A 57,671-nucleotide genomic window follows, 5' to 3' on the forward strand; every position below is an offset into this window, starting at 1 on the left:
ACATCGAAGCCGGGCGAACAGGGATTTTGCGGATTGGTGTCAACACGTTATCAGCTAGTCGGCTTGTCGACTGGATCGAGCAGATGAAACGACGACATCCCGGCATCATCTTACAAGTTCACCAAGGAGAATCGAGTGCGCTCATCGAACGGTTGAAAGAGCGGTCGCTTGATGCGGCGTTCGTCCGTCTGCCGATTGATGCGCAAGGGATTTCGATTGAATGGATGGAAGAAGAACCGTTTCATCAAGTCTGGCACCCCGATCATCCTACTGCGGATCTCATCATTCCGAGTCAGGAAGGACTCGGTGTCTTTCAGACGTTAAGTCAACGGCTCGGTGTCGTATCGCAAGAGACGTGTTCCGATGTCTTGACGCTGATTGGACTCGTACGCAGTGGACAGGCGGTGACCGTTTTGCCGGAGAGTACGTTGCGGGAACTGGATATGACAGGGCTGCACCAGACATACCTATCCGGTGCCGCGAGTACGACAGCCTTCGTCTGGTTGACAGAGACGGGACCGACGACACTGACAAAACAATTCATTGAAATCATGAAAGAAACAGCAGAATAATTAAATGGATAGGAAAGAAAGGAACGATCGTATGAAAACAATTCAAGGCACGTATGGGGAAGCAAAGATTTTCACGGATAACGTCGACGACCTGACGATTAAGCAAGTCACAGCTATGTTAGAGGAACAATTTGCGACAGACAGTCGCGTCCGGATCATGCCGGATTGTCATGCTGGAAAAGGATCTGTCATCGGAACGACGATGCATGTGACGGACGAGGTCGTACCGAACCTCGTCGGTGTCGATATCGGTTGCGGCATGTTATGTACACGACTTGCTGAACAAGAACCAATCGATTATGCGAAACTTGACGCGACGATTCAGCGTCTCGTTCCAAGTGGCATGTCGGTACGTCAGCAAGCTCATCCATTGTCCGAACAGGTACCGTTTGATCAAGTGCTTGCACCGTTTAACGAGACACGGGCACGATTATCAATCGGTACGCTTGGTGGAGGGAATCATTTCATCGAACTGAACCAGGATGCAGCAGGACAGCGCTATCTCGTCATTCATTCTGGTAGTCGCAATCTTGGGAAGACGATTGCCGAACATTATCAAGCAGAAGCGGAAACGGCACGCTTCCAATTTGACGCGGACCGAGTCATCGCCGAATTGAAGCAACAAGGGCGCGAGTCGGAGATTCAAGCCACCTTACAGCAATTGAAGGAAAAACGGTCTACGTTTAACAAAGATTTAGCATCTGTTTCCGGCGAAGCGATGGAGCGTTACCTCCATGATCTTAAGATTGCCCAACGATACGCAGCATTGAACCGTCAGGCGATGACCGAGGTCATTTTCGAGGCGATGGGATGGACGGTAGCGGATCAATTCGATACGATCCACAACTATATCGATCTTGACGCAATGATTCTAAGAAAAGGTGCCATCTCTGCAAAAGCCGGCGAGCGGGCAATCATTCCGATGAACATGCGTGACGGCTCCTTAATCGTCGTCGGAAAAGGCAATCCCGATTGGAACTATTCCGCGCCACATGGAGCAGGTCGTATCATGTCGCGGTCAAAAGCATTCAAAACAGTGGAACTGGATGCGTTCGAAAAGACGATGACCGATGTCTGGTCAAGTTCAGTCGTCGCATCGACACGTGACGAGTCGCCGTTCGTCTATAAACCGATGGACGAAATCATCCGTAACACGAAAGAAACGGTCGATGTCGTCGAGATCATTAAACCGCTGTACAACTTTAAGGCGAAATGATGGAAGGGTATCAACAATGGGGGAGGATGTTCTATGAACTATAAGGGGACTATGCTGATTCTGTTTTCAAGTGTGTTTTTAATCGCTGGATGCACGGATGAGGCGGTTATGACGGAACAGAAAAAAGTAGAAGTCAAAACTACTACACATACGAATCAGAAGACGAATCAGACGAAACACCCCATCTTAAATCCAGTTCAGTATGAAAAGCTGTTCAAGCATATGAATGAACACTTGAAGATGGATCAGTTTCAGTTGAAGGCAAGTACGATCGGTGCAGACTTCACGGCTGTCGACCAATCCTTAAGTTTTGGGAAGAGACGATGGTTAACGGTTGACGGAACGATTGACACGCCATCGACTCAGGAGACACTTTATTTTGAAAACCAAAAACAAGATACGCAGTTAGCGATTCATTTTGCGTATACGGATCGATACATAGGCAATGATCTGGTTCAGTATCAATCAAACGGTGATTACGGCGAGCTCCTCATCATCAGCTACAAAAATATCCTCATAACCGTGCAACACAATTCTTTACAGAAAGTCGATTCAGACACGACACAGGAAGCAGCAAAACAGGTAATCCAGGAATTAAAAAACGTTCCCGCCTAAAACGAGAACGTAAAGAAGACAACTTTGATTTGATTAGACTGCACCATCCGGTAATGTCTCACCTGTCCGGCGAATCGTCGCGCCAAGTTCAGCGGCAATCGCATTGACGGCTTCTGAATCTTCGTTGACTTCACTGATCAAGATGACACCGTAATGGTCAGGATTGATCTGATTCAGTGTCCGGTTGAATAAATCAAACGATTCCCGTTCGTTCTTCTCATCCCGGTTCGCACCGATCAAGTAACCAGCAACGGAGCCGACGAGCATACCGAACGGGCCACCGACGACACCGATTGCCATGCCGATCAATGAGCCTTTGAAGGATTGGTCCTGTTGCGTGAAGTCGATGGCATCGATGAAAGAGAAGCCCTCTGCTTCGTCACGTTTTGCGAGAACCATCTGATCCATCTCGATTTCCTTGATTGCCTCGAGATCCTTAATCATCGCAAAGCCTGTTTTTGCTTTTTCTAAATCACTGAAAATGATTGTCGTAATGACGTGCGTTGCATCGCTTTTATATTTCGCCATAATAAACGCCTCCACAAGAATCGGATATCGTACTACACTTTTTAAGTACCCTGAACATTCTAAATGGAAACGCGAGACTGGAAATATGAGAAAAACAGGACAACAGAATAATTTTCTAATATCGGCAATAAGTAAAACTTATCGAAAGTCTTTTGTTCTTTCAAATTGTAACGGAATCCATATTATACTATGATAGAACTGTACAAGTAAGCGGTATCAGGGGCTTGATGTCGTGAACACTTAAAGGGGGAATCACCATGAAGCAAACAGATGTGTCGCAAGATGTCTTTGGCGCACGCCGTTCGTTTGAAGCAAACGGTAAGAATTATCAGTACTATAGTCTTGAAAAATTGGAAGAACTCGGATTGACGGAAGTCAAACGTCTTCCATACTCGATTCGTGTCCTACTCGAGTCAGTACTTCGTCAACAAGATGGTCGTTCGATCACACGTGAACACGTCGAGAACTTGGCGAAATGGGGAACAGCTCAAGTTTCGAACGATGTCGATGTTCCGTTCAAACCGTCACGCGTTATCCTTCAGGATTTCACAGGTGTTCCAACGGTCGTTGACCTCGCGTCACTTCGTAAAGCGATGCAAGATCTCGGTGGAGACCCATCGGTCATCAACCCAGAAGTACCAGTCGACCTCGTCGTTGACCACTCGGTTCAAGTCGATGCTTACGGTTTTGCTGGAGCACTTGCAGAAAACATGGATCTCGAATTCGAACGTAACGAAGAGCGTTACAAATTACTTCGCTGGGCGACATCGGCATTCGATAACTACCGTGCCGTACCACCAGCAACAGGGATCGTCCACCAAGTTAACCTCGAGTACTTGGCATCTGTCGTCCTCGAAAAGGAAACAGCAGATGGTACAGTTGATGTGTACCCGGATACACTCGTCGGAACGGACTCACACACGACGATGATCAACGGTCTTGGCGTCCTCGGTTGGGGAGTCGGTGGGATCGAAGCGGAAGCGGGCATGCTCGGACAGCCATCGTTCTTCCCAGTACCAGAAGTCATCGGTGTACGCATTACAGGTGAGATGCACCCAGGAACGACAGCAACAGACGTTGCCCTTCGTGTAACGGAAATGCTCCGTCAAGAGAACGTCGTCGGTAAATTCGTCGAGTTCTTCGGTCCATCACTCCACTTGATGTCATTATCTGACCGGGCAACAATCGCGAACATGGCGCCAGAATATGGTGCAACATGTGGATTCTTCCCAGTCGACACAGAAACATTGACGTACCTTCGTCTGACAGGTCGCGATGAAGAATTGATCGAAAAAGTCGAGAACTACTCGAAAGCAAACGGTTTGTTCTACACGCCACAAAACGAAGATCCAACATTCACGAAAACAGTCGAACTCGATCTTTCGACGATCGTTCCTGCCCTTGCTGGACCAAAACGTCCACAAGACCGGATCGATTTGACGGATGTTCATACATCATTCAAAAAAGCGTTGACGGCTCCACAAGGAAACGCTGGATTCGGCTTAGCCGAAGAAGAAGCGAACAAAGTCGCTGTCGTTCAGTTCGAAGACGAAGCAGTTGAAATGCGTACGGGTGACGTGGCAATCGCTGCGATCACGAGCTGTACGAACACATCAAACCCATACGTCATGATCGGTGCGGGACTCGTCGCGAAAAAAGCGATCGAACTCGGTCTTTCGGTTCCGAAATACGTCAAGACATCACTTGCGCCAGGATCGAAGGTCGTTACGGATTACCTCGAGAAATCAGGACTACAAACGTACCTTGATGAACTCGGCTTCAACACGGTCGGTTACGGCTGTACGACATGTATCGGGAACTCCGGTCCACTCGACCGCGCTGTCGAAGACGCGATCCTCGGTTCAGACTTACTCGTTTCGTCTGTCCTCTCCGGTAACCGTAACTTCGAAGGTCGTGTCCACCCGCTCGTCAAAGCGAACTACTTGGCTTCACCGCCACTCGTCGTCGCGTATGCCCTTGCAGGAACAGTCGACGTCGATATCATGAACGCGTCACTCGGAACAGGCAAAGACGGACAAGAAGTCTTCTTCGCGGACATCTGGCCTTCACGTGATGAGATCCAAACGATCATCAACACGGTCGTCACACCAGAAAGCTTCCGTGCAGAATACGATTCAGTCTTCACAGGAAACGAACGTTGGAACAACCTTGACGTGCCAACAGGGGATCAGTACGACTTCGACGGTGAGTCGACGTACATCCAAAACCCACCGTTCTTCGAGAACTTGGCGAAGGAAGCTGGTCAAGTCGAAGCCCTCAACGGACTCCGTGTCTTCGGTAAGTTCGCTGATTCGGTCACGACGGACCACATCTCACCAGCGGGTTCATTCTCGAAAACGACACCAGCCGGTCAATACCTCGTCAATAAAGGGGTTGCACCAAAAGACTTCAACTCATACGGTTCACGTCGTGGTAACCACGAAATCATGATGCGCGGAACGTTCGCGAACATCCGCATCCGTAACCAAGTCGCACCAGGTACAGAAGGTGGCTTCACGACGTACTGGCCAACAGGCGAAACGATGGCGATGTACGATGCTGCAATGAAGTACAAAGAAGATGGCACAGGTCTCGTCATCCTCGCTGGTAAAGATTACGGTATGGGTTCTTCACGTGACTGGGCAGCAAAAGGAACGAACTTGCTCGGCGTCAAAGCCGTCATCGCGGAGAGCTTCGAGCGGATTCACCGTTCAAACCTCGTCATGATGGGTGTTCTTCCACTGCAATACGTGGCAGGTACGACAGCTGAAACACTTGGTTTAACAGGTGAAGAAGCAATCAGCATCGCAATCGATGAGTCTGTTCGTCCACGTGACATCGTTAAAGTCACAGCGACAGCGGCAGACGGAAAAGTCACTGAGTTTGAAGCGATCGCTCGTTTCGATTCAGAAGTCGACATCGATTACTACCGTCACGGCGGGATCCTTCCAATGGTCCTTCGTGAGCGTCTCCAACAAGCATAAGTTGTCTAATCAAAGGTGGGGGAAACCCCACCTTTTTTTGACGAGAGGAGGAAAAAGGTGAACCGATTCAAGAAGTGGTTTCAACCGAAGGACGATCAGCCGTTGCCGATGCGTGACGTGACGCTTGATGAAGTCAAACAAGCGACGCATGCCTTTGAATCCGAACTACCGAAAGGAACGAATCGGACAGTGCTTCTAGATAATGAGCAACGCATCGACTTAAAGCAGCTGGAGCCGTATTTGAAAGCACGTTCGACACAAGTGTTTTACATGTCGCGTGAGACATTCACCATCATGGAGGCAAAAGACCGGGAACTTGTCTATGAGATGGATCATGTCCAGGTTGCCGTCGATCGCTATTTTGACCGGGTGAAGAAACTCCCGTTGAAACCGTATAGCAAAACGTTCCAAGTCGACTGCGCGATGTTGTTTCAAGATGGCTATTTGCGTGAAATGCCGCATCATAGCTATTACTTGGTCGATGAGTCGATGATCGTCTCGCTGACGCCGAAGGAAGCATAAACGTAATCAAGGGTGGACCGAATTCATTTGGTTCGCCTTTTTTGTCGTCCTGACCGTTTTCTGATTTGTTCAAAAGTCTGACGAATTTAGTCAGAAATCGTGAAATCTCGGACAAACCCTTTGTATTCTCCTTATAAAACCGATACGATGATAAGGAATAGAGACTTGAGCTAGGAAGGTGTACATGGCATGACGAAACGAACGAGCACGTGGATTGCAGTAGCAATCGTGGCAATGGCGATCCTCCTTGCCTACAATTTTTATCTCTTGAACAAGACGCAGACCGCAAGCGATGAAAAAGCCGCGACGGTCAAACCGTTTTATACGATGACACGCATCCAATATGTTGAGAAGAAGCTCGCGACGAAAAAAGATGAACTTGAATCACGCACGTATGAAGTCGTCTTTAATGACAAAGGTCATTTTCGGACAGAAGTCGTAGATGGTCCGTCAAAAGGATCGCTTGCGATCTGGAACGGGACGATGTTCCGTGAGTATGATGCGACAGGGAAGTTAGTCAATGAGACGAAAGCGGGCAAGAGTGTCAGTGCGCCGCGCCCATTCCTCTCACGTGGCTTCAACGAACAGATCCTCGCTTTCATCAACAAAGGTGACTTTGGACAAGTCGAGGGAGAAGCGGACATCGCCGGAATGGCAGCGGACGTGTATGTGAAAAAAGAACCGTCCAGCACGGTACCAGAAGAATGGATCAAACAATATCCATCGATTTTCGATAAAGAAAATAACCAAGAACAAGCAACATATTATGTCGCTTCCGACCGTTCGAAAGTACTCGGTGCGGAGTCACGCAATAACGGTAAATTGTTCTACTCTGTCAAGATGAAGAGTTTTGAAACGATCGATACGTTCGATCCGGATTGGTTAAAAGCAAAATAAACAAGAAACGACCGGCGATGACGCTACGAAACGGTAGCGGACAAAGTCGGTTTTTTCGAGACGCAGGAGGTTCAACATGGAAGCATTCTCGAAAGAGGAGATGTTCAATCAAATCAAAGCGTGGGAAGAGGGCGCGAAGGTCGAGGAGGTGCTCGCCTTACGGTATGCTCAAAGTAGCCGGTTGCTTGGAGAAACGGAAGCACTCGTCCGCATCTTGGCGTTACTCGTCGAACATCGATATATCATGACGGGACGACTGGATGCCTTAGCTGAGAGTTGGATGCAAGAAATCCGTCAGCATGGTCGATTGCCAGCTCGTCTTGAGCAATTGTTGACGGAACAACAATTACAAAGTACGTATCAGCGCCTTGTCGCGCATACGTTTCCGACGATTCGCGAGACGGACAATGCGAACGCCAAACGATCAGCGACGAAAGAACTGATTCTCCAAGCAAGTCAAATCGTCGAGGAGACGGAACAAATCGTCGAACTGACGGAACGACTGCGTCGGTTGGATGCCGGACGCTGGACGGAACTGTTCGAAGCTGGAACGGCATTACTGCGTTCGAGTGCCACGCTTGAACAGACAGCGCAGACATTCGTCGATAGCTTGCAAGAGCGTTTCTATTCCCGGGAAGCGTTTCGCGAGATGACGGAACTGAAAGCGACGACGATCCAGGATCTCAAACGTGTCGTCGCTTTGCTCCCCGTCGAAAGCAAACAAGTCGAACGCTCAGCACTCGAGGAACTTGACGCGATGATTGGTCTCGAAGACATCAAACAACGGGTCCATCATATGTATCGCTTCTTGAAGTATCAACAGAAGCGATCGGAAGATGGCTACCGTTCAAGCGATCAACCATCGCTACACATGATCTTCATGGGTAATCCCGGAACCGGGAAAACAACCCTTGCCCGTCTGATGGCAAAGATCTATCACGAGCTCGGACTTCTCGAACGACCGGAAGTCGTCGAGACGGATCGTTCGTCACTCGTCGGTGCGTTCGTCGGTCAGACGGAAGAACAGGTCATGAGTAAAGTCCGCGAAGCCGTCGGAGGGGTGCTCTTCATCGATGAAGCCTATGCCTTAAAACGTGCCGGACAAAGTGGGAACGATTATGGTCAGGCCGCGATTGATACGCTCGTCGCAGCGATGACGAGTGGGGAATATGCAGGGCGATTTGCGGTCGTGCTTGCTGGATACCCAGAAGAGATGCGTGATTTCCTGAAGGCGAATCCTGGACTCCGGAGCCGTTTCCCGGAATCAAATCATTATCTACTCGCCGACTATACGGATCAGGAGCTGCTCGCCATCGGACGGTCGATCGCGACTGCGAACGATTACGTCTTGACGGAACAAGCAGAGCGGGCGTTGCTCGGTCGTCTGGAACGAGAACGGGTTGACGCCAGTTTCGGAAATGGACGCGCCGTCCGTAATATCGTGCTTGATGCGATCTTCAAGAAGGGATCAAGCCTTGGAGAGAGTGCCAGTCACGAAGACTTTGCCTTACTTGAACAAGAAGACTTCGAGATGGTGCAAGAACCGGATGCAACCGTTGAGGAGCGGATCGCTTCGCTCGTCGGATTGTCTGATCTTAAAGATGAACTCAAACAGATTGAAGCTCTGTTGTCGATGCAAAAACGTCGCCGGGAAGCTGGTTATAAAGTCTTACCGGTCGAACTACATGCGGTCTTTAGCGGCAATAGCGGAACCGGAAAGACGACCGTCGCGCAGCTCTATGCCGATGTCTTACGACAATGCGGTTATTTAAAACGGGGACACTTGAAAGTCGTCAGCCGGGCGGATCTTGTCTCTGGTTACGTCGGACAAACGGCGCAAAAGACGCGAGACGCAATTCGCGATGCGCTGGGTGGTGTCTTATTCATCGATGAAGCGTATGCGTTAAACGGTGGAGCGAACGACTTTGGAAAGGAAGCGATTGATACGCTCGTGGATGAGATGACGAAACATCAAGACAATCTCGTCGTCGTCCTTGCGGGTTACGAGCAACAGATGAACGCTTTGCTTGCGAGTAACCCAGGATTGAAATCACGCTTCAAACGGTCATTCCACTTCCCCAATTACTCGCCAGACGAGTTGATTCAAATCATTGAAGGATACGCAGCGCGGTTCGGATACGAGCTGACGGAGGACGCACGATTGACGCTTACCGAGAAGATTGATGTCGTTCCAAACGGAAACGCACGGGCGGCGATCACGATCGTCGAACAGGCGATCGCGAAGCAGTCGATGCGATTAATTGACAAAGTTAGCTTATCCGGTTCAGAATGGTCCTATCTTGAAAAAGAGGATTTTTAAGGGGGAAGCTACATGCACACGATTGAAATACCTGTCCGCTACGCCGAGACGGACATGATGGGCATCGTCTATCATTCGAATTATCTCGTTTATTTGGAACTCGCACGGACAGAATTGATCCAGTCTTTGGGTCTTGATTACAAGGAGATGGAAGATGCGGGTTATGTCTCCCCGGTCACGAATGTCAATCTCGATTACAAACGCTCGTTGACGTACGGTGATACAGCGGTCGTCACAGTCTGGATTGATCATTACGATGGATTACGGACGATTTATGGTTATACGGTCAAACATCCGGACGGGAAGCTTGCGGTATCTGCGAAGACGACACATGTCGTCGTCAAGAAGGAAAACTTCCGACCGATTCGCTTGCCGAAGGTGTTCCCGAACTGGCACGAAATTTATGAGAAGATGAGTGAGACGGACGCAGCACTCTTAACGGAAGCGTGAAGAAATACATCAAAAGCGGGATCGATTTTTGAATCGGTTCCGCTTTTTTCTTTTTTCAGTCTGGACAGTAAAAGTTAGCACTTGGTACTAACGACCGATGACAAAGTCAGGATCATTTGCGAAAATAAAGAAGCTGAAGTAAGGTAGGGACTTACTCTATCTGTCGGAAGTAGACTCGACGGATGGAACGATTAGCGGTAACATAGAGAAGCATAAAAAGAAGAGGGGTCTTACTCATGAAAAAAATCGTAACCGTCAGTACGTTAGCGCTTCTCCTTGCAGGATGTAATCCTGGGGATCAACAAGCGGATGATACAACGAAAACGGAACAGAAATCAGATGAGACAAAACAATCAAACGAAGAAACGAAAAAAGAAGACACAGCAAAAGACACGAACAAAGAAGAAACAAACAAAACAGACGAAACAACAAAAGGCGATACGTCAGAAGAAGCAAAACAAGAAGACAATTCGTCTGATGCGGCAACGCAAGAAGATCAAGAATCTTCAGATGAGACGAAAAAAGAAGAAGAACAAAAAGACGATACACCAGCTTCAGAGAACAAAAGAGAAGACAAAAAAGACGAATCGACGGATAAACCGGACAGTTCATCTCAGGATCCAGAACAAGAAAAACCGTCGAAACCAGAAGATGAGACACCGGACGTCGATAAATCAGCAGAAGCCAAAGCGGATCTATCACTTGGTAATCTTGTCGTCGTCAATAAGAAATACAGCTTGCCAATCGACTACAAACCATCGGATCTCGTCGTCCCAGACGTCAGCTTCTCATACTCAGGTGTACTTGAGCAAAGCTACATGCGGGCGCCAGCTGCGAAACAGATGGAGAAGATGTTTGCCGCTGCTAAAAAAGAAGGCGTGACATTGAACGCTGTCAGTGGATTCCGTTCAGGCGAACGTCAAAAAGTATTGTATAATAATTATGTCGCACGTGATGGCAAGGCGGCTGCTGATCAATATTCAGCACGTCCTGGTCATAGTGAGCACCAGACGGGTCTCACTTTCGATATTTCGGCACCAAGCGTTGGTAACGGATTGACAGCTGCCCTTGGTGATACGAAAGAAGGAAAATGGATCGCGAATAACGCAGCGAAATATGGTTTCATCGTGCGCTACGATCGTGGCTTCCAATCACGGACAGGCTATACGTATGAGCCATGGCACATTCGTTATGTCGGTGTCGATGCCGCGACACAAATTAAAAATAACGGACAGACTCTTGAGGAATATATGAAAGTCGGTCACTAAGAGGTTGGAGGTTGACTATGATTGAAATCATAGGGATTTTAGTTCTTGGCTATCTGCTTGGTTCGATACCGTTCGCACTTCTTGTCGGGAAGTGGGGACACGGGATGGATATTCGCCAACACGGTAGCGGGAATCTCGGAACGACGAATACGTTCCGTGTCTTGGGAAAAAAGGCGGGAATCATCGTATTGATCGGTGATTTCGGAAAAGGAGCCGTCGCAAGTCTCGTTCCAATCTTGATGGGAGCAGATATACATCCGTTGTTTGCTGGACTAGCAGCTGTCATCGGTCACATCTATCCGATCTTCGCGAAGTTCAAAGGCGGAAAGGCAGTTGCGACGTCCGGAGGGATGTTGCTCGTGACGAGCCCTGTTCTGTTCATCTTCCTGCTCGTTTCCTTTTTGACGACACTTCGTCTGAGCCGTATGGTGTCGCTCAGTTCAATCGTGGCAGCAAGTGTCGGAATCGTTGTTTCCATCACGATTGGTGTCTTGACGAACGACTGGATCGTTCCGACGTTCTTTACGGTTCTTGCCTTGTTCGTCATCTTCAAGCACCGCGAGAACATCCAACGGATTCGCCAAGGTACAGAGTCTAAGATTCCACTCTTTGCAAAGAAACCGTCTGAATGAGTCATTAAGACGCATCTACATCTCGTTCATTGAGATGCGGATGCGTCTTTTGTTTGTGGAAAAAGTCGGATAACGGACGAATTCAACGACATTTCATAGGAACTACACGTTTATTTACATCGGATTTACAAGACCTTTACAGATGTTCGATACACTAGAACTAGAACTTGTCTGTGAAGGGGGAAGCGCACGTGTCGTTGTTAGGAGAAGAGCGGAAATCACGCATCATGGAATGGCTGGAAGAGGAAGGGAAAGTCATGACGAAGGATTTGATCGAACGTCTCGATGTCTCGGGAGAAACGGTACGACGCTACTTAGAGGAGCTCGAACGGGAACGGCAGTTGAAGCGCGTCTATGGCGGTGCCATCTATCAAGGAGGAAAACGAGAAACACCGATCTCGCGTCGGACGGATCAGTTGTCTCGCCGTTTAGCGCGTTATGCGAAAGGATGGCTCAGCGATTATTCCTGTATCTTTCTTGGTCGAGGCGAGCCGGTCGAGCATCTGTTGCCGTATTTAACGGGGAACGCGACGATCGTCACGAACTCACTAGTGGTCGCTAGTCACTTGGAGCAGTGCCGCAAGACGGGACCGTTCAAAGGTGAAATTCGGTTACTTGGTGGGACGGTCGATGCCTATGGGCAGACGGTCGGAGTCGAAGTCTTGCAGGCGCTCGATGCCTACGCTTTTGATGCCTGTTTTCTATCGTTTGACGGTGCCGAAATCGAGCGTGGCTTTGTCAGCGATGATATTGAATCCTCGCTGATTCAAAAAGCCGTCATCAGCTGTACGAAGGACGTCTATGCCTTTTTGGCAAATGATGAATTCCAGGGCAATCGTAAATATAAGGTGGCGGAGTTCCGCCGTGCGAAGATCGTTCTCAGTCCAGCCTCCTATCCACCATCGTGGGAGATGAAACTGTTCAACGAACGCGTGAACTGGATGGTCGTCTCATGATACACTGATGCGGGAGGGATGCATCATGTTAGAAATCATCGCATCGACCGTAGAAGAAGCGGTCGCAGCAGAACAAGCCGGAGCGGACCGGATCGAGCTCGTTTCCGCATTATCCGAAGGGGGATTGACGCCGAGCTATGGACTGATTCGTCAAGTCGTCTCGACGGTCGAGATTCCAGTTCACGTCCTCGTGCGACCACATAGTAAGTCGTTCGTCTATTCGAAATCAGACGAAGAGACGATCATCACGGATATCGACTTGATCCGTGAACTCGGTGCTGCCGGGATCGTCGTCGGCTCATTGACCGCAGACGGTCGTGTCGACGAAGGCTTCCTTGGTCGAATCATCAAACATAAAGGGGAACTGTCACTGACGTTCCACCGGGCGATCGACAGTAGTCGCGATATTCTCGAAGCGGCAGAAGTACTCGCTGATTTTCCGGAAGTCGACCGAATCTTGACGTCAGGTGGTCAAGCGACGGCGGTAGAAGGAAAAGAGACAATCGCGCGCTTGATCGAGGATCATCCGGACTTGATCATCTTACCAGGGTCCGGAATCACGCTTGAGAATGCGGAAACGCTTCTCAAAGCGACGAAGGCATCGGAACTGCATGTGGGATCCGCGGTCTTACAAGACGGTATCATTCAAAAAGAACGTGTTGAAGCATTGACGCGACTTCTTGGCTAATCCTATACCGCACGAATCCATTTTTCGAATCTGATGAGATGAGAGAAATGGATTTTTTTGTATGTCTTCGTGACGGATTTTCGACGATTCCGTGACGCGCTTGAAAAGCAGAGTGGGATAACTAGGTTTTTCAACAGGACTACGCTAGAATCAAAGATGGAAATAGTGGAAATGAAGGAGTACGACATGATACCAAAACAATTAAAACAAGACGCCCTTGGTACACTAAAAGGACGCTGGCTGGTCGGGCTAAGCATCTCGATCATCTACTTCCTTATCTTTGCGCTTGCAGCGAGCCGGATGTCCTTTGACCAAGATGACATCGACAGCATGGTCCGTTTCATCGGACTGAACATGGTCGTAACGATCGTCCTTGCTCCGGTGACGGTCGGACGAACGATTGCTTACTTACGCTTCACACGCGGGGAGTCTGCCGGCATCGGAACGTTATTCGAAGGATTTTCTTCGTTTCGACGTGCTTTCCGGACGATTGCCGCTTACGCGATCGTGACGGTATTGGTCTATGTCGGATCATTTTTGATCTTACCGGCATTGTACTTTTATCTAGCGTATCGCCTCGTTCCGTATATCTTGGTCGACCGACCGGAATTGTCGTTTTGGCAAGTCCTCGGTGAGAGTCGTCGGATGATGAAAGGGCATAAGCGTGAACTGATCATGCTTTACCTGAGTTTCATCGGCTGGGGTATCCTCGCACTACTTAGTACTGTGGGGGTCATCTTCTTGACGCCGTATTTCGATACGACGATGGCACACTTCTATGAACGCTTGAAACCAACACGTCAATCATCCGTCGAGGGATGAACGAAAAAAGCCTGTACATTACGTCAGTAGACGTAGCGTACAGGCTTTTGCTCATTCTACCGAAGCGCGTGAACGTTCGGCGAGCAACAGATAAAGCGCTTGTGTACCGGAATCAGCATGACCCAGCTCAGCAAGTTGTTCATATAAATCCTTCGTCAGTGCAAGACCAGGTGTCGCGATGCCCATCTCAGCACCGCGTTCGAGAGCAAGCCGCATATCCTTGATGAAGTGTTTGACGAAGAAACCAGGTGAGTAGTTTTCAGCGATGACGCGTGGAATCAAGTTCTCAAGACTCCAGCTACCGGCAGAACCAGATTTGATCGTCTCGATGAACTGCGTCGGATCAATCCCGGACCGCGTGACGAACAACAGCATCTCCGCTGTTCCGATCATCGAGCCGGCAATCGCGATTTGGTTCGCGAGTTTCGCTGATTGTCCTTTACCAGGACCACCGAAGAGTGAAATCGATTTTCCCATCGCCTCAAATAATGGCTTCGCTTGTACGAAAGCCGCTTCTTCACCACCGACGAGAATAGCGAGTGTCCCGTTCTTCGCACCGAGGTCACCACCTGTGACAGGTGCGTCCAGTGCCTGAAGACCGCGTGCTTTCGCTTCCTGCGCGATGCGTTCTGCAAGAGCCGGACTAGATGTCGTCATGTCAATCAGAATCGTTCCTGGTGCCGCATGATCGAGGATTCCGTCTTCGAAGTAGATTTGCTCGACGTCTTGCGGATAACCGACGATCGAGATGACGACGTCGACATCCGTGACGACGTCTTGAATCGTATCGACGATTTCGACACCATCTGCTTCAAGGACGAGCCCTTTTTCTTTCGTGCGATTGTATCCTTTGACTGTAAAACCTGCCTTGCGCAGATTGCGGACCATGCCTTGTCCCATGACACCTAATCCGATGAAACCGACTGTCTTCATACGTGATTCCCCCTTGCACGTTCCGTGCCGATGAATTGTTGCGTTACGAGCTTATTATACAATGGATTGTCGACGACAAGGCGATCATGTGTCCCGATACCGGAAATCCGACCATCTTCAAGGACGATGATTTGATCGGCATGACGAACTGTCGCGAGACGATGGGCGATGACGAACGTCGTCCGTCCGACCATCAATCGCTCGAGTGCTTCCTGAACGACCCGCTCGGACTCGGAGTCGAGGCTAGACGTGGCTTCATCCAGCAATAGAATTTCCGGATCTCGGAGGAGTGCACGTGCGATCGCAATCCGTTGGCGTTGACCACCAGACAACTTGACGCCCCGTTCTCCGATTTCAGTTGCATACCCCTCCGGAAAACGTTCAATGAACGTATCGGCATTCGCCATCCGTGCAGCCTCCCGGATTTTGTCTTCACTGACGTCTTCCGCAAGACCATAGACGAGATTGTCACGGATCGTTCCTGACAAAACAGGGGAGTCTTGGGCGACATAACCGATCGCTTGGCGCCAAGACGATAGTGTCAAATCAGAGATGGATTGATCTCCGAGTCGAATCTGCCCGGACGTCGGTTGATAGAATCGCTCCAGTATCGCGAATAATGTCGTCTTCCCGGATCCACTCGGACCGACGATCGCTGTCGTCTTGCCGCGTGGTAACGTAAAGCTGACATCCTGTAGGATGGGCGTCTCATTGTATCCGAATGATAGGTGATCGACCGTGACGTCCGTGAACGGACGCGGCGCAACAAGCGCTCCAGGTGCTTCCGGTGTCTCATCGAGAAGCTCGATGATCCGTTCTGTCGCCCCGCGAGCCTTCTGTAACTTCGTGATGAATTCAGTCATCGTCACGAGTGGCGTCATGATTTGGAACAAATAGAGTGAGAAGGCGACGAGTTCACCTGCTGTGATCTGGTTCGTCGCGACGCGGTAGGCACCAAAGCCGATGATCAAGATCAACATCGTCGTCAAGGTGACGTTAAAGATTGGCAACAAAAGGGCTTGGATTCGTCCTTCCTTGACGCCATAGCCATAAAGATTCTCAATGCGAGTTTTCCCACGGTCGAGCTCATAGGATTCAGTCGCTTGCGATTTGACGAGTCGGACTTCACCGAGCATCTCGGCAAAAAAACCGGATAATCCTGCGAGTTCCTTCTGAGTCTCACGAGATATCTTATGCAACTTCCGCACGAGCGGGATGATGATTAGTAGCGTCACGGGTACAGCGATGACCATGACAAGTGTCATTTGCCAGTCGAGGAAGAACAGGATCGTGATCGCCCCGATGATCGAGACGAGTGATGTCAGCAGGCGGACAAGTTGCTCCGACAGCAATTGCTGGAGTGTCGTAGCGTCACTGTTGAGTCGCGAGACGAGCTCGCCAGATTTCGTCTCATCATAGAACGGAATCGATAAGGTCAACAGGTGTTTCCATAGGAGCGTCCGCAAATTAGCGACGATTCGTTGACCGACGATCTGTAACCAATAGATGGATAAAGCATTCGCGACGACTTGGACGACGAAGACGATCACAAATAAACTGATCAACTGCGGAGTCAGTCGATCGACTGTAAAACCGTCAATCAACGTCTTTAAGAACCAAGGAATGGCGAGGGCAGCCAGCGCTTGGATGACGGAGACGGAAACAGCGGCGGATAATAATCCGACCGGGGGTTTCGTTTTTTTCAATAACAGGTAAAAAGATTGGAACGTCGCAGCGTTCATTTCAACACATCCTCTCTTTTCCATTGTCCGAAAGAACGAAGAAACGGTCAAATGGGAAACGCGACTTGACAAGAAATCTTTTGGTTTGTGACACTGATAGTGGAACCAACAATGGAGGATACAGATGTCTATTTTCGTAGATGCGGACGGATGTCCCGTTGTCGATCTCGTCATTCGACACCGACAGGGACGTGACGTCTTTTTAGTTTGTGATACAGCACACCAGATGATGCGGGAGGGGGCGACGACGATCACGGTCGGACAAGGACCAGATGCCGTCGATTACGCGATCGTCAATCGGATGAAACGTGGTGATCTCGTCGTGACCCAAGACTACGGTCTAGCAGCACTCGTCTTAGCGCGAGGAGGACTCGCGATCGACCAAAATGGTCGTCAGTTTACGAACGAGAATATCGATCTATTGCTTCATACACGCCATGTCGGACAACAAATCCGACGAGCGGGTGGACGGACGAAAGGACCGAAAAAACGGACGCGCGATGCGGATCGGGCATTTGAAGAGGCATTTCGTGCATTAGTGCAAACCAGCATATAAAGAAGACAGTACTCGAACTGTCGATCAAATAGGGACCATGCTATAATTTGTAACAGGAATGCATTCAGAAAGGAGGATACACGTTGAAACGAATCTTACGCGACCACTCGAAGGACCGTCCTTACCGATTGCGCCAAGGAACGGTTCCGGCATCAGCTGAGGCACGACTCACATCACTCGATCAACGTGAAATCAATCGATTACAACAGAATTTACGGGAAGTCGAACTGAAATTGAAGCAACGCAATGAGATCATGGAAGCTTTAGCGACGCAAAATGTCGAAGCGGCCTGTGAGACCGTCCTGACGATCTTGTTGCAACTGCTCGATGTAAAAGAAGGTGCCATCCTCTTGTACCGTCGTGAACAGTTGAATCATTTCGTCGCGCAAGGCATCGACGAGATGGAGCTGATTGAAAAAGATCTTGATCAATATTCGGTCTTACGTCGGGCGTTCGTCATGCGTAAATCGGTTCAATTACCGATTGGCGATCAGTTCGAATCGGCGATTCCCGTCCAATCTCCAAGTAATGGACAAGTCGTCGGGTTACTTTATATTCGTCATGCTTTTCCTCAGTTCAATCTAGAGCAAGTCGGGGACTTACTTGATCTATCACGAAAACTCGGAATGACGCTTGAACGCCATCTATTATTCCATCAGATGGAGCATGAAAAGATCAAGACGTATCAGCTCCTCGACTCGATTCGGGAAGCTGTCCTATACATCGAGAGTAGTGGGGAACAGATCTATGCGAACCAAGCTTTGTTGAACATGTTTCCACCGAAGCTCGTCAATCAAGCGCAAGGATTCCGCCACGCCTACGAACGGGCGACGTCGCTGTTTGAACATGTCGATCAGCCAGACGCACTCCATGACTACATCGGTCAACTGATGAATGGAGATATTCCGGGAGAAACGATCGAACTATCAGCGTTTCGGGGGAACTTGCTACTCAGTGCTTACGCCGAGCGGATTGCGATCGCAAACGTCGAGTGGGGCATGATGCTCGTCTTACGGGACGTGACGAAAGATAAGGAACTTGATCTTAAGCAGGCAGAATTCGTCTCGATCGTGTCGCACGAGTTGCGGACACCGCTCTCTTCCATCATGGGCTTCACGGAATTATTGATGAAACGAGAAGTGGATCCGAAGCGCCAAAAGCGATATTTGCAGACGATTCATTCAGAAACCGTTCGTTTGGCGGAATTGATCAATGACATCTTGGAAATTCAAAAAGGAGAAGATTCGACGCATGGGACGCAAAAAGAACCGCTTGATGTGAAACAATTGATGTTCGAGATGAAACCGATGTTTGATCTCGCGAGTCGCGCGCATCGCATCAGTGTCCAGTTCGATCCAGGCACCTATACGATTTCAGCAAGCAGTGAAAAGATGAAACAGCTGTTCACGAACTTGATCATGAACGCGATTAAATATTCACCTGAAGGTGGCGCAATCCGGATCAAAGGGTCAAACCAGTCGGATCAATTACGGATTGAGATTTCGGACGAAGGGCTCGGTATACCAGAGAAAGCCCTACCTTATATCTTTGATAAGTTTTACCGAGCAGATAACTCGGATACACGTAAAATCGGTGGAACCGGCTTAGGACTCGCGATTTGTCGGATGATCGTGCTTGATCATGGTGGAGCTATTTCCGTCCAATCAACGGAAGGAGAGGGCAGTACCTTCATCATTCAACTCCCGCTCGACGCATGACCGACAATCGACTGAGAAAGGAGGAAGACACGGTGAATAATTCACACATTCGTTATGAAGCATTGCATCCGCTCGTCGAAGAGATTCTTGAAAAACTGAGTGAACGAATCGGCGTCAATACGTTATTTTTTGCATTGAACGACTCCTATAGCAATTTCGTCGTCAAGGCGATCAATCAAGAACGACAATTGATTGAAGAAGGCTCGACCCATGTCTTCCAACATGTCCTCTGTAAGTTGGTCGTCGATGAGACGGACGGGAAGGTCTCGATCAATGAATTGCTCAATGACCCGTTGACGGTCAATCATCCGGTCACGAAAGCTCTTGGGAACGGAAGTTTCATGGGAGTGGCAATCAAGAATGCTGAGAATGAGAAGATCGGGACGTTGTGCGCCTTCGACGATCAACCATTCGACTTCAAGGAGCAGGATATTGCACTTGTGGAACATTACGCTGACATCATTAGTAAATCAATCAACGTTGAAACGTATGTCATCAAAGACGCTTTGACAGATGTCTATAACGAACGCTATATGAATCGTTTAATTTCGAGTGTGACGATTCATCCAGCTTTCTTGATGGTCTTGAACCTCGACCGTTTTCATGCGATCAATGCTACGCACGGTTACCGGATAGGGAATGAAGTGTTGCGTGAAATTGCAAGTCGTCTAAAATATGTACCGTTACCGAATCATGTCGTCGGACGGATGGATGGTAATGAGTTCGTCGTATTGGCAGAACTTGAGCAAGAGCAAGAATTCGAACAGCATGCAATAGACTATGCCCGCATCGTCACGGAAGCGATCGAGCAACCAATCGTTGGTGTCGCGGACGAACCGATTCACGTGACGGCATCGTCTGGTGTCAGTCTCTTGACGGGTGACATGGCGAGTCGTCAGACGCAGATTTATGCAGCGGAAGCTTTGATGCAACAAGTCAAACACGAGGGAAAACGACGGACCTCGTTCGTCAATCCAAACCGGCATGCGGAACAGCACCCGTTTGCATCGGTCCTTGAATCAGAGCTGTCGCATGCACTGGAACGGGGACAGTTCGAACTTTATTACCAATGGATCGTCGATGCGAAACAAGAACATTATGTCGCGGTAGAAGCACTTTTACGCTGGAACCATCCAGTGCTTGGCTTTGTCAGTCCGACGGATTTCATTCCGATTGCTGAGAAGATGGAGATTTTTCCGGACATCGGTCGATTTACGATCTGTCAGGCCATCTTGGACCAAATACGGCTAGAAGAAACGTTTGGTCGTAAGATTTCCGTCGCTGTCAATCTATCGGCAAATCAGTTCGAGTCGGATCAACTCTTTTCCGAGTTAATTCGACTAACAGAAGAGTCTTACTTCCCGAATGAACGTCTCATTCTAGAAATTCGTGAGGAAGTACTGCAAACACGTCGTCGTTTTGCGATCAAACGCTTGGAACAGTTACGCCAAGCAGGCTATCGTCTGACCGTCGATCATTTCGGTAGTCATTATGCGTCGCTCAATTCGTTGTTACGCCTGCCTGTTCAAGCGGTCAAACTCGATCCAATCTTTACGCGTCGACTCGTTCAAAATCAGCTGGAACGTTCGATGATTCGCTCTGTCCATTCCTTGACGTCGACGTTGAACATCGCGCTCGTGATTCAGGAAGTCGAAACACCGTCACAGCTGCAGCACATTCAAACGTTAGATGAGTTGTTGTATGTGCAAGGATACGAGGTCCATCATCCTCAACCCATCGATCAACTACTCGTCGAGGACATCATACGAGGGCGTGCTGAGGTTTAACCGTTCTTCAGTCGGGAATACCTTAAAAGGTAGAACAAGTACATTTTAAGGGGGATGCCAAATGGCTGATCAACACGATAAAGAAACGGATCCGATTACTTCAGGTAACCGAATGACGAAGGATGAGATTGCGGGGCGTGATCCGCAGGACCATGCGGAGGTTCCGGAAAAATCGAAGGATGAAAAAGAATCGAAGCATCCAGATCAAGAAGCAGACACATCAAGTGAAGAAGCTTCAAGTGAAGAGGCTCCCGATTTGTCCCATGCTTCAGATGAAGATGGCGATGTCCAGCCTTCTGATGATGACAACCAACAAGATAAAGAATGACTAAAAATAAGGGTAATCGACGTTCGGCAGTAATGCCACGCGTCGATTACCCTTTTTAGTGTAGTGTTTTCGAATGTTACTCTCCACCCCCACCGCCGTCACCACCACCATCAAATCCTCCGTCGATCCCGCCGTCTGTCGCATGGGACGTGTCGGTCAAATCAACAGGGAAGAGTAAGAACGGAATCGCGTCGGCGCCGTCCGGTGGGAGAATCGAAGATGGGAAGAGCTGTTGCAGGATCGTTTGTTGACTCAAGTATAATCGGATTGCCGTCAAATAGACTAAGTCCTTCCGGTATTTAAAATGTAAATCAGAGCGTAACGCCTCTGCCATTTGTTCGAGTGACGAAGCGTGAACGTTTGGGTCACCGAGTAACGCAAGCATGCCGTGGAATGACAGCGGAACATGGTGTTTACGATGTATCTTACGGGATGCCTCCACTTGTGCGATATAGCGATCCCAATCGTCTTCAGGCAATAAAGCGAATATCAAGGCGACGACATACGTCTGTTGAGCGCGACCGAATCGCCGTTTGAGTAGTTGATAGACCGTTTCGATACGCGAGGCGAGTTCGTCTAACTCACCGCGTGTCGTAGCGTGAAAATAGACGAAAGAGATCAATAGCGGTGACACGATGAACCGATGTTGTTTTTTGAGGCGTGTGTATAATTGTACCGTTCGTTCAAGTACCTTGTCCTGTGGAGTAAGACGACTGATGAACAGGGCAGTAGAGTAGGCATTCAAGGGATGCGACAAGCGATGCGATTTGAAATAGCCATGAATCGACATCATCTCAGCAATCCGACTCGGTGTGTGGGCGTCAAAGGCATGAATCTTCGAAGCAAGTAATAATGCCTGGGTGGTTTGTGTATGCAAGCGTATTTTTAAGTCATCTGCTGTCTCAAGCAACACACTTGCGGAAACCTGCTCCGTTCCGATCGTCCGGTCGAATGCTAGTTCGATGAGAATACCATCCTGATAGGTTCTGAATTCTGGTCCGATGTGATCCAGCTGTCGCAAGAAAGTCGTCGCGATCTCCATGACTGTTCCTCCTCTGCCTTTTCTTCTAGTGTATCACGCAGGGAAAGCGTTATCTTATTTTTTCAGTTGGGTGTCAATCAATTGTTCTGCTGCGCGCCGGTACAAGTTACTCATATGAGCCATCGCTAAGATCTGTTCCAGTGGGTCGGTCGTCGAGGCGGTTAGAGCGTCTTGTTCCGTTACGAAGCGGGCTGTATTTCGTTCCGTCAGTTCGAGGTAATTGCGATAAAACCCTTCAAGATCGAGTTGATCCTGTTCGATCCCTTCGTTCAAGGGCTCGAGAATCGTCTTGATATCATTGATCGAAAACGAACTTTTCAATTGATAAATCAAGCTGATCAGAATCAAGTGCTCCTTCGTATATTTTTTATTCGTGACCGGAAAGAATAATTTCTTTTTGGCATAATTGTTGATCATCGTCTTCGTCAAAATCGTCTCATCTGTACTTCGCGTCGTTTCCTCGAATGTCCGCTCGAACAGTTGGATGACTTGATCCATATAGAGATCGATATTCGGAATATCTTCGAGCCGTAATTGACGATCGTGTCTCGTGTCATCAGAATGTGTCATAAAAAAACCTCCAAAATCGCTAAAATAGGACTTTCTACTTCTCCATCATATGATAGAATACGTATATAACGCCATGTAGTATTCGAAACTACATATCAGGGGAGGAACGAAAGTGAAAGCTTATATGAGAGAACCGATTAATGGATTAACGCATCTTGGAGGGGCTGTCTTTGCTTTTGTCGGGTTACTGGCACTTGTCATTAAGGCATCGTTAGAACGGGGGGCATCACTTGCGATCGTTGCAGCGATTATTTTTGGTGTCAGTATGATGGCGCTTTATGCTGTTTCGGCAACGTATCATATGGTGCTTGCGAGCGACCGGGCGATCGCAATCTGGCGTCGGTTGGATCATTCGATGATTTATCTGTTGATTGCCGGGTCTTACGCACCGTTTTGTCTCGTCAGTCTGAACGGTCCGACCGGTTGGGTCTTGTTCAGCATCGTCATGTTGATTGCAGTCTCTGGAATCACCTTTAAATTGGTTTGGTTCAACAGTCCACGTTGGTTATCAACGACGCTCTACATCGGAATGGGCTGGATCATGGTATTTGCGATCACGCCACTCGCGCAAGTCTTATCACCGCTCGGCATCGGATTGTTGTTCCTTGGTGGTATCTTCTATACGATCGGTGGCATCATCTATGGGCTGAAGCCACGTATCTTATCGTTCAAACATCTTGGATTCCATGAAATCTTCCATATCTTCGTATTACTTGGTAGCCTAGCGCACTTCCTATGTGTCTACTTCTTCGTCTTATGAGGATGTCCTCCTTCAGTCAATGGCTGAAGGAGTTTTTTTGTGTCTGATGGAAAATACAGGAGAAGTCGAGTGTCCTCACGAATGAAAGAACGAATAGATCACGCATAGGGGGAAAAGTATGAAACACACACGATGGCAGTTAGAAAAACTCTACACGATAGATGACGTCAAAGCAGGAATTACTACGATACAAGCCGCGTTGACGAAACATCCGGCTAATGTGGCAGAACAGGTCGAGCGTTATCAGCAAGTCGCGCGCGACGTCGAGGAATGGAGCGACTTCATTTATTGTCTGTACGCTGAAGATGTCACGCGCTCAGAAGTCCATCCATTGCTCGAAGAGATCGAAATCGTGCAAGCGATGGTGCGCAGTGAGGCAGCAGCACTCGATACGAAGATCGCCGCACTGTCACAAGAAGAGTGGGAGGAGCTCGTCACGGGTTCACCATACGCCTTTTTCTTGAACGAACGCCGTGACATCCAGTCCCGTCGTGCACCACTGGTTCAGGAACAATTATTGCAGGATCTCGGTGTGGATGGGTTCCAAGGCTGGGGGCAGCTCTACAAACAGCGTTTCATGGCATTGCGCGTCGACTTGGATAATAAGCAGGTCACGATCGGTCAAGGACTACACGAAGCGATGTTCGCACCTGACCGTTCGGCTCGTTTAGCGGCAGCGACAGCGGTTGACACCGCGTGTGCACAGGAAGCTGACCTGTTTGCGACGATTCTGAACCGGATTGCTGGCTTCAGATTGCAATCCTACAAGATGCGGAACTGGGAGCAACCGTTGACCGAGTTGCTTGAGCAGAACCGGATCTCGGAAGCGAGCCTAAAAGCGATGATGGAAGCACTCGATCAACACCGCGACCTCTTTCACGCCTATTACGCTCGGAAGATTGCCCAGGCGGAGCGGGTGACGGGAGAATGGCATGATTTTGAGACGAACACCTATCGCTCCGCGCGTCACGTTCCGTTTGAGATGGCAGAGACAATCGTCACGACACAATTCAAACGATTGAATCCGCAGCTCGGCGCCTTCGCGGAAAACGTGTTTAGTGAGGGATGGGTCGATGCAGAGAATCGTCCTGGAAAAGCGGAAGGTGGATTCTGTGCCGCATTCCCGATTGCAAAAGAGAGTCGAATTTTCATGACGTACCGTGATAGTTATCCGGACGTCGCGACGCTCGCTCATGAATTCGGTCATGCTTATCATAATTATTTACTGCAAGACGAACCGTATTTAAATCAAGTCAAAGGAACGAGCATCGCGGAGACGGCTTCGACGTTCATGGAGAATCTCGTCCTCGATGCTGCCATCAAAGAGACGACGGAGCGGGAGGAAGTGCTCGCTCTCCTAGAGGTCAAGATCCGGGAAGGGCTGAAATATGCCAGCATCGTTCCCGGCATGTTCCGGTTCGAGCAACGTTTTTATGCGGAACGTCAGCAAGGGACGGTCAGTGCCGAACGGTTAAGTGAACTCCTGCAAGAGGAAGAACGGTTAGCCTATGGTCCGGTATTGCCTGAACCGGCGCGCTATAAATGGATGTACATCAGTCACTTGTTCAATCCGAATCTTGCGTTCTACAACATTCCCTACACGATCGGTTATCTACTCAGCAATAGCCTGTATCAGACGGTTCAAGCGAATCCGAGACATTTTTCGACAGTCTTTGAAGCCGTCATGCATGATTCCGGTCAAGCGACAATCGATGAGATCGTTACACGTCATCTCGACGCTGATCCGACATCTGTCGCGTTTTGGATGGAAGCTCAACAACCGCTCGTCCAGGCAATTGAGCAGTACCTGACGTTAACGGAATCCTCTCTCTCCGTCGATTGAAGACGAATCGAAACGGGAACAGAAATGTAGGGAGGGATGCGGATGTATGAACAGGAGAAACAATTAGTCGCTGAGGCAGCACTAACTTACGTGAAAGATGGGATGATAGTGGGTCTTGGGACGGGTTCGACGACGGAACGGTTCATCGAGGCGCTTGGTCCACTTGTGCAGGCGGGACTACAGATTCAAGGCGTGGCAACGTCACTTGCGACGGTCCGACTCGCGGAACAGTTATACATTCCGTTGATCGACTTGGAAGAGGGAATGGAAATCGATTTGACGATCGATGGGATCGATCAGATTGACGGACGATTTCAAACGATCAAAGGTGGTGGCGGTGCACTATTTCGCGAGAAAATCGTCGCACTGATGAGTCGGGAATTGCTCTATCTGACCGATTCCTCGAAGTTCGTCCATCATTTAAGCGGACCGTTACCTGTCGAACTGGATCCGTTTGCCTTACCGTATGTGCGACAACGGTTACGTGATAAGCATGTCTCAGCAACGCTACGCGTGAAAGACGATCGTCCCTTCGTTACAGATGGATGTCACGTGATTCTTGACGTTGATGTATCAGCCATCTCGGACGTCCGAGTATTTGCAAAAGAAGTGAAGAGCTGGTCGGGTGTACTCGATACGGGTTACTTCGAGCGACAGCCAGATCATGTCCTGACGGTCGAAGAGGGCAAGGTCAAACGCATCGCGCATCCACGACTGCGTGACGGCGGTGGATTGGTTTAAGGGAAGAAAGAAGGAAACCATATGGGCTTGAAAAAACGGTATTTATTCGGAGCAGGTGTCATTGCCGGTGCGAGTCTACTGTTGTTCAGGAAGCGGGAACAGGGCACACAGACCGATGCGTTACGTGATTATTTAGCGCATCTCGATCAGGATCCGAGTCCAGATGCTACGAAAGACCCGGATGAGGTCGGATTGACGAAACTGGATTCGATCTATCGGTCGGAGTGGCAAGCGAATGGTTTTCCGCGTTCGCGGACAGAGCTAGAAGAGCTTGAGAAATAGTGGCAGTCAACTATGAGTAATTAAAACGGCTAAAGTCCGGATTTGAACGGACTTTAGCCGTTTAGTTGTGAGCGTAGTAAAAAATAAACGCAATCCATAGAAAATTAAAAATGTTCAGCAGGAGGCAAATGTATGTATAGTTGGTCAAGAAAAGTGAGGCGTATGTGGTTGAAGTTTGGCTGGATTGTGATCATCGCTTGTTTCGTTGTTATCGTTGGTTCATTCGTTTTAATCATGAATGGCAATCCGATCAAAGAAAAAGAAATCGGAAAACGATTGGAAGTAGATTTAGAGCGAGAGTATAAAACGAAATTTGACCTAGAGTACACTCGTTACGATGCGACTAGAAGCGAATATGGGGCAATTTTTCATACGAACGAACCGGATAAGAAGGACGATGTCTCGTTCTATGCAACGTATCATAATGATTATGAATTGTACGATACATATCGGGAAGAAATTTGGTCACGTGATATTCGTAAAGCAGTCACGAACGAAGCAACAGAGGTGTACGGAAACAATTTTATTAGGGTCGAGGTGAACTCTCCACCGGAATTATTCATAGATGACGTAAAGCTAAATAATGTATTGCGATATACCGAATTGAGCGAAGAATCGATGCGGCATGTGCAGATCATGGTGAACGTACATAAGGAAGCGCGACACACAGTGAAAAAAGACTTGGCAAAATTAGTGACGAAAATGAAAGGCGGATCGATGAAGGCTGGAAAGGTGATTGTGATGGGAGCAGATGACGAGAAGGCTACAGCATTTCGTTCATGGGTATGGATTGATGTAACGAATCTTCCAAAGGATTTTAAGATGTCTGAGTTCAATAAATTACTGGAATGGGATAACACATTTACGACTGTAGAACAAGAATCAACGTAACTATTTGATTAAATCATTATCTATATAAAAAGACCATTCAGAAAGTTGAATGGTCTTTTTATATAGAGTCGCTGTTGAAATTTTATAAGTATACTTCCATGAAAATGATAGGTTGCTTTTCATATGTAAAGTCAAAAACAACAATCATCTTCGAAACGTTTCAAGCTCGTAACAAGACACTTTATTTATATGTTTATTGACTTAAAGTTAAATTTTATCTCCTCTTAACTTAAAAAGAATGGAATAGTGATTTGTCTTTGAACTAAAATCGATTTAGTAAAAGCCTTCAGATATATCTTAAAAGTACAGGAGCCTTATACAGTAGAAATATTTAAAAAGATTTAGTATATAACTTTTTACCCTGTAAATAAGTGAGCTTACCTAGTTGTAAATTAATTGATTTTAAGTAAGTCTCTTCGAAAAAAAGATAAGGATCATAGAGATTATTAGACAGAGTTACTATCTTTTTTAAGGTCTTTCCATTAACATCTCGTAAAAACAATGAATTATTCTCTGAGACTATATAGTTACCGTTTAAGAAATCAATAGCCTCTATCGTGATGGTAGTGATATTTTTATTTTTGAACACATGATCGTTTGTTTTGTAAACCATTGCTTTGGTTTGTCCTGTTACATAGTCGTAAAGATCAAATCGATGACGATAAGTAGTGACTGCGCTTAAAAAGGCGATTCCTTCATCATAATGGATATAGTTTAATTTATCACAGTTTGAAGGCGTGAGAAGTTTTCCTTTACCAATTTCCAAGATAGTAGAGCGATAACTTTTAACGTTCATTTTATAGAAAGATCTGTTTTTGACATAAAAGATTTCTTTATCGGACATCCAAAAGTCCTGAACATCAGTTACGAGAATTTTTCGTTCTTTTCCGGTTGAAGAAACACGGACCAAATCCCCTTTACTGTTGCTTTTATTCGAGACAAAGTAGACGTATTTTCCATCGCTTCCAATGTGTCCTCTTCGTCCATTGATATTTGCCCCTTTTACAGTGGAAATGACTCCGTTTTTAGAGCGGAATCGAAGTTCATATTTTTCAAAAGCTAACATACAAACAGAGTCGATAAAATGATTTTTTTCACTTTCTGTATAGAAAAGATTATTACCAGCGGATACAACATTAGTGATGGTATACGGATAAGTAGGAGATTCATTTTTCGCTGCATAAACTAATTTACCATTTTGGTAAATTCCAGAGGTTATACTTTGTTGCTTTGGAACTGTATAGTAAGGTGATGTAGCATCTACATGTATAGCAAGGGAACAAAAGGTCAAAAGCAAAAGTATAATTTTTTTCAAATGCATCTTCTCCTTAAATTAAATATAAATAAATAGTAAATTCACATGTATTATTTTAAATGAAAGAACAGAAAATAATATCCTGTTTTTGTAAAAAAAGATAAGTATGTTTTTTTAAGAAAAAAGATAGAAAGTTTGTATTATTCATGGTAAACCATTTCTTACGTATTAATGATTCAAAATCCCTTTAAAAATGATTATGATAAAAATAAGTCGATCTTGATAAACATCCTAATTTTCATATTTTTTAATTTTGGGATAAAGTATATTGGATTCATAATGAAAAGACTTGATTACTTAAATTTCCGTTGTTCTCATAATGCACGAAGACTTGGAATACTGTTTTTTTAGTTTTTAGCGTATACAAAAACTCCTCCTTTAAAATACAAAATAGGAGTTATCCTCAATCTAAACAGCCCTAGATCCTAATGATCCAGGGCTGTTTTCATGTGTTTTAATATGTAAGCGATCCTGCAATGATCAAACCGATCGAAATCGATAAGAAAAGGAGCAGCAAGCCGACTGCTTCGTTATTCGCATCAATCTCTTTCGTCATGCTCAAACGTGGAATCAATAAATCTGCAAGATAGAACAAGACGATTTGTAAGACGATCGCGAGTGCACCCCATAACACCATATCGAGAATGCTGACGGAGTTCGAGATACTCGAATAGAGGACGATGGCAAGACCAAGAATTCGTCCACCGAAGGCGTAGACGGCTGCTTTCTTTCCGTTACGGATTAGTTCGAGCTCCTTTGATTTCGTCGTCACCTCGAACAGGACGACACCGATTGCAAGGAGTACGGTCGCGACACCGATATACGAGAGCGTTGAAAGGAATAGATCACTGAATGTCATGCTGGTACCTCCATCATGATTTTTTATTTTTTTTGCGTTGTTCGTATGCAACATACAATTCAAGCAGTGCTCCGACGAGAATACCTGCTGATACATACAAATAGAAGTTGTCACCAATGAATCCGAACAAGAGACCTAAAATGAGGCCGATCAGGATATAGGGACCTTTTGCTAACTTCATGCCAATCACCTACCTCTTCTTTAAAGGTAGCGGATTTCAGAGGTGGCGTCCATCGTTATTCTTGAAAGCTGACGGCAGATTCTGCATTAGGAGAAAACAGGACGACTTGATTCCGTCCTTGTTGCTTTGCCTGATAGAGGGCAGCATCCGCATCCAGTAGAAGATCGTCGATTTGCAGTGTCGTCTCATCGTACGCGGCTAAACCAAACGATGCCGTGAGCGATAGCTCTGTCGTCGCTAGTCGGAACGTACTAGAAGCGATCCGTTCACGTAATTGTTCTGCTAAAGGCAGGACTTCAGCAAGCAGAACACCCTCAAACAGGACCGAAAATTCCTCGCCGCCGTTACGGGATAAATACCCGCTTTCTGACACTCCATCACGCAGTCGATTGGCGAACTGCCGTAGCACCTCGTCGCCAGCCTCATGTCCATACGTATCGTTGACCTGTTTAAAATGATCAATATCGATCGTCAACAACACGACCGACTGTTTGTTTAGGATCAATCGCTGTTTGACATCCGTATAGTATTCGTTGAAGGCGCGTGAATTATTTAATCCTGTCAAAAAGTCGAGTTGCGCTTTTTGCCGAAGCATCCGTAATGATTGTTTGGTCAACCGAATATCACGGATGATCACTAGGGCGAGCCAACTACTGACGAAAGAAGCAGGAATGACGACTGCCATCACTTCAATTAGAAGAATCTGTTTCGGTAAGACAATCCATAAGACAAGAGCGTGTAAAGCCGTCGCATAGATTGTCACGAGTGTGAATGTTCGTTTTGCATAGGGTGGCATCTCGCGAACGATTAAGCTTGTTCCTAAGGCAACGGCGACGATGAAACCGAATGCGGTGAAGGCTGCTAGATTCGTTCCTAAACTGAAACGATAGATGATGATCGCGATCGTCACGATCGTTGTCGGGATGGCGCCACCAAAGTAGGCAGCGACGACGACCGGAATATGACGCAAATCAACCATGACGCCAGGTGCTGCTTCAATCGTCATCTGCATGAGTAATAAAGAGATGACACTTAGGGCAAGACCATACAACACGCGCGTCGGACGTGGGGAGTCACGGGTGATCGGGAGCGGTGATAATTTTCCTAGCAGATAGAAACCAGCCATTAATAGCGTCACGTTATGCAAGACGTCAAAAAGGATGCTTTTCATGAATTGTCCATCCTTTCAAATAAAAAGTACGTTACTTAAAAGACATACGCCATAAAAGGACTAACTCCTGTTCCTTGAAAAAATAATCTATCTGATGCAATTGTGTCTATAATGTGAACTTATGATTTCTATAAGCTGTACTTATAGTTTGACGGAATTTAATTGACCTCCTCGACACTGCGTTGTTAAATGATGAAGAAGCGATATGAAAGCGCTTACTAAAATCGAAGGAGATCTACTTATGGAACTTGTCATCATTCTTCTTGCCTTATCCTTATTGATGTTCGTTGCCTATCGTGGTTTTTCGGTCATCCTATTTGCGCCAATCTGTGCCTTGTTCGCCGTCCTACTGACGAACCCGGATTGGGTGTTACCCTTCTTCTCGAATATCTTCATGGAAAAGATGGTCGGCTTCATCAAGGCGTACTTCCCGGTCTTCCTCCTCGGAGCGATTTTCGGAAAAGTCGTTGAGATGTCTGGTATCGCGGAGTCGATCGCGAAGACGATCATCCGCATGATCGGTGCGAAACGCGCTATTCTTGCCATCGTCTTACTCGGCGCCATTCTTACATATAGCGGTGTCAGCCTGTTCGTCGTCGTCTTCGCTGTTTATCCGTTCGCAGCGAACTTGTTCCGCGAAGCGAACATCCCGAAACGCCTCATCCCGGGAACGATCGCCCTTGGTGCATTCACGTTCACGATGGATGCGTTACCAGGAACACCTCAGATTCAAAACGTCATCCCAACGACGTTCTTCAAAACGGATATCTACGCTGCACCAATCATGGGAACAGTCGGTGGATTGTTCATCCTAGTCGTCGGCATGTGGTATCTCGAGTCACGTAAGAAAAAAGCCCATCAAGCAGGGGAAGGCTACGCTGGATTTGAAGCAACGGCGGCAAGTGCCGCACCGCAGATGGAGTTGAAGAACGAACCGGAAATGACACTTGAGACGGATCGTCAACCGGTCTATCGGCAAGTCCTTGCCTTCGTTCCACTCGTCCTCGTTGCCGTCATGAACAAAGTCTTCACACTCTCGATTCCGAAATGGTATCCAGAAGGATTCGATTTTTCAGCAATTGGTCTAGAGGCATTTGGAAAAATCGAGACGCCGGCCGTTCTTGCAATCTGGTCCGTCCAAATGGCGTTATTGATCGGAATTCTCGCAGCGATGCTGTATGACTTCCCGAAGATCAAGACGAACTTCCAAGCTGGTTTGAACGTCAGTATCGGTGGCGCGCTTCTAGCGGTCATGAATACAGGTGCTGAGTATGGTTTCGGAGGCGTCATCGCAGCGTTACCAGGATTCAAGTCCGTCTCAAGCGGGATTTCAGAGACGTTCACGAATCCGCTCGTCAACGGAGCCGTCACGACGACGACGCTTGCCGGTGTCACCGGTTCCGCATCGGGCGGAATGGGAATCGCGTTAAGTGCGATGTCGGATAAATATACGCAAGCGATCACATCAGGTGGCGTGCCACCGGAAGTCATGCACCGCGTCATCTCGATGGCGTCCGGCGGGATGGATACATTACCGCATAACGGTGCCGTCATCACGTTACTTGCCGTCACGGGGCTGACGCATCGTCAGTCGTATAAGGACATCTTCATGATTACGATCCTCAAGACAGTGACGGTCTTCTTGATGATCGGATTGTATAGCTTGACTGGTTTATACTAAGGATTTTTAAAGGGGGCATCATCAGATGAAGCAGGGGAAAGTATACGGATCATTCGCGGAAGCGACAGCAGACATCTTTGACGGGGCGACGCTAGTCGTAGGGGGCTTCGGACTCTGCGGAATCCCGGAAAAATCAATTACCGCGTTGCAAGAGAAGGGCGTCAAGGATTTGACGGTCGTCAGTAATAACTGTGGTGTCGATGACTTCGGTCTCGGTCTCCTCTTGCAGACACGACAAATCAAGAAGATGGTTTCGTCGTATGTCGGGGAAAACAAGACGTTCGAGCAACAATACCTCAGTGGCGAGATCGAAGTCGATCTCGTCCCACAAGGTACGCTTGCGGAACGTATCCGTGCCGGTGGAGCTGGCATTCCCGGTTTCTATACACCAACAGGCGTCGGCACACCGATTGCTGAAGGGAAGGAACAAAAGGAGTTCGACGGGAAGACGTATCTGCTCGAAGAAGGAATCGTCGGCGATTTTGCGATCGTCAAGGCATGGAAAGCAGATCGACTCGGGAACCTCGTCTTCCGGAAGACGTCACGCAACTTTAACCCGATTGTCGCGACAGCCGGAAAAGTAACGATCGTTGAAGTCGAAGAACTGGTCGAAGTCGGTGAACTCGACCCGAATGAGATTCATACACCTGCTGTCTACGTTCAGCGCATCGTCGTCGGAACGGATTATGAAAAACGCATCGAACGCCGGACTGTCCGGGAAGCTTGAGGAGGAGACGGATATGAAAACGACACGAGAGATCATCATTGAACGCGCACTTCAGGAAGTTGAAGACGGGATGTACGTTAACCTCGGGATTGGGATTCCGACATTGATCGCCAATGCGATTCCGGACGATATGCATGTCATGCTGCAATCCGAAAACGGACTGCTTGGCATCGGACCGTATCCGCTTGATCATGAAGTCGATGCCGACGAAATCAACGCCGGTAAAGAAACGGTCACGGCACAATCTGGAGCATCTTACTTCGACAGTGCCGAATCGTTCGCGATGATTCGCGGTGGGCACATCGACCTCGCGATCCTCGGTGGGATGGAAGTCGATCAAAACGGTGACCTCGCGAACTGGATGATTCCGGGAAAGATGGTCAAAGGCATGGGCGGAGCGATGGACCTCGTCAACGGAGCAAAACGCGTCGTCATCATCATGGAGCATGTCAACAAACACGGCGAATCGAAAGTCAAACAGGCGTGTACCTTGCCGTTGACAGGACGCGCCGTCGTCAACCGTTTGATTACGGACCGGGCCGTCTTTGATTTCACACCGGACGGAATGGTCTTGATCGAGACGCTGAATGGTCATACGGTCGAAGACGTCAAACAAGTCACGGAAGCACGATTCACGGTCAGTCCGGAACTCGAGCGCGTGACGGTAGGGGAGTGAAGCAGATGGTTCAAGGAGATATCGTACTCGTCACAGGTGCAGGAAGCGGAATTGGTCTTGAAATCTCAAAGGCGTTTGCTGCGGCAGGAGCAAAGGTCGTCGTAACGGACGTTCGCGCAGAAGCAGCAGAAGAGGCTGCGGCAGCGATTCGCGCAGACGGTCATGAAGCGGTTGGCATGACGCTCAACGTCACTGATGAAGCACAGGTCGAAGCCGTCTTGAAGCAGACGGTCGAACAGTTTGGTCGACTCGACGTCTTGATCAATAACGCGGGTCTTCAACACGTCTCACCAATTGAAGAGTTTCCAACAGAGAAGTTCGAATTGATGATCAAGATCATGTTGACGGCGCCGTTCATCGCTATCAAACATGCCTTTCCAATCATGAAGGAACAAGGCTACGGACGGATTCTTAACATGGCATCGATCAATGGTTTAATCGGTTTTGCTGGGAAAGCGGCGTATAACTCGGCGAAGCATGGATTGCTCGGTCTGACGAAAGTCGCAGCCCTTGAAGGAGCAGAACACGGAATCACCGTCAACGCGATTTGCCCGGGGTACGTCGATACACCACTTGTCCGGAATCAGATGGAAGACTTGGCGAAGACGCGTCACGTCGAGCTTGAGAAGGTACTCGAGGAAGTCATCTATCCGCTCGTTCCACAAAAACGGTTGCTCGCCGTCGAGGAAATCGCGGATTATGCATTGTTCCTCGCGAGCCGCAAAGCAAAAGGCATCACGGGACAAGCGAACGTACTCGATGGAGGATATACGATTCAATAAGGAGATGGAGCAGATGAGTGAAGCAGTCGTCATCGTCAGTGCGACGCGCACGGCGATCGGGAATTTCAATGGGAGTTTGAAAGACGTCAAAGCAACGGAACTTGGAGCGACAGTCATCCGCGCAGCACTTGAAAAAGCTGGTGTCGCAGGAGATCACGTCGACGAAGTCTTTTTCGGTAACGTCCTCTCAGCAGGACTTGGTCAAAATCCAGCACGGCAGGCGGCACTCGCTGCCGGATTACCGGAGACATGTCCAGCGATGACCGTTAACAAGGTCTGCGGATCCGGTCTCTCAGCCGTCCATCTCGCGTATCAGGCGATCAAGTCGGGCGAAGCCGATGTCATCGTTGCCGGTGGGATGGAGAACATGAGCCAAGCGCCGTATGTCTTATCGGGCGCACGGTCTGGACTGAAGATGGGTGACCAACCGCTCGTCGATACGATCATCCAGGATGGACTTGAGTGTGCGTTTAATGACTATCACATGGGAATCACGGCAGAGAATTTAGCCGACGCCTATGAACTCTCCCGCGAAGCCCAGGATCAGTTCGCTGCGACGAGTCAGCAAAAAGCGCAGACGGCATTAGCGGAAGAACGGTTCGTCTCGGAAATCACGCCAGTGTTAATTCCACAACGAAAAGGCGACCCGATCCGTTTTGATCAAGATGAGTTTCCACGTGCCGGAACATCTGTCGAAACACTCAGTCGTTTGCGCCCGGCATTCAAAAAGGACGGAACGGTTACGGCAGGCAATGCATCTGGCATCAATGACGGGGCTGCCGCACTTGTCATCATGTCCGCGACAAAGGCAAAAGAACTCGGTGTGACACCACTCGTTGAGATCGTCTCAAATGGAACGTCCGGTGTCGATCCGAGCATCATGGGAATCGGTCCCGTCCAAGCGGTCCAAAAGGCACTCGATAAAGCGGGACTGACGCTTGAGGAGATCGATGTCATCGAAGCGAACGAAGCATTCGCGGCACAATCTCTCGCGGTCGATGCGGAGCTACAGTTCCCGCACGAGAAGCTCAACCGCAACGGTGGCGCAATCGCGCTCGGTCATCCGATTGGTGCGAGTGGTGCGCGGATTCTCGTTACGCTGATCCATGAACTCGAGCGGACGGGTGAGATGCATGGTCTTGCGACGTTATGCGTCGGTGGCGGTCAAGGGGTTGCGACAATTGTAAAATCTGTAAGAGGATAATTAAAATAGGATCAATTCAGAGAAATGAAAACACTCCTTTTGTTTTTCATGACTTAAGAGAGTATATAAGATTTGAGCTGTCTTCGTTTACTGAGAAGACAGCTTTTTCGTTTACCAACAATTATAGTGTTAGATATAGTGTTAGACTTAATTTTCGCTATTTTTTTTTGAAACTGCCACCCATACTTCACTGTATACCTGCTCTGGGTCATTACCATGAATCGTAAAGGATATGGCAGGCAAGTCAACCAATTCATAACCAGAGGAAGGTAACCATTCGGAGTATGAACGAGCCATTGTTTCTTGTAAAGTCGCCGGGAAAGGTCCACGATTCGGGAAAATGACCCATGTCGAAGCATCAACATACAGTTGTTCGAGTCCGATATCAGAATCCCTCAATTTTTGTGATGTAGCATATCCTAACATATGGGTTAGTGAACCGGTTTCTTCCTGAAAATGTTCCTCATGATCATAAGATACATTCAATATATGGTGAGGATAAAAATCAGCCATTGCTTTCATTTTTTCTCGTTGATCCGTTGTGATGGATTGGGCAAGCTCTAGAATGGATTCATTAACTCCTTCAAATTGTATTGGTACACGTTTAGAAACACCTGTTATAAAAAATGAACTTTTTTCCTCGATTTTAAATTCCATTGAAGTTCCTCCTTTAATCTCTAAATAAAATGTGAAAGGAGGAAAGGTTTTTTGAATTTTATTTTTTATGGCAAATGATGGTAAATAGCCTGACCAGTTACGAAAAGCTCTTGAAAACCCTTCTACAGAACGAAAACCATACTGGAAGGCGACCGTAGTTACAGAAGTGCCTTGAATCAAGTCGCGATTCGCTTCTGATAAACGTCGTTGTTTAATATAATCTGTTAATGTGATCCCAGACATATAAGAAAACATTCTTCGAAAATGATAATCGGATAGCCCTGTCAATCGAGTCACATCTTCAGGTGATAGTTCTTCTGTCAAATGTTCATCGATATAGTGCATCAATTGATTTAATTGTTCAAGCAATATTTATCTCCTCCTTTCTCTATTCAATATAAGTGTTGCTGACAAAGAAGACTTGATATTTTACATACTAATTAAGTCGATTGATAAAAATCATTATTGTAAAGATTTTAGATTATAATATCTTTTTTGGGACAAGAAGTGAAGTTCTACTACGTCATATGAACTTATGAATTCGGTTTCATGCTTCGATGCACAAACGTAACAAATTCTATGGACCGTAGCTCCACCAAACTTTCTGCGCAATTTTCAGAATATTCTCCAGATAAACTCCTAGCACGAGCTCTTAAACGTATGTTATCCTTTCGAACGAAGTACTTCATCTGCTTAGGGAGCGAGATGAAGTCGATCATCATCAGTGGGGGTTTATTATGTCTAAAACTGTTCCAACATCATTTATCATCGTCATCGGCATGATGCTCTTCGCCTTATTTTTCGGGGCAGGAAATCTCATCTTTCCGCCGATGCTCGGACAGCTCGCAGGGGAGCATGTCTGGGTCGCCAATGCCGGATTCCTCGTCACCGGTGTCGGTCTACCATTGCTTGCGATTCTTGCATTCGCGTTTTCAGGGGAACGCGATTTACAAGCGATGGCGTCACGCGTTCATCCTGCGTTCGGAATCGGGTTCTCGGTCATTTTGTATCTTGCGATCGGTCCCTTCTTCGCGATTCCTCGTGCCGGAACGGTCTCGTATGAGATCGGAATCAAGCCTTTCTTCAGTGAATCGACGAGCCACTGGCCGTTGCTCATCTTCACGGTCTTGTTCTACACGGTTGCGTGTCTCTTATCATTGAATCCGACGAAAATCGTCGATGTCGTCGGGAAAGTACTGACACCGATTAAGATCACGTTCATCGGTCTGTTGATCGTCGTCGCTGTCCTCCATCCGATCGGAAGTTTTCAGAATCCTTTGAAGACATATCAGTCGAATGCTTTCTTTAACGGTTTCCAGGAAGGATATATGACGCTCGATGCACTTGGTGCTTTCGTCTTCGGAATCATCATCATCGCAGCGATCAAGGAAAAAGGTGTCACATCGAAGCGACAGTTACTCTTGATTTGTACGAAAGCGTCATTGATCGCAGCAGCCTTGCTTGCAATCACATACTCGGCGCTTGCCTTCATGGGTGCTTCGAGTGTCTCGGAAATCGGACAACTAGCGAACGGAGCAGAGATCTTGTCGGCTGTGTCGGATCATTACTTTGGTGAATACGGTGCGATCTTACTCGGTCTGATGATCACAGTCGCCTGTATGACGACAAGTGTTGGGTTGATTACGGCCTGTGCCGCGTTCTTCTCGGCACTCGTGCCAAAAATCTCGTACGTCAAATGGACGATTGGTCTATCGGTCTTCAGCGCACTCGTCGCGAACATCGGTCTGAATCAATTACTTGCTGTCTCAAAACCAGTCTTGATGACGCTTTATCCACTGGCGATCTGTCTCATCTTCCTGACATTCTTGCATCCACTCTTTAAAGGCAAACCTGCCGTTTATCAAGGGGCGCTGTGGATGACATTCGTTGTCAGCTTATTTGATGGATTAAAGACAGCGAAGATCAACGTTTCAGCTGTCACAAACGTGTTCGACGTGGTATTACCGTTTGCTTCCGTCAGTCTCGGATGGGTCGTTCCAGCCATTATTGGCGGAGTGATCGGAGCAGTCGTTGGTAAGAAAACAGCACAGACACACTCGTCGTCGCGTGTGGCTTAAATTAAATCCTTTCACTCAGATTACACTGGGTGAAGGGATTTTTTGTTGTAACGATGAAACATAGTCTAACAACAGTTGTTGACAAAAAGCGGTAGCATGATGCTATAGTGTTAACGAAAATGATATTCATTATCAATTAGAAGGGGTGATAGGTGATGTTCATCCAGTTGAAAACATTCAAAGCTGATATACGGAAAAAGCATCTGATAGCAAATGTTTTTTAGGAGTGAGTTGAAAATGACAGAAGCACTACATACATTTCGCGTGAGAAAACATGCGTTACAAACAGGAGGACAATTGGCGTTACGTCCGAGTTTGATCGTCGTCATACAAGGGGCTGGTATTACCTACACGGAAAGAAAACGTCTAGAGGCGGGAGAAGCCTGTTTCGTCAAGAAATCAGGTGAACGTTTCATCGTTCAGGAGGGACATTGTCTCTTGTATCAGTTAGAGGTTGACCTGACGGCATTTCCAATCTTCCGACAACCAACGAATGAACTAGTGGAGTGTTTAGAACGAATGCAAGGGTGTCCAGAAACAATGACCGGTTCTCTTAGACAGCATCGCTATCTGTATCAACTGCTGGAGCAATTAAGTGAACGTCGTCATGAGCAGACGTTTGAGGAAGTGACGTCCCAGTGGTTAGAAGAACTCGGGAGATCAAGAACAGTCAGTGACTTGGCAAGTGAGTTGAACATGTCACTGCCGACGTTTTCCCGCCAATTCAAAAAGTACTACGATCAATCACCAAAGGAACTGCTTCATCAATTGCGGATGCAACGGGCGAAGGAGTGGATGATTGCACATCCAGATTGGACGATTGCCGAGATCGCAGAACGTGTATCAATCAATGATGAATTTTATTTCAGCCGTCTCTTTAAAAAACGTGAGGGACTATCACCAAGTCAGTACCGAAAACGGTTGATTCCACGGGTCGGAATCTGGAGTCAAGCGTTGTTACAAGATCACTTATTGGCACTTGGCATTCAACCGGTCATCGCACCGTCTTTTCCGACACAATATCGTTCGAACGGGGTGCCAGACTATTTAAGTGAAATCGAAGGTACGCGACTATACGACGCGTCAGCAACGATTTTACCGGAATGGTTTGAGACATCAAATCTTGATCTCGTTTTACGGACACCGATACGAGGTGAACTACCACCTATGTTGACCTCTTGTCCGATCATCGATATTTCGAAACAAACTTGCTGGAAGGATTACTTGTATGCTGTTGCTACGGCAACCGATATGCTTGAGCAAGCGACTGATATCATCAACGAAGTCGAGACGTTTGAATCAGTTGTGAAGCAACAATTCGAATTCAATCGGAATGTGACATGGGCAGTCATCTGGATCAGAGACTCAGAAATCAGACTGTACGGACGAACAGGGCATACGATGTTGGATTTTCTGTTCAATGAAATCGGTCTACGAGCAGTGGAAGGACTTCCGCATACCGTCTACATGACGATCAGCCTAGAAACATTACAGCAGTTAGATCCGGATGGTCTGTTCATACTGTGGAGTCAACCTGCAGATGTGGAACGAATTCGAGGAACGAAGGAGTGGAAAACGCTTCGTGCCGTTAGGACGGGGCGTATATTTCACCCAGACAGTGTAGATTGGGATCCGTGGGGACCACTTGGGAGGATGCATATGTTACGTCAATTGCATACATATATCAGCGATAGTAACTGTTTTGTTTGTCCATGAAGAATGAAAAGAAAATCCATGTCATTCGTCATTGATAATGATTATCATTACAGATGGAGTTCACAATGAGGCAGAGAAGGCTGATAAATGAACCTAAAAAGTCGTCACCTTGTCGTACGAATGTTAGGGAGGATCGTTTGTTTGATTTGTGTTAAATCTCACGACGATATGTGACTTCTGGCATTTAATCGATTGTGAAAACGGATTGAAGAAACTTGAAAACGTTTTACTTAAAATAAGTGCGTATACGCACCATCAAAAACGGGGAAACCCGTTTTTCTATTGATATGGAATGAGAATGATTTTCAATAAGGGGAGGAACAGAGCGTGCGAACATGCGAAGAACAAATCGAGCGATTAGCGACCGAGGTGACGCTTCAATCGTTCATGAACAGCTACATCAGAGAAGTGAACCCGGGCGAATGGGTCAACGAGAGACCGTTTGATGCATCCGAGACATCCTCTTTTTATTGGATGAAGCCATATCTCATTGAAATCAAACGTCGTTCCATCATCGGACGCCACGAGATTGGAATGATCCGTGAAGAGACAAAGAACGGATGGCGGGAAGTTTCAGCCATGTCTTGTATCATCACCTGTTGCATCAAGCTTCAAGATCAACATCCGGATCAAACGGACTTACTCTTTCGCGTTCTTGACAGTCACCGGACTGTGCAATTGATTTTGGAGGAACAACTGAACGCACAAGAGCAACAGACGTTCATCGATTATGAACAACGCTTGTGGTGTGGTCATTGGTTCCATCCGACCCCGAAAAGTAGAGTCGGTATGACCGACTGGCAACAAAAAGCGTATGCGCCTGAATTCCGTCAGCCGTTTCAACTTCACTATTTCACAGTACATGAGACATTGCTCGAAGAACGTTCAGGTAGCAACGAGACGATTACTCAGCTGATGAAAAATCAACTGGATAACTCAATCCAAGCGACGGCGCAAGAGCGAGTCATTCCAATTCATCCGCTTCAAGCCGAGTATTTGTTACGTCAGCCGACAATCAAGCAATGGATCGAGCAAAGTATTCTCCGTTATCATGGCGCAACTGGACCACTCTATAACGCGACTTCGTCGATACGGACCGTCGAAGCACTCGACCGAAGTCATATGTTGAAGTTATCCATACCTGTCCAAGTGACGAACTCAAGACGCGTCAACAAGCGGCACGAATTAGAGGCCGGTTATTTGATGCATCGATTGTTTTGTCATCTGTCTCTTCCTGATACGTTTGACCTCATTCACGATCCTGCGTATTTAGCGATCCGGACTAAAGAAGAGACCGGATTCGAAGTCATCCTGCGAGACCCTGCACCCCACGCGGTAAATGTTGCAGCACTCGTCCAACCGGCATTACCGAATTCGGAATCTCTCCTGCTGCGGCTCATTCGGCAGTCAGGATTAATCGAACCGGAACACGTCACTCGGTGGTGGAAACAGTACTTAGAGTTGACGTTAGGAGCGATCGTTACACTGTATGAAGAACAAGGAATCGGTCTCGAGGCACATCAGCAAAATAGTCTCATCACATTCGAAGACGGATGGCCGGTTCAATATCACGTCCGGGATAATCAAGGCTATTACTTAGCAGACACGAATCGAGATTCCTTCATCCTGCTGGAACCGGAATTGAAGCATACGACGTTGTTCTACCCAGAAGAAGTCATTGCTGAGCGTTTGACGTACTACATGATTTGGAACCATCTGGCGAGTGTCATCGACCGATTGGCAGCAGACACATTATTGAACGAAGAAGTTGCTATCGCGTTACTGCACGAATGGTGTCAGGTACGAGTTGAAAGTCTAGAAGGGCGAGGCAGAGCTTGGCTTTTGATGTTGTTAGAATCGCCGACACTTCCATATAAGGCGAATTTACTAACACGCCTACAAGGACTCGATGAACTCGAAGTCGAGGGAGAACGAGTTTGTTTCGTCGAGTTGGATAATCCGTTACGGGAGGACAACTATGCTTTACGACAGCAAAACACGTATCTGCAAACAACTTCTTGAGAGTTTGTTATTCGAACGGATTCTTCCTTTTACTGAAATGATTGTCGGAATGAAGCATCGTTTTACATTCCACATAAAAGATAGTGAAGTGACAGTCGAGGGCAAACGCGGTCCGTTCGACCGGATTCGGCTCGACATCAAGACGTTACGCTCATCGAAGTCATCTGGCGTCAACGACTGGTTTGAGCATCTTTTGACGCAGTTGCCGATCTCGGACGACTTTCAGGAAGAGTTGCGACGTACACATGATTTTGATGACTTGTCGCAGCAACATCGTCTACCAATCCACCGAGCAGGCTTGGATTATGAAGAGTTGGAACAGACCATCATCGAAGGGCATCCCTATCATCCTTGTTATAAATCAAGGATTGGTTTTTCGCGAGCTGATCACGAGGCATATGGACCTGAAGCGGGCAATCGCTTCCAGTTACATTGGATTGCCTTACCTTCTACGCTCGTTCAAGGGAATGGAATCTTACCTATTCCACTGATTCTTGGAGAATCGCTTCTACATATGTTTTTAGTCAAACTGGAAGAGCTCAATCAAACCGATTATCAGATTCTTCCGGTCCATCCGTGGCAGTGGTCACGTATCCAACAGGAAGTGGCACAAGTCGGAGGTGTCGACTTAGGAGAAGGTGGTGTCTTCGTACAAGCGACGCAGTCGATTCGAACCGTTTTTTGTCCAGGTCACCCCGAACTACCGCATATCAAATTGCCGCTAGACTTGAAGCAAACGTCAGCCGTTCGGACTTTTTCCGTTCCGAATGTCGTGGCAGCTCCTGCGGTATCGGATTGGTTGAAAAAACAGGCGAGTGAATTGCCGGTGACGCTGTTATCTGAATTTGCTTCATCTGTCGTTTCGAGCGGTCCACTTGCGGGTCGGGTCGGCTGTGTCTTTCGAGAAAATGTCTTGACGTATGCTCAACCGGGCGAGCAAGTCATGCCTTTGACGGCACTTGCTCAAATCGAGGTCGACGGAAGACATTTTCTAGGTCCGTGGTTGGAACGATATGGTCATGAACGGTGGCTCCGTCGATTCTTCGGCGTCTATCTCGAACCAGTCATCCGACTTGTGACCGAGAAAGGAATCGGTGTGGAAGCTCACGCACAAAATACGTTACTTGTCTTACGGGATGGATGGCCGGAACGGATCATTCTCCGCGATTTTCATGATAGCGTCGAGTTCGTCACCGAGTTGCTCGATGATCCATCGGATGTACCCGATTTTAAGAGGCTACATCCTGATTTTGATGCACCGCTCAATACCTATTATGAAATGTCACACCCGCTTGCCTTACGCGAGCTGCTGTACGATACATTATTCGTCTATCATTTGACGGAACTAGCGTATCAACTTGAACTGACGGAGAACTTGAATGAAGCGACGTTCTTTGATTGGATGCATCAGACGATCGAGGGGTTGCCGATTGATCGAGACCGACTAGAACGAATCGGATGGTACGAACAAAGAGTAACGGCAGAAGCCTTACTGGCACCACGGTTTGGTTTGACGAATCAAATCGATGTAAAAAATTCACTAGTTCAACGAGGAGAGGAAGACGATCATGCTATGGATTGAGAAAGAATGGGTGACAGAAGAAGAATTGACGATACATGAACTGGTGAAGCAATCGTTCATAACGGAAGGGAAGACCGTAGCCATCTGTACGTCAGATACAAAAGCGTGGTTAGCCCTCTGTCTTGCGATGCGACGAATGAATGGAACAATCCTTCCCATTCATCCGGATACGCCTGTTTCCGGTGCTAAACGATTAGCGATACAAGCCGGATGTGGCTATTTGATTTATCAAGAGACCATCATTCCGCTTCCGGAAGCGGAAAAACGTGCGGATGGATTGATTCAATTCAGTTCCGGTACGACGGGACAACCCAAAATCATTCACCGGACATGGGAGTCGATCGAGACGGAACTGAATGCCTATACGAACAGTTTTCCGCTGACGACGAAAGCGACGATCGTTGCTTGTCCGACGACGCACTCATTCGGATTACTGTGTGGAGTGTTCGCGACTTTAAGACGCGGAGCGACACCAGTCATCCTACAAGACTTCTCGCCACGTCATGTGCTAGCAATCCATCGTTTGCATCCGGACGCTATCATCTATACGGCACCGGGACTGGCGTATGCGATGAGTTTGTTCCCGGAATCAGTTCACGCAGTGATGATTTCCGGGATGACATTACCAGAAAAGTGGTTCCGTTCGATTGAACGTAAGACACATCATTTGCTTCAACAATATGGCTGTTCAGAAATCGGCTGTATCGCACTTCATCCGAATCCGCCGAGTCCGCAAGCGATCGGATTTCCACTAGAGCATCTTGAGATTGAAACTGGAACGAAGGGAAAACCAGCAGAATTAGTCGTTTCGCAACAAGGCGTACGGATTGGTACGAAGGATTTAATGTACGTTGAAGACGGGCTGCACTTTCTTAGCCGACTCGATGAGATGATCAATGTGTCTGGCTTATCCGTCTATCCCGGGGAAGTCGAAGATGTCTTGTATCAGCTTCCGACCGTCGAGGCTGTCGTCGTCTTTAAACGAATGGATTCGTTTCAAGGAGAGCGCGTCTGCGCTCAACTCGTGACGACGGCATCAGAGGAAGAACTGAAACAGCATTGCATGAAGCATCTCGCACCACATCAACGACCGACGGAGTGGCAACTCGTTGAGCAAATCGAACTGTCTGCGAATGGGAAAGTGAGTAGAAAACGATTGGGGGAACAAGCATGTCCCGTTTAACGATTGCGCAATTCGAAGATATACTGAGCGAACAGCTCGAATGGTCATCATCTGTCGCTGTCTCGACAACAGACTCTCTACGAGATGATCTAGGACTGGATTCGATGCGTTTGATTCATCTGTTGCTTCACCTTGAATTGGAACACGGGTTAGTGATTCCAGATGAGCACATGTCAGCCCTCCCCAAAATGCGAGTAGAAGAGTTAATGTCTGTTTTACAGGAGGTCATACATGATTAAAGTACACTGTCTCGTCAGTTGCGTCTGCGAGACGATCAAACGATCGGCCGCTGACCATCGTCCCTATTACTTTGGCGTATGGGATTCTTCGTTTTCCTTGTCAGCCGATTATGTCCTCTCACATCATGATGAGAAGATCAACCATCAGGAGATGCTTGATTGGTATGAACGTCTTTACGGAATCCCAGTCGAAGAATGGTACGACCACGAACAGTCAAAAGACGAAAACATCGCTCAGCTGATTCAACGAATCGAACAGAAAAACGAGGACGAGTCAGTGATCGTCATGTTGGATTTAGCTAGTCTACCTGAGCGCGAAAATAAATTTCACCATGATGTGTTTCCCCATTACGTCATGTTAGAGGCGACAGAAGATCCGGAAATATGGCACATGCTTGATCCTGATTTCCGGTATGAAGGTGAAATAGAAAGAGAACGTATTCTTGCAGCAGTACGCCATCGTGCTGTCGCTGGTGGGTTTGCGTTTCGAAGTACGGATGTTCGAATACCGAATGCGACGACGGTAAGTGCGTATTTCATGAGTTGTATAAAAGTACAACATCCATTGACTGAGGCAGTCAAACGTGTTGTGCATCACTATCGTGAACAACCTGAGGGATTACCGAATGCCTTAAAGCAGTTACCTGTGATTGCCATTCGAAAATATGCCTATGAGCATGCATTTGCTTATTTATATGAAGCGATTGGACGCGACTTGCAGACATCTGATTTTGAAGAATGGACGGATGAGGTTGAAACATTAGTCAATCAATACTCTGTCATCCAGCATCGGGCTGTCAAATACGCTGTAACGCGCCAACCGGAAGTGTACTTAGAAATCGAACGATTGATCGAAGAACAATGGGCACGGGAGAGTGCAATCAAACGGCAACTCGTCGACACGTTCCATGCGTATCAACGACAGGAGGGAATTGAACATGAAACTCGCACTCTGTACGATCAGCTATCGGCATCATCTGCGTTCATTTAATGATTTGATCGATTTTGCTTCAGAAGAACACTTTGACGCCATTGATATTTGGGGAGTTCATGCTGAACATTTAAGAACAGAAGAAGTCGATCGGCTGAAGTCGTCCCATCTGAACGTCAGCATGTTGAGTCATTATTTAAATTTAAACGCACCGATGTCAAAACTACTTGCGGAGACGAAACGACTCTCGCGATTAGCGACACGAATCGGAACGCAGCGCATCCGCATCTTTGCTGGTAATGAGGCGAGCCATACCTTATCCGATGCCAAATGGGATCAACTCGTTTATCGATTGAACGGGATTTGCCGTGTCCTTGATCCTGCAGGACAGCGATTATTACTTGAATTTCATCCGAACACTGCAACAGATACGGTAGAGGCAACGGTTCGTTTGCTACAAGCGATCAACCATCCGGCATGTCGGATCAACTTTGACGTCTTGCATGTCATCGAATCAAAGGCTGATCCCGTCGAAGCATACTTCAGACTTGCATCGTATGTGGATCACCTTCATTTAAAAACAGTGGCGAATGCTGAACAGTTCGCAGTATTTGAACCAACGAATGTATATGCAGCAAGCGGATCACGGGAAGGGATGGTTCCATTATTCGAAGGTATCGTCGATTATCAACGGTTCTTTGAAGACGTATCGGCTCATCTCGATCACTTGACGGCAAGCCTTGAATGGTTCGGTCCTGATCCGGACAAGCGATTAAGCGAAGATCGACGTCTTATTGTTCAAGCACTTGAAAGAGTACCCGTTTTGTCAAGATGATTCGACTTGATGGGGTTTAAACGTCAGCAGAAAAGGCAATTCCTCTACTGTATATCATTGACTATCGTGTCCCTTACAGAAAGGATGTTGAAACATGTCAGAACGTGTCTTCATTAGTCCCTCAAAGTATGTCCAAGGAAAGGATGTCATTGACCGGCTCGGTACATATGTGAGCCCGTTCGGTGAAAAAGCGCTCGTCATCGCGGATGATGTCGTCTGGAAAATCGTCAAGGAACGTGTCGAACACTCGTTGTCCGGCGAAAATGTCGGCATCGAGAAAGCGGATTTCAGTGGCGAAGCCTCACGGCATGAAGTGAAACGAATCGCTGAGCAAGCAAAAGAAGCAGATGTTCGGTTCGTCATGGGTGTTGGGGGCGGAAAGACGCTCGATACGGCAAAAGCCGTCTCGGATGAGCTGAACGTGTCCGTCGTCATCGTTCCGACGCTTGCTTCGACCGATGCCCCGACGAGTGCCCTGTCCGTCATCTATTCCGACGAAGGGATTTTCGAAAGTTATCGCTTCTATAAGAAGAATCCCGATCTCGTTCTCGTCGACACGAAACTGATCGCCCAAGCACCAGCCCGCTTCTTCGCGTCCGGAATCGCCGATGCGCTCGCGACGTGGGTTGAGGTCCGGAGTGTCGTCGCTTTTGGTGGACAAACGATGGCAGGGGGACGACCGACGATTGCGGCACAAGCGATCGCCAAACGGTGTGAGGAAGTCTTGTTCGAGCATGGTCGCTTGGCGTATGAATCCGTTCAAGCGCAAGTCGTCACACCGGCACTTGAAGCCGTCGTCGAGGCGAATACGCTCTTAAGTGGACTCGGTTTCGAGAGTGGTGGGCTAGCTGCAGCGCATGCGATCCATAACGGGTTCACAGCGCTTGACGGTGAGATTCACCACTTAACGCATGGTGAGAAAGTTGCCTTTGGTACACTCGTTCAACTGGCGCTCGAAGAACATCCACAAGAAGAAATCGAGCGGTACATCGCGCTCTACACGGATCTTGGCTTACCGGTGACGCTCGAAGACGTCAAGCTAAAAGATGCGTCGCGTGAAGATATCGTCAAGGTCGGCGAGGCAGCGACTGCTGAAGGCGAGACGATCCACAGCGGTTTCAACGTCACGGCGGACGAAGTCGCGGATGCGATCATCGCAGCTGACCGCTATTCGAAAGCGTATCTAGCGAAACATGCTTCTTCCTGATTGATGCGTTTAAATCCGCTTCCTCTACCGAGAGGAAGCGGATTTTTTATGGGCTTTCGTCGAATGACGCTTGAATTCTTCTTAAAAACACGCTATCGTTATAAAACGTAATGATTACGATTTAATTCAGGTAAAGGAGTTTTTGTGATGACGGATCGATATGAATGGGTGATTGTTGGCGGAGGAATTCATGGAATGACGGTATTCAATGCCTTACGTGAAAAAGGAATCGATCGGGAGATGATACGGATCATCGATCGTCACCAGCAACCATTGATGAACTGGCGTAAACAAACCGAACGGATCGGCATGCCTTACCTACGTTCAACTCGGGTGCACCACACTTCGACGAATCCGACGAGTCTCAGGCATCATGCTGAAGAACAGGATTATACACATCAAGCCTTCAAGGATACATACGGGCGACCATCCTTGGAATTATTCAACGACCATGCCCTTCAATTGGCGCAACGAAATGAAGTGGAGGCGAGCTGGGTTCAAGGGGAAGTCGCACGGCTAAGACGAGAAAGCGGAACGTGGATCGTCTCGACAGACGAAGGTGAGTTACGAGCAAACCGTGTCGTTCTCGCCCTCGGACAATCGGAGCATCACGTCATGCCAGAGTGGGCGAAATCGGCGCGTCACGTTTTCTTATCGAAGCACGATACACCTCCGGTCGTCATCATTGGAGGTGGAATCAGTGCCTTGCATCATACGATTCAATGTGCCGAGCGCTATCCTGGACAGGTGACCCTCCTTTCACGACGTCCGCTCGAAAAAAGTGCATTCGATGCCGATCGGAAGTTCATGGGACCAAAAGGATTGACACCATTCAAGTCCTTGTCGGCTAGTGAAAAACGAGCGTTGATCGTACAGGAGCGTCGCCCAGGAACGGCAACACAAGACTTGATTCAACGTGTTCGTCATCTGATTCGGGAAGGAAACATCACTCATGAGATTGGTGAAGTCGAGCAGGAAATCGGAAGCGGAGTGAAGCTGACAGATGGTCGCATCATCACCGCTGAATCGATTATTTGCGCAACGGGTATCCGTCCGATGGTCGTCGAAGGATCTTGGCTTGAAGCGGTACAGCAAGCGTTGAAGCTGCCATTATCTCCTTGCCGGACACCGTTACTGGATGAGGCGACCTTTGAATGGGGAGAGAACTTATTCGCAACAGGCAGTCTTGCTGACTTGACGGTTGGACCGTTCGCTCGGTCGATTTACGGGGGACAAGCCGCAGCACGTGCGATTGTCTCGACGATTCAAGAGAAGCAGACTACGCTTGTTTCCGTTTAAAAGAATAGGAAAAGCCCCGACCACATGACTTATCAATGACGTCATGCGGTCGGGGCTTTTTTTAGAGGTAATCGAGTGGATTAACGCTGCTGCCAGCTGATGTTGCGCTGTAGACGTACGATCCCTTATGGAGTTCAAAATGTAAATGTGTTCCGAAGGCGTTACCTGTCTCACCGACTGTACCGACTTTTTGCCCTTGAGCGACGGTTTGACCGACCGAGACGGAGCGACTATTCATATGTGCATACAGACTGATGAACGGCGATCCGTTGACAGTGTGTGAGACCATGACGTAGTTGCCGTATGCGCCTTTGAACTGAGACGTAATGACCTTACCGCTTGCTGTCGCATAGACTGGAGTACCTTTTGCTGCGCCATAATCGATACCGTTATGGAACGTATAGCCGTAAGCACCGCTTGCCTTACCATATCCTTGCGTGATCGGACCACTCGTTGGTGTCGCGAAGCTTTTTGACGTCGACGTCGAGGCTTTTGATGCACCACTGCTGTTTGTCAGTGTCAAGACAGCATATTTCGAGACGTAGTCAGCGTGAACGAATCGTTTGTCGCCACCGTATAGGAACTTGATCCAGTCACCTGTACGACCGAGGTAGCGGAATGTTTCGCCTTTATCGACACTTCCGACGACTGCACTGCTCGTCGAGTTGCTGCTACGAACGCGAAGATTGTCGACGTTGATTTTAATCTTATAGATACGTGTTACAGAATATTTCTTAACATATGTAGAAGAGACGTAGACTTTTTTCGAACCATAGAGGATTTTCGTCCAGTTCCCTGTCCGTCCGAGATACTTGTATGTGTCACCTTTTTCAAAGCTCGTGACCGTACCGTAAGATGTCGAAGGACCCGTCCGAGCGCGTAAGCCGTCCTCCATGACTTTCACCTTATAGAACGTCGTTGCAGCATCCGCACGCGGGATGGCAAACGATGCAAAACTTGCAACAGCGATGGCTGTCGCCGAGACACCTTTCCAAAAACCATGCATGATTCATTCCTCCTGAATATGTAATCTGTATGACTAAACCGTTATGTAAATTTCATAGATGAGTATAACATTTACGAATTTGTTTAAATGTTACATTCACATTTCGATATTATTTCAATAAATTATATTAAACGGACTTAATTTTATTCTTTTTCCAATAACCCATAAAATTCTTTGACAAGATTGGATGGAATTGGATAAGATGAAATGCCCACTGAAAATCAAAAAAGGTACCTCAGATGAGGTACCTGGAAATGCTTATAAGAAAGCGAGTGGGTTGACACTGCTTGCTGCTGAAGAACCGCTGTAGACATAGTTTCCACGATGGATTTCGAAGTGTAAGTGTGATCCCGAAGAGTTACCAGTGCTCCCGACAGCTCCAATGTTCGCGCCTTTCGGGATCGATTGACCGACGAAGACAGAACGTTTGCTTAAGTGAGCATAAACCGTTGTGTACGAAATACCGTTCACTTTATGTTCGACCATGACATGGTTACCATAAGCTCCCTGATATGACGACTTGATGACTTTTCCGGCAGCAGCTGCTTTAACTGGTGTTCCAGTACGTGCTCCGAAGTCGATTCCGTTATGGAACGTGTAGCCGTATTTCCCGCTAGCATTTCCGTAGCCTTGTGTGATTGATCCGCTTGTTGGACGCATGAATCCAGTAGACGAAGAGAATGATGCTTTTTTCGCTGATTTACTAGAAGCGCTATACTTCTTGACGTAACCAGAATAGACGAAGCGTTTTTCGCCTTTATGCATGATCTTCGTCCAGTTCCCTGTCCGACCGAGGTATTTGAATGTTTGACCCGCATTGACGCCGTCGACGATGCGGTGTTTTAACGATGGACCAGTCCGGACGCGGAGTCCGTCTGCTTTGATTTTAACTTTATACGATGAGCCAGAAGAGGCTTCAACTTTACCTGTACCCGTAGCTGCAAAACCTGAAACAACGAGGGCGCTCATTGCTAACGTCGTGATTGTTCGTTTCATGAATGTTCCTCCTAAGTTGAATATCTAGTGTTGTCGTCGGAATGACATCTATAGAAGTGGATGCGTTTAGTGTGTGTTGAAGTGAGTGATGCGGTCATTTGACTAACGAGAGTATAGCATTCAAACATCAGACGGTTGTGTTTCAATTTGATTGCTTAAATATATTCTAATAACAATTGTTGTAATATTGAATACATATTCAATCTCAAAATCCCTTAAAATCAAGATGAATTCGTGTTACAACGAGATGAATTTGATGACAAAACGCAATCGTGGGAAATGATGAGAAAGTATGGGAATCTAATAAGAAGAGAGTAGGTAATGGGATGGATTTGACGTTTACAGTAAATCAAAAAAAGCTTAACATTCGCGCAGTGGCGCTGTTGATTCAAGATGGACATCTCTTGATTCATCGTCAAGGAGAAGATGATTTTTGGTCATTACCGGGAGGGCGTGTTCAGTTCGGTGAGAGTGGTGCCAAAGCAATTGCACGTGAATTGGTAGAAGAATTAGGACAGTCGATCGAGCCACCGGTCTTCCGTTTCCTGCATGAAAATTTCTTTGGGTACGCTGATCACGAGTTTCATGAACTAGGAATGTTTTATGAAGTCGTTTGCAAAAAACCGCTGCCTTTATTAACAGAGGATTTTTACGGTCCAGAAGGTGAAGGGTTGACGTATCGCTTCGTTCCGTTCAACAAACTGGATCAGTATACATTGTATCCAAGCGAACTATCAAACATGCTCCAAACGAATGTATTCCCAACACTGTTGACGAATGACATCTGACTTTTCCAGAAAAACGTTTATAGATGTATCGCAAGGGAATGGTTAATCATGTAGTTCATTCCAACAGTGATAAGGGAGCTGATCGTTCATGAGAGAAGAACAGTTCGAAGCGATGCATCAAGAAGCACGAGGGCAGACGCAGGAACAACAACCCGGTGTCGAGTACGCCATGAAACCAGAACCAATCTACGATGATCCGGACTATGTCGGTTCAGGAAAACTGACGGGGAAGGTCGCGCTGATCACGGGCGGGGATAGTGGAATCGGTCGTGCCGTTGCTGTCGCTTATGCGAAAGAAGGGGCAAACGTCGCGATCGTTTACTTAAATGAGGGGAAAGACGCGGAAAAGACGAAATCGTTGATTGAAGGCTACGGGGTCAAAGCCTTAAAAATCGCAAAAGATGTCAGTCAACCGGAAAATGCACAAGAGATCATCGATACGGTCATTGCAGAATTCGGTCAATTGAACATTGTCGTCAATAATGCCGGGAAACAATTTCCGCAGGATGATTTTCTTTCGATTACACCAGATCAATTGAAGGAAACGTTCGAGACGAATGTCTTTTCGATGTTCTATTTGATTCAAGCGGCGCTTCCGCATCTGCATAAAGAAGATGCAATCATCAATACCTCATCGGTGACGGCTTATCGTGGGGCACCGACGTTGATCGATTACTCAGCGACAAAAGGGGCAATTACGACATTAACACGTTCACTCGCCTCGAGCTTGATTGAGAAGGGAATCCGCGTTAATGCCGTCGCACCCGGTCCGATTTGGACGCCACTCATTCCGGCGACGTTCTCGAAGGAGAAAGTCGAGTCGCATGGGGAAGATACATTAATGAAACGCCGGGGACAACCGTCGGAAAATGCACCGGCTTATGTCTATCTGGCTTCTCGCGATTCAAGTTACATCACGGGTCAGACGATTCATATCAATGGCGGCGATTACATCACGTCGTAAGGGGGAAAACAAGATGAAGAAAAATCCGAATAAAGTGCCAGAACGCGAACCGGATCATCAACCGGACGAGATACCGCAGACACCACCGAGCGAGGTGCCAGATACGCCACAGGAAGACCCGGTCCGTCAGCCAGAACCGGATACGTTCCCAGAACCGACCGAGATTCCGGATACACCGCAGGAGGATCCGAATCCCTATTAATGAGTGAAGTGACCACCATCCAAAATTGGATGGTGGTTTTTTTGTGATAAAGAAGACAAACTATCTTGACAGTCAAACTGTATGGTGAGTATGATACAGAAGAGAAGTGTATTATTGTTTTAATACATTAAACAGGAAAGGGGGGTCTACCGATGCAGTTCGACCAAAGAAGCCCGGTGTACCTGCAGGTCGTCCGTTGGTTCAAACAACGAATCGCGACCGAGGAATTGCAAAGCGGGCAAGAGATCCCGTCCCGCCGCGAAATCGCCGCACAGCTCGGAATCAATCCGAATACCGCACAAAAAGCATACAAAGAGATGGAGGAGCAGCAATTGATTACGACAGAACGGAATGTCCCGAGTAAGATTACACGCGATCCACAAGTCGTCCAAAAAGTACGTGCTGAGATGCTAGAAGAAGCCGTCTCTGAATTCATCGATGCCGTCAAAGCGATTCAAATCCCACTCGATGAGGTCGTCTCAAAAATCGAGACGGTGTATCAGGAAACGGAACGGAGGAAGATCGATGCTTGAAGTCCATGGGTTACAAAAGAAATACGGTAAAAAGCCAGTTCTTCAAGGCGTCTCGTTTTCCGTTCCGATGGATCAATTGACGTGTCTGATTGGACTTAACGGTGAGGGGAAATCAACGATCCTGAAGGCGATCGCAGGCCTTGTCCCAGTTAACGCGGGAACGGTTCTCGTCGATGGCGAGGTCAATCGAAATAAGATTGCCTTCGTTCCGGATATCCAGACGATGCCAGGCTACATGACGGTTGGTAATGCGCTGACGTACATGGCGGATTATTATTCTGACTGGAACCAAGCAACAGCGGATGAGCTGATGCGGATCTTCCAGCTACTCTCGACAGATAAGATCACGGACTTATCAAAAGGGAACCAAGCGAAGGTCAGCTTGATCCTCGGATTCGCTCTCGATCGTCCGTACTTATTACTCGACGAGCCATTCGCTGGGATCGATCTGTTTACGAAGGAACAGATTGCAGGACTATTCTCGAGTCACTTCATGGAAGGACGCGGCATCCTGATGACGACACACGAAATTCAGGAAATCGAGCATTTGATCGATCGAGTCGTCTTCTTACAGGACGGTCGGATCATCGATGAACATGAGACGGAAGAGATGCGAGAACTGTACGGGAAATCGGTTCAGGACCGGATGCGGGAGGTCTATCAGCGATGAAACAATACATACAATTGACGAACGAAGAAATTAAGCGGAGTTTTAAGCTTTATGTTATCGTCGTGCTTGTGATGGCAGCAATTGAATTAGTGTCGGTCGTTGCGCAAGTCATGTATCATGAACGGAAAGTCGAGAATTTCATGGAACTTAACCGAGTTTCCGTCGCAGAAGCACTTAAACAAATTGATACACTTGGATACTCTGAGGCGTCCTCTTTCTTTAGTTATATGACTCTGATCGGAATGGCGATTGTTGTCATCTATGCGATTCAAATTTGGTATCGGGATTGGTTAGGAGAAACAAAGTATATTTATCGTTTACTAATGCTTCCAGGAAGTCGCGCAAGCATTTTCTTCTCGAAATTGACGACAGTCTTTTTAATCATCGTGAGTTTTATTGGTATCCAATGGTGTGTAATGCAACTAGGATTTTATCTATTTGATTGGTTGATTCAACCGGAATACCAAAACCAAATTGATTTAAGTCCAGTTCAAAATGTGATGAGCGAATTCTATACAACAAATCTGATTGATATGGGTATCATTCTTGCGATATCACTATTCATCGTCAGTTTTATTTTCTTACTTATTCTAATTGAAAGATCATTCCGTAAAGGAAAAGCCGTGGTAAAAATTGGACTAGAAATCTTTATCGCAATACTTATCGCTTATATTACAGTCTTATTTTTAGACGAAACTCGTATTTTACTGGAAACAGAAGAGTTAATTCTAACTATCGGGATAAGCTTGCTGTACTTCATGTATATCATTTGGAAAAGTCTTCGACTATTGCAACAAAAAGTCACGGTGTGAGGAGTATACTATGCGAACCTATAAATATATTTTGAGTTTAGGAGTCATTTGTATTTTGACACTTGGAGTGTATGTTGTGTACTCCTCTTCAATGGAAGAACCTGAATTTACGGTACAAACGATACAAGGAAATCCAGATGATCAAACTGTAAAGCAGCTTCAATTTAAATTTAATGATCCCGAAGCATATAGAACGAATTACAAAGTTAACTTGATGGGGAAAGTAAAGAAGAAACAATCGAATTACTTATCCGCTTTTACAATGGACTACTCAGGAGTGAGTAAGGCACCACATGAATTCCGACAATTTATGAATCAAGAGGAAATATCAAAATATGAGCAAGAAAAAAATGTATTTGGATTACATGTCAATGAAGATGGATCGTGGGATCTACAATCATGGAAACGTGGAACAGAAAAGATGCAGACTTATTCTTTGCCGAAACCGGCAAAGACTAAAGGCATTTACTATAGACCGTTTCAACTAACGAAGCAAAAGTTGTACGTCAGCCGAATTGGCGATATTGTACAAAAACCAGGTACAAATCATATCTATGTGATTGATTTAAAGAAAAAAACAGTCCAATTAATGGACTTACCATTTCAATTAACAGAAGAGGATGAGGTACTTGCCATCTATCAGAATCGTGTCTTATACCGAAAGATGACTAATGATGCTAAGACAAGAGTTTATCTCAGAGACAACACAACATCGACACGATTAAAGTTTCTTGAGCGTGAAGAAATGTGGGATATACGTCTGATAGATGAAGGTGCGGTCGTAGGAATGACAGAGAACATGACTGATACGAAAGTAAAATGGTCAACGTATGACTTACGAACGAAGCAATTCAAGCAACATCACTATGACTTACCAAAGCTAGTGGCCAATGAAGTCCAACGCTACGCATCGACAAATATTAAAAATGATCTAGTCTATGCTCTCATTGAAACGAAGAAAAACGGAACGTCTATTTTTGTGTTGGATGCACAGAACGAAGAAGTTCAATACGAAGGCACGGTCAAATACGACATGCCTAAGAGTGATCTTCAGTTTAACGACATGACAATCAACTGAACCGTTAGGAAATAAAAAACAGTTATTTTTTTGAAACCTCCTGTTTTCTTCCAACGTATAAAGACTATACGAAGGGGGAACTCACATGCAATTCTTGATTTTTGTCGTCTTCGCAGTTGCCATGTACTGGTTCTACTACAATTTCTTACTCGGGTACCGTAAGAAAAACATCACAATGACGTTCGACGATCGGTTTTATTCACTCGACGAACATGTCTCAGCAATCGAACAAAAGCTCGCAACGGATGGGCACTCGGCACGTTATCTCGGTGACCGTCGCTTTGAAGTCGATGGTAAACCTTATCTGTTCCTCGAGCGGACAGTCTCAGTCGGTGGGGTTCCGACACAACAGACGATTCTCGAGCAGCAAAAAAAATAACTCTCCCGCGTGCGGGAGAGTTATTTTCGTTAGACGGGAATCCGATCCAGGGGATGCGGTTGCTGCGACGAGCGATACCAGCGGATGATCCAGTGATCGATGCCAATGTGATATGCAAAGCGTCCTGCAGCCAGTAAGGCGATTGACGCTGCTAAGAACAACGGGTTTAACGCAATCGTCCCAGCGAGTAAGTAATTGAGATTCATGATACTACCGATGACCAGTGCAGGGACCG

Annotated in this window: 58 protein-coding genes (2 of these 58 running past the window's edge); 45 read left to right on the forward strand and 13 right to left on the reverse strand. The window is 47.3% G+C overall.

What is annotated here, in order from left to right; genetic code table 11:
- The 3 genes in view from KNQ08_RS02350 to KNQ08_RS02360 are tightly spaced (at most 33 nt apart) and all read left to right on the forward strand, a layout consistent with a single transcriptional unit that may run on beyond the window.
- Nucleotides 1–572, forward strand: the 3' portion of a protein-coding gene (locus KNQ08_RS02350) for a LysR family transcriptional regulator (protein WP_149427057.1). 250 nt of this gene lie to the left of the window's left edge; the window shows 572 of its 822 coding nt (coding positions 251–822); its start codon lies off the left edge, out of view; it ends in the stop codon at nt 570–572.
- Between the two features lie 31 nt (nt 573–603).
- Entirely contained in the window at nt 604–1,788 is a 1,185-nt protein-coding gene (locus KNQ08_RS02355) for an RtcB family protein (RefSeq protein WP_149427058.1), read from the forward strand.
- Nucleotides 1,789–1,821: 33 nt separating this feature from the next.
- Nucleotides 1,822–2,403: a hypothetical protein gene (locus tag KNQ08_RS02360; protein WP_214804494.1), complete on the forward strand. Its 582-nt coding sequence runs from the start codon at nt 1,822–1,824 to the stop codon at nt 2,401–2,403.
- Nucleotides 2,404–2,436: 33 nt separating this feature from the next.
- On the opposite strand, the gene KNQ08_RS02365 is transcribed toward KNQ08_RS02360, so the two are convergent.
- Nucleotides 2,437–2,931 (reverse strand): hypothetical protein, encoded by a 495-nt coding sequence (locus KNQ08_RS02365; RefSeq protein ID WP_050678322.1) that lies wholly within the window; start codon nt 2,929–2,931, stop codon nt 2,437–2,439.
- A 257-nt stretch (nt 2,932–3,188) separates the two neighbouring features.
- Between KNQ08_RS02365 and acnA the strand changes: the two genes are divergently transcribed.
- The 10 genes from acnA (at nt 3,189) to KNQ08_RS02415 (ending at nt 14,470) form a co-directional block, all read left to right on the forward strand.
- A complete protein-coding gene (gene acnA, locus KNQ08_RS02370; protein WP_023467797.1) occupies nt 3,189–5,915 on the forward strand; it encodes an aconitate hydratase AcnA in 2,727 nt (908 codons plus the stop codon).
- 57 nt (nt 5,916–5,972) lie between these two features.
- Nucleotides 5,973–6,437 (forward strand): DUF3939 domain-containing protein, encoded by a 465-nt coding sequence (locus KNQ08_RS02375; protein ID WP_064300184.1) that lies wholly within the window; start codon nt 5,973–5,975, stop codon nt 6,435–6,437.
- Between the two features lie 189 nt (nt 6,438–6,626).
- On the forward strand, nt 6,627–7,334 hold the full coding sequence (locus KNQ08_RS02380; RefSeq protein WP_029341277.1) for a hypothetical protein: 708 nt from the start codon (nt 6,627–6,629) through the stop codon (nt 7,332–7,334).
- Between the two features lie 76 nt (nt 7,335–7,410).
- Nucleotides 7,411–9,654 carry an AAA family ATPase gene (locus tag KNQ08_RS02385; RefSeq protein WP_023467800.1) on the forward strand — a complete coding sequence of 748 codons (2,244 nt, stop codon included), beginning with the start codon at nt 7,411–7,413 and terminating at the stop codon, nt 9,652–9,654.
- 12 nt (nt 9,655–9,666) lie between these two features.
- Nucleotides 9,667–10,104: an acyl-CoA thioesterase gene (locus KNQ08_RS02390; protein WP_023467801.1), complete on the forward strand. Its 438-nt coding sequence runs from the start codon at nt 9,667–9,669 to the stop codon at nt 10,102–10,104.
- Between the two features lie 236 nt (nt 10,105–10,340).
- Entirely contained in the window at nt 10,341–11,372 is a 1,032-nt protein-coding gene (locus tag KNQ08_RS02395) for a M15 family metallopeptidase (RefSeq protein WP_214804496.1), read from the forward strand.
- Nucleotides 11,373–11,389: 17 nt separating this feature from the next.
- Nucleotides 11,390–12,004 carry a glycerol-3-phosphate 1-O-acyltransferase PlsY gene (gene plsY / locus KNQ08_RS02400; protein WP_029341281.1) on the forward strand — a complete coding sequence of 205 codons (615 nt, stop codon included), beginning with the start codon at nt 11,390–11,392 and terminating at the stop codon, nt 12,002–12,004.
- 191 nt (nt 12,005–12,195) lie between these two features.
- Nucleotides 12,196–12,960, forward strand: coding sequence for a DeoR/GlpR family DNA-binding transcription regulator (locus KNQ08_RS02405; RefSeq protein ID WP_047391234.1), 765 nt, complete (start codon nt 12,196–12,198; stop codon nt 12,958–12,960).
- Between the two features lie 25 nt (nt 12,961–12,985).
- On the forward strand, nt 12,986–13,648 hold the full coding sequence (locus KNQ08_RS02410) for a copper homeostasis protein CutC (RefSeq protein ID WP_214804498.1): 663 nt from the start codon (nt 12,986–12,988) through the stop codon (nt 13,646–13,648).
- Nucleotides 13,649–13,834: 186 nt separating this feature from the next.
- Complete coding sequence (locus KNQ08_RS02415) at nt 13,835–14,470, forward strand: DUF975 family protein (RefSeq protein ID WP_023467806.1); 636 nt, start codon at nt 13,835–13,837, stop codon at nt 14,468–14,470.
- Nucleotides 14,471–14,521: 51 nt separating this feature from the next.
- Here KNQ08_RS02415 and KNQ08_RS02420 read toward each other — a convergent pair whose 3' ends face one another.
- Nucleotides 14,522–15,403, reverse strand: a complete 882-nt coding sequence (locus tag KNQ08_RS02420; protein ID WP_214804500.1) for an NAD(P)-dependent oxidoreductase — start codon at nt 15,401–15,403, stop codon at nt 14,522–14,524.
- Complete coding sequence (locus KNQ08_RS02425) at nt 15,400–17,145, reverse strand: ABC transporter ATP-binding protein (RefSeq protein WP_214804502.1); 1,746 nt, start codon at nt 17,143–17,145, stop codon at nt 15,400–15,402. Before KNQ08_RS02425 ends, KNQ08_RS02420 begins: the two co-directional genes overlap by 4 nt.
- 124 nt (nt 17,146–17,269) lie before the next feature.
- Between KNQ08_RS02425 and KNQ08_RS02430 the strand changes: the two genes are divergently transcribed.
- The 4 genes from KNQ08_RS02430 (at nt 17,270) to KNQ08_RS02445 (ending at nt 21,534) form a co-directional block, all read left to right on the forward strand.
- Nucleotides 17,270–17,701: a YaiI/YqxD family protein gene (locus tag KNQ08_RS02430; protein ID WP_058265220.1), complete on the forward strand. Its 432-nt coding sequence runs from the start codon at nt 17,270–17,272 to the stop codon at nt 17,699–17,701.
- 83 nt (nt 17,702–17,784) lie between these two features.
- Nucleotides 17,785–19,419 (forward strand): ATP-binding protein, encoded by a 1,635-nt coding sequence (locus KNQ08_RS02435; protein ID WP_241492571.1) that lies wholly within the window; start codon nt 17,785–17,787, stop codon nt 19,417–19,419.
- 32 nt (nt 19,420–19,451) lie between these two features.
- Nucleotides 19,452–21,206, forward strand: coding sequence for an EAL domain-containing protein (locus tag KNQ08_RS02440; protein WP_353049214.1), 1,755 nt, complete (start codon nt 19,452–19,454; stop codon nt 21,204–21,206).
- A 61-nt stretch (nt 21,207–21,267) separates the two neighbouring features.
- Nucleotides 21,268–21,534: a hypothetical protein gene (locus KNQ08_RS02445; RefSeq protein ID WP_214804504.1), complete on the forward strand. Its 267-nt coding sequence runs from the start codon at nt 21,268–21,270 to the stop codon at nt 21,532–21,534.
- Nucleotides 21,535–21,610: 76 nt separating this feature from the next.
- Here KNQ08_RS02445 and KNQ08_RS02450 read toward each other — a convergent pair whose 3' ends face one another.
- Nucleotides 21,611–22,576 carry a DUF4003 family protein gene (locus tag KNQ08_RS02450; protein ID WP_214804506.1) on the reverse strand — a complete coding sequence of 322 codons (966 nt, stop codon included), beginning with the start codon at nt 22,574–22,576 and terminating at the stop codon, nt 21,611–21,613.
- A 54-nt stretch (nt 22,577–22,630) separates the two neighbouring features.
- Nucleotides 22,631–23,146: a DUF1836 domain-containing protein gene (locus KNQ08_RS02455; protein WP_214804508.1), complete on the reverse strand. Its 516-nt coding sequence runs from the start codon at nt 23,144–23,146 to the stop codon at nt 22,631–22,633.
- Nucleotides 23,147–23,258: 112 nt separating this feature from the next.
- Here KNQ08_RS02455 and trhA point away from each other — a divergent pair, with 112 nt between their 5' ends.
- The 5 genes from trhA to KNQ08_RS02480 all read left to right on the forward strand — a co-directional run bounded on the left by trhA (nt 23,259) and on the right by KNQ08_RS02480 (nt 27,663).
- Nucleotides 23,259–23,906 carry a PAQR family membrane homeostasis protein TrhA gene (gene trhA, locus KNQ08_RS02460; RefSeq protein ID WP_023467814.1) on the forward strand — a complete coding sequence of 216 codons (648 nt, stop codon included), beginning with the start codon at nt 23,259–23,261 and terminating at the stop codon, nt 23,904–23,906.
- 118 nt (nt 23,907–24,024) lie between these two features.
- Nucleotides 24,025–25,749 carry a M3 family oligoendopeptidase gene (locus KNQ08_RS02465; RefSeq protein WP_214804510.1) on the forward strand — a complete coding sequence of 575 codons (1,725 nt, stop codon included), beginning with the start codon at nt 24,025–24,027 and terminating at the stop codon, nt 25,747–25,749.
- A gap of 42 nt (nt 25,750–25,791) precedes the next feature.
- Nucleotides 25,792–26,490: a ribose-5-phosphate isomerase RpiA gene (rpiA, locus tag KNQ08_RS02470; protein WP_214769260.1), complete on the forward strand. Its 699-nt coding sequence runs from the start codon at nt 25,792–25,794 to the stop codon at nt 26,488–26,490.
- 21 nt (nt 26,491–26,511) lie between these two features.
- Nucleotides 26,512–26,772 carry a hypothetical protein gene (locus KNQ08_RS02475; RefSeq protein ID WP_214769264.1) on the forward strand — a complete coding sequence of 87 codons (261 nt, stop codon included), beginning with the start codon at nt 26,512–26,514 and terminating at the stop codon, nt 26,770–26,772.
- A gap of 132 nt (nt 26,773–26,904) precedes the next feature.
- Nucleotides 26,905–27,663 carry a hypothetical protein gene (locus KNQ08_RS02480; protein ID WP_214769267.1) on the forward strand — a complete coding sequence of 253 codons (759 nt, stop codon included), beginning with the start codon at nt 26,905–26,907 and terminating at the stop codon, nt 27,661–27,663.
- A gap of 331 nt (nt 27,664–27,994) precedes the next feature.
- On the opposite strand, the gene KNQ08_RS02485 is transcribed toward KNQ08_RS02480, so the two are convergent.
- The 4 genes from KNQ08_RS02485 to KNQ08_RS02500 all read right to left on the reverse strand — a co-directional run bounded on the left by KNQ08_RS02485 (nt 27,995) and on the right by KNQ08_RS02500 (nt 31,189).
- A complete protein-coding gene (locus KNQ08_RS02485) occupies nt 27,995–28,978 on the reverse strand; it encodes a hypothetical protein (protein WP_149427068.1) in 984 nt (327 codons plus the stop codon).
- 454 nt (nt 28,979–29,432) lie between these two features.
- The gene (locus tag KNQ08_RS02490; protein ID WP_023467822.1) at nt 29,433–29,837 is read right to left on the reverse strand and encodes a DUF350 domain-containing protein; all 405 of its coding nucleotides are present in this window, start codon (nt 29,835–29,837) and stop codon (nt 29,433–29,435) included.
- Nucleotides 29,838–29,850: 13 nt separating this feature from the next.
- Nucleotides 29,851–30,018, reverse strand: coding sequence for a hypothetical protein (locus tag KNQ08_RS02495; RefSeq protein ID WP_023467823.1), 168 nt, complete (start codon nt 30,016–30,018; stop codon nt 29,851–29,853).
- Nucleotides 30,019–30,073: 55 nt separating this feature from the next.
- A complete protein-coding gene (locus KNQ08_RS02500) occupies nt 30,074–31,189 on the reverse strand; it encodes a GGDEF domain-containing protein (protein WP_149427069.1) in 1,116 nt (371 codons plus the stop codon).
- Between the two features lie 241 nt (nt 31,190–31,430).
- Between KNQ08_RS02500 and KNQ08_RS02505 the strand changes: the two genes are divergently transcribed.
- The 5 genes from KNQ08_RS02505 to KNQ08_RS02525 are packed head-to-tail and all read left to right on the forward strand — an operon-like array spanning nt 31,431 to nt 36,259.
- Nucleotides 31,431–32,870 carry a GntP family permease gene (locus tag KNQ08_RS02505; RefSeq protein ID WP_035398062.1) on the forward strand — a complete coding sequence of 480 codons (1,440 nt, stop codon included), beginning with the start codon at nt 31,431–31,433 and terminating at the stop codon, nt 32,868–32,870.
- A gap of 25 nt (nt 32,871–32,895) precedes the next feature.
- Nucleotides 32,896–33,597: a CoA transferase subunit A gene (locus KNQ08_RS02510; RefSeq protein WP_149427070.1), complete on the forward strand. Its 702-nt coding sequence runs from the start codon at nt 32,896–32,898 to the stop codon at nt 33,595–33,597.
- Between the two features lie 13 nt (nt 33,598–33,610).
- Nucleotides 33,611–34,273: a 3-oxoacid CoA-transferase subunit B gene (locus KNQ08_RS02515; protein WP_035398057.1), complete on the forward strand. Its 663-nt coding sequence runs from the start codon at nt 33,611–33,613 to the stop codon at nt 34,271–34,273.
- A gap of 5 nt (nt 34,274–34,278) precedes the next feature.
- Nucleotides 34,279–35,055 carry a 3-hydroxybutyrate dehydrogenase gene (locus tag KNQ08_RS02520; protein ID WP_149427071.1) on the forward strand — a complete coding sequence of 259 codons (777 nt, stop codon included), beginning with the start codon at nt 34,279–34,281 and terminating at the stop codon, nt 35,053–35,055.
- A gap of 13 nt (nt 35,056–35,068) precedes the next feature.
- Nucleotides 35,069–36,259: an acetyl-CoA C-acetyltransferase gene (locus KNQ08_RS02525; RefSeq protein ID WP_149427072.1), complete on the forward strand. Its 1,191-nt coding sequence runs from the start codon at nt 35,069–35,071 to the stop codon at nt 36,257–36,259.
- A 147-nt stretch (nt 36,260–36,406) separates the two neighbouring features.
- On the opposite strand, the gene KNQ08_RS02530 is transcribed toward KNQ08_RS02525, so the two are convergent.
- Nucleotides 36,407–37,285, reverse strand: coding sequence for an AraC family transcriptional regulator (locus KNQ08_RS02530; RefSeq protein ID WP_149427073.1), 879 nt, complete (start codon nt 37,283–37,285; stop codon nt 36,407–36,409).
- 368 nt (nt 37,286–37,653) lie between these two features.
- Between KNQ08_RS02530 and brnQ the strand changes: the two genes are divergently transcribed.
- The 10 genes from brnQ (at nt 37,654) to KNQ08_RS02585 (ending at nt 50,008) form a co-directional block, all read left to right on the forward strand.
- Complete coding sequence (gene brnQ / locus KNQ08_RS02535; RefSeq protein ID WP_058705093.1) at nt 37,654–38,994, forward strand: branched-chain amino acid transport system II carrier protein; 1,341 nt, start codon at nt 37,654–37,656, stop codon at nt 38,992–38,994.
- 237 nt (nt 38,995–39,231) lie between these two features.
- Nucleotides 39,232–40,710, forward strand: coding sequence for an AraC family transcriptional regulator (locus KNQ08_RS02540; protein WP_214804512.1), 1,479 nt, complete (start codon nt 39,232–39,234; stop codon nt 40,708–40,710).
- A 327-nt stretch (nt 40,711–41,037) separates the two neighbouring features.
- Nucleotides 41,038–42,732 carry an IucA/IucC family protein gene (locus KNQ08_RS02545; protein ID WP_214804514.1) on the forward strand — a complete coding sequence of 565 codons (1,695 nt, stop codon included), beginning with the start codon at nt 41,038–41,040 and terminating at the stop codon, nt 42,730–42,732.
- Nucleotides 42,689–44,314, forward strand: a complete 1,626-nt coding sequence (locus KNQ08_RS02555) for an IucA/IucC family protein (protein ID WP_064300162.1) — start codon at nt 42,689–42,691, stop codon at nt 44,312–44,314. The genes KNQ08_RS02545 and KNQ08_RS02555 overlap by 44 nt, the downstream gene beginning before the upstream one ends.
- The gene (locus KNQ08_RS02560) at nt 44,301–45,497 is read left to right on the forward strand and encodes an AMP-binding protein (RefSeq protein ID WP_214804516.1); all 1,197 of its coding nucleotides are present in this window, start codon (nt 44,301–44,303) and stop codon (nt 45,495–45,497) included. The genes KNQ08_RS02555 and KNQ08_RS02560 overlap by 14 nt, the downstream gene beginning before the upstream one ends.
- A complete protein-coding gene (locus KNQ08_RS02565; RefSeq protein ID WP_214804518.1) occupies nt 45,485–45,736 on the forward strand; it encodes a phosphopantetheine-binding protein in 252 nt (83 codons plus the stop codon). Before KNQ08_RS02560 ends, KNQ08_RS02565 begins: the two co-directional genes overlap by 13 nt.
- On the forward strand, nt 45,729–46,727 hold the full coding sequence (locus tag KNQ08_RS02570; protein WP_214804520.1) for a DUF6005 family protein: 999 nt from the start codon (nt 45,729–45,731) through the stop codon (nt 46,725–46,727). The genes KNQ08_RS02565 and KNQ08_RS02570 overlap by 8 nt, the downstream gene beginning before the upstream one ends.
- Nucleotides 46,675–47,502, forward strand: coding sequence for a sugar phosphate isomerase/epimerase family protein (locus tag KNQ08_RS02575; RefSeq protein WP_214804521.1), 828 nt, complete (start codon nt 46,675–46,677; stop codon nt 47,500–47,502). The genes KNQ08_RS02570 and KNQ08_RS02575 overlap by 53 nt, the downstream gene beginning before the upstream one ends.
- Nucleotides 47,503–47,596: 94 nt before the next feature.
- Nucleotides 47,597–48,709, forward strand: a complete 1,113-nt coding sequence (locus KNQ08_RS02580) for a glycerol dehydrogenase (protein ID WP_214804523.1) — start codon at nt 47,597–47,599, stop codon at nt 48,707–48,709.
- A gap of 147 nt (nt 48,710–48,856) precedes the next feature.
- Nucleotides 48,857–50,008, forward strand: a complete 1,152-nt coding sequence (locus tag KNQ08_RS02585) for an FAD/NAD(P)-binding protein (RefSeq protein ID WP_214804525.1) — start codon at nt 48,857–48,859, stop codon at nt 50,006–50,008.
- Nucleotides 50,009–50,069: 61 nt separating this feature from the next.
- On the opposite strand, the gene KNQ08_RS02590 is transcribed toward KNQ08_RS02585, so the two are convergent.
- Nucleotides 50,070–51,014, reverse strand: a complete 945-nt coding sequence (locus KNQ08_RS02590; RefSeq protein WP_029341320.1) for a peptidoglycan DD-metalloendopeptidase family protein — start codon at nt 51,012–51,014, stop codon at nt 50,070–50,072.
- 258 nt (nt 51,015–51,272) lie between these two features.
- A complete protein-coding gene (locus KNQ08_RS02595; protein ID WP_214804527.1) occupies nt 51,273–52,010 on the reverse strand; it encodes a peptidoglycan DD-metalloendopeptidase family protein in 738 nt (245 codons plus the stop codon).
- 332 nt (nt 52,011–52,342) lie between these two features.
- Here KNQ08_RS02595 and KNQ08_RS02600 point away from each other — a divergent pair, with 332 nt between their 5' ends.
- The 8 genes from KNQ08_RS02600 to KNQ08_RS02635 all read left to right on the forward strand — a co-directional run bounded on the left by KNQ08_RS02600 (nt 52,343) and on the right by KNQ08_RS02635 (nt 57,436).
- Nucleotides 52,343–52,798 carry an NUDIX hydrolase gene (locus KNQ08_RS02600; RefSeq protein WP_483299284.1) on the forward strand — a complete coding sequence of 152 codons (456 nt, stop codon included), beginning with the start codon at nt 52,343–52,345 and terminating at the stop codon, nt 52,796–52,798.
- 88 nt (nt 52,799–52,886) lie between these two features.
- Nucleotides 52,887–53,762: an SDR family oxidoreductase gene (locus KNQ08_RS02605; RefSeq protein ID WP_029341323.1), complete on the forward strand. Its 876-nt coding sequence runs from the start codon at nt 52,887–52,889 to the stop codon at nt 53,760–53,762.
- A 13-nt stretch (nt 53,763–53,775) separates the two neighbouring features.
- Nucleotides 53,776–53,964, forward strand: a complete 189-nt coding sequence (locus KNQ08_RS02610) for a hypothetical protein (protein ID WP_214804530.1) — start codon at nt 53,776–53,778, stop codon at nt 53,962–53,964.
- A 152-nt stretch (nt 53,965–54,116) separates the two neighbouring features.
- Nucleotides 54,117–54,497 (forward strand): GntR family transcriptional regulator, encoded by a 381-nt coding sequence (locus KNQ08_RS02615; protein WP_029341325.1) that lies wholly within the window; start codon nt 54,117–54,119, stop codon nt 54,495–54,497.
- Nucleotides 54,490–55,167 carry an ATP-binding cassette domain-containing protein gene (locus KNQ08_RS02620; protein WP_214804532.1) on the forward strand — a complete coding sequence of 226 codons (678 nt, stop codon included), beginning with the start codon at nt 54,490–54,492 and terminating at the stop codon, nt 55,165–55,167. Before KNQ08_RS02615 ends, KNQ08_RS02620 begins: the two co-directional genes overlap by 8 nt.
- Nucleotides 55,164–55,979: a hypothetical protein gene (locus tag KNQ08_RS02625; RefSeq protein ID WP_214804534.1), complete on the forward strand. Its 816-nt coding sequence runs from the start codon at nt 55,164–55,166 to the stop codon at nt 55,977–55,979. Before KNQ08_RS02620 ends, KNQ08_RS02625 begins: the two co-directional genes overlap by 4 nt.
- Before the next feature lie 10 nt (nt 55,980–55,989).
- Nucleotides 55,990–57,057: a hypothetical protein gene (locus KNQ08_RS02630; protein ID WP_214804536.1), complete on the forward strand. Its 1,068-nt coding sequence runs from the start codon at nt 55,990–55,992 to the stop codon at nt 57,055–57,057.
- Between the two features lie 85 nt (nt 57,058–57,142).
- Entirely contained in the window at nt 57,143–57,436 is a 294-nt protein-coding gene (locus tag KNQ08_RS02635) for a hypothetical protein (protein ID WP_214804538.1), read from the forward strand.
- A 29-nt stretch (nt 57,437–57,465) separates the two neighbouring features.
- On the opposite strand, the gene KNQ08_RS02640 is transcribed toward KNQ08_RS02635, so the two are convergent.
- Nucleotides 57,466–57,671: the end of a DoxX family membrane protein gene (locus KNQ08_RS02640; RefSeq protein WP_214804540.1), read on the reverse strand. Its footprint extends 283 nt past the window's final position; only the last 206 of its 489 coding nucleotides appear in the window; the start codon falls outside the window, past its right edge; its stop codon occupies nt 57,466–57,468.

The sequence above is a fragment of the Exiguobacterium sp. s46 genome (assembly GCF_018618875.1).
GTDB classification, from domain to species: Bacteria; Bacillota; Bacilli; order Exiguobacteriales; family Exiguobacteriaceae; genus Exiguobacterium_A; species Exiguobacterium_A abrahamii.

What these genes read in the sequence shown, in the direction of transcription:
- KNQ08_RS02490 (WP_023467822.1), bottom strand. Translation starts at nt 29,837, where the DNA reads ATGACATTCAGTGATCTATTCCTTTCAACGCTCTCGTATATCGGTGTC.
- KNQ08_RS02635 (WP_214804538.1), top strand. Translation starts at nt 57,143, where the DNA reads ATGCAATTCTTGATTTTTGTCGTCTTCGCAGTTGCCATGTACTGGTTC.
- KNQ08_RS02495 (WP_023467823.1), bottom strand. Translation starts at nt 30,018, where the DNA reads ATGAAGTTAGCAAAAGGTCCCTATATCCTGATCGGCCTCATTTTAGGT.
- rpiA (WP_214769260.1), top strand. Translation starts at nt 25,792, where the DNA reads ATGTATGAACAGGAGAAACAATTAGTCGCTGAGGCAGCACTAACTTAC.
- KNQ08_RS02625 (WP_214804534.1), top strand. Translation starts at nt 55,164, where the DNA reads ATGAAACAATACATACAATTGACGAACGAAGAAATTAAGCGGAGTTTT.
- KNQ08_RS02360 (WP_214804494.1), top strand. Translation starts at nt 1,822, where the DNA reads ATGAACTATAAGGGGACTATGCTGATTCTGTTTTCAAGTGTGTTTTTA.
- KNQ08_RS02610 (WP_214804530.1), top strand. Translation starts at nt 53,776, where the DNA reads ATGAAGAAAAATCCGAATAAAGTGCCAGAACGCGAACCGGATCATCAA.
- KNQ08_RS02430 (WP_058265220.1), top strand. Translation starts at nt 17,270, where the DNA reads ATGTCTATTTTCGTAGATGCGGACGGATGTCCCGTTGTCGATCTCGTC.
- KNQ08_RS02480 (WP_214769267.1), top strand. Translation starts at nt 26,905, where the DNA reads ATGTATAGTTGGTCAAGAAAAGTGAGGCGTATGTGGTTGAAGTTTGGC.
- KNQ08_RS02560 (WP_214804516.1), top strand. Translation starts at nt 44,301, where the DNA reads ATGCTATGGATTGAGAAAGAATGGGTGACAGAAGAAGAATTGACGATA.
- KNQ08_RS02475 (WP_214769264.1), top strand. Translation starts at nt 26,512, where the DNA reads ATGGGCTTGAAAAAACGGTATTTATTCGGAGCAGGTGTCATTGCCGGT.
- KNQ08_RS02465 (WP_214804510.1), top strand. Translation starts at nt 24,025, where the DNA reads ATGAAACACACACGATGGCAGTTAGAAAAACTCTACACGATAGATGAC.
- KNQ08_RS02455 (WP_214804508.1), bottom strand. Translation starts at nt 23,146, where the DNA reads ATGACACATTCTGATGACACGAGACACGATCGTCAATTACGGCTCGAA.
- KNQ08_RS02515 (WP_035398057.1), top strand. Translation starts at nt 33,611, where the DNA reads ATGAAAACGACACGAGAGATCATCATTGAACGCGCACTTCAGGAAGTT.
- KNQ08_RS02380 (WP_029341277.1), top strand. Translation starts at nt 6,627, where the DNA reads ATGACGAAACGAACGAGCACGTGGATTGCAGTAGCAATCGTGGCAATG.
- KNQ08_RS02445 (WP_214804504.1), top strand. Translation starts at nt 21,268, where the DNA reads ATGGCTGATCAACACGATAAAGAAACGGATCCGATTACTTCAGGTAAC.
- KNQ08_RS02605 (WP_029341323.1), top strand. Translation starts at nt 52,887, where the DNA reads ATGAGAGAAGAACAGTTCGAAGCGATGCATCAAGAAGCACGAGGGCAG.
- KNQ08_RS02395 (WP_214804496.1), top strand. Translation starts at nt 10,341, where the DNA reads ATGAAAAAAATCGTAACCGTCAGTACGTTAGCGCTTCTCCTTGCAGGA.
- KNQ08_RS02565 (WP_214804518.1), top strand. Translation starts at nt 45,485, where the DNA reads ATGTCCCGTTTAACGATTGCGCAATTCGAAGATATACTGAGCGAACAG.
- KNQ08_RS02390 (WP_023467801.1), top strand. Translation starts at nt 9,667, where the DNA reads ATGCACACGATTGAAATACCTGTCCGCTACGCCGAGACGGACATGATG.
- KNQ08_RS02570 (WP_214804520.1), top strand. Translation starts at nt 45,729, where the DNA reads ATGATTAAAGTACACTGTCTCGTCAGTTGCGTCTGCGAGACGATCAAA.
- KNQ08_RS02590 (WP_029341320.1), bottom strand. Translation starts at nt 51,014, where the DNA reads ATGCATGGTTTTTGGAAAGGTGTCTCGGCGACAGCCATCGCTGTTGCA.
- KNQ08_RS02575 (WP_214804521.1), top strand. Translation starts at nt 46,675, where the DNA reads ATGAAACTCGCACTCTGTACGATCAGCTATCGGCATCATCTGCGTTCA.
- KNQ08_RS02620 (WP_214804532.1), top strand. Translation starts at nt 54,490, where the DNA reads ATGCTTGAAGTCCATGGGTTACAAAAGAAATACGGTAAAAAGCCAGTT.
- KNQ08_RS02415 (WP_023467806.1), top strand. Translation starts at nt 13,835, where the DNA reads ATGATACCAAAACAATTAAAACAAGACGCCCTTGGTACACTAAAAGGA.
- KNQ08_RS02525 (WP_149427072.1), top strand. Translation starts at nt 35,069, where the DNA reads ATGAGTGAAGCAGTCGTCATCGTCAGTGCGACGCGCACGGCGATCGGG.
- KNQ08_RS02505 (WP_035398062.1), top strand. Translation starts at nt 31,431, where the DNA reads ATGGAACTTGTCATCATTCTTCTTGCCTTATCCTTATTGATGTTCGTT.
- KNQ08_RS02385 (WP_023467800.1), top strand. Translation starts at nt 7,411, where the DNA reads ATGGAAGCATTCTCGAAAGAGGAGATGTTCAATCAAATCAAAGCGTGG.
- KNQ08_RS02450 (WP_214804506.1), bottom strand. Translation starts at nt 22,576, where the DNA reads ATGGAGATCGCGACGACTTTCTTGCGACAGCTGGATCACATCGGACCA.
- plsY (WP_029341281.1), top strand. Translation starts at nt 11,390, where the DNA reads ATGATTGAAATCATAGGGATTTTAGTTCTTGGCTATCTGCTTGGTTCG.
- KNQ08_RS02425 (WP_214804502.1), bottom strand. Translation starts at nt 17,145, where the DNA reads ATGAACGCTGCGACGTTCCAATCTTTTTACCTGTTATTGAAAAAAACG.
- KNQ08_RS02555 (WP_064300162.1), top strand. Translation starts at nt 42,689, where the DNA reads ATGCTTTACGACAGCAAAACACGTATCTGCAAACAACTTCTTGAGAGT.
- KNQ08_RS02410 (WP_214804498.1), top strand. Translation starts at nt 12,986, where the DNA reads ATGTTAGAAATCATCGCATCGACCGTAGAAGAAGCGGTCGCAGCAGAA.
- KNQ08_RS02540 (WP_214804512.1), top strand. Translation starts at nt 39,232, where the DNA reads ATGACAGAAGCACTACATACATTTCGCGTGAGAAAACATGCGTTACAA.
- KNQ08_RS02630 (WP_214804536.1), top strand. Translation starts at nt 55,990, where the DNA reads ATGCGAACCTATAAATATATTTTGAGTTTAGGAGTCATTTGTATTTTG.
- acnA (WP_023467797.1), top strand. Translation starts at nt 3,189, where the DNA reads ATGAAGCAAACAGATGTGTCGCAAGATGTCTTTGGCGCACGCCGTTCG.
- KNQ08_RS02595 (WP_214804527.1), bottom strand. Translation starts at nt 52,010, where the DNA reads ATGAAACGAACAATCACGACGTTAGCAATGAGCGCCCTCGTTGTTTCA.
- KNQ08_RS02420 (WP_214804500.1), bottom strand. Translation starts at nt 15,403, where the DNA reads ATGAAGACAGTCGGTTTCATCGGATTAGGTGTCATGGGACAAGGCATG.
- KNQ08_RS02500 (WP_149427069.1), bottom strand. Translation starts at nt 31,189, where the DNA reads ATGAAAAGCATCCTTTTTGACGTCTTGCATAACGTGACGCTATTAATG.
- KNQ08_RS02585 (WP_214804525.1), top strand. Translation starts at nt 48,857, where the DNA reads ATGACGGATCGATATGAATGGGTGATTGTTGGCGGAGGAATTCATGGA.
- brnQ (WP_058705093.1), top strand. Translation starts at nt 37,654, where the DNA reads ATGTCTAAAACTGTTCCAACATCATTTATCATCGTCATCGGCATGATG.
- KNQ08_RS02355 (WP_149427058.1), top strand. Translation starts at nt 604, where the DNA reads ATGAAAACAATTCAAGGCACGTATGGGGAAGCAAAGATTTTCACGGAT.
- KNQ08_RS02510 (WP_149427070.1), top strand. Translation starts at nt 32,896, where the DNA reads ATGAAGCAGGGGAAAGTATACGGATCATTCGCGGAAGCGACAGCAGAC.
- KNQ08_RS02615 (WP_029341325.1), top strand. Translation starts at nt 54,117, where the DNA reads ATGCAGTTCGACCAAAGAAGCCCGGTGTACCTGCAGGTCGTCCGTTGG.
- KNQ08_RS02580 (WP_214804523.1), top strand. Translation starts at nt 47,597, where the DNA reads ATGTCAGAACGTGTCTTCATTAGTCCCTCAAAGTATGTCCAAGGAAAG.
- KNQ08_RS02365 (WP_050678322.1), bottom strand. Translation starts at nt 2,931, where the DNA reads ATGGCGAAATATAAAAGCGATGCAACGCACGTCATTACGACAATCATT.
- KNQ08_RS02520 (WP_149427071.1), top strand. Translation starts at nt 34,279, where the DNA reads ATGGTTCAAGGAGATATCGTACTCGTCACAGGTGCAGGAAGCGGAATT.